Origin of the sequence: Botrimarina sp. (assembly GCF_040219535.1) — a bacterium.
Classification (GTDB): Bacteria; Planctomycetota; Planctomycetia; order Pirellulales; family Lacipirellulaceae; genus Botrimarina.
This window is the reverse complement of the sequence record NZ_JAVJSH010000006.1, coordinates 57,477-115,147: the sequence shown is the minus strand read 5'-3', so window position 1 is coordinate 115,147 and position 57,671 is coordinate 57,477. Positions and strand designations below refer to the sequence as shown.

At 68.0% G+C, this 57,671-nt stretch carries 37 protein-coding genes (2 of these 37 cut by a window edge); 22 read left to right on the top strand and 15 right to left on the bottom strand.

Annotation, left to right across the window (positions count from 1 at the left end):
• From RIC11_RS02340 to RIC11_RS02325, 4 genes are all read right to left on the bottom strand, one after another.
• Nucleotides 1-2,106, bottom strand: the 5' portion of a protein-coding gene (locus RIC11_RS02340; RefSeq protein WP_350208221.1) for an O-antigen ligase family protein. The gene continues 654 nt to the left of window position 1, outside the view; only the first 2,106 of its 2,760 coding nucleotides appear in the window; the start codon lies at nucleotides 2,104-2,106; its stop codon lies off the left edge, out of view.
• A gap of 12 nt (nucleotides 2,107-2,118) precedes the next feature.
• Nucleotides 2,119-4,383 (bottom strand): GumC family protein, encoded by a 2,265-nt coding sequence (locus RIC11_RS02335; protein WP_350208220.1) that lies wholly within the window; start codon nucleotides 4,381-4,383, stop codon nucleotides 2,119-2,121.
• Between the two features lie 28 nt (nucleotides 4,384-4,411).
• Entirely contained in the window at nucleotides 4,412-5,488 is a 1,077-nt protein-coding gene (locus RIC11_RS02330) for an SLBB domain-containing protein (protein ID WP_350208219.1), read from the bottom strand.
• A 220-nt stretch (nucleotides 5,489-5,708) separates the two neighbouring features.
• Nucleotides 5,709-7,106: a nucleotide sugar dehydrogenase gene (locus tag RIC11_RS02325; protein WP_350208218.1), complete on the bottom strand. Its 1,398-nt coding sequence runs from the start codon at nucleotides 7,104-7,106 to the stop codon at nucleotides 5,709-5,711.
• A 258-nt stretch (nucleotides 7,107-7,364) separates the two neighbouring features.
• Here RIC11_RS02325 and RIC11_RS02320 point away from each other — a divergent pair, with 258 nt between their 5' ends.
• From RIC11_RS02320 to RIC11_RS02285, 8 genes are all read left to right on the top strand, one after another.
• Nucleotides 7,365-8,321: an SDR family oxidoreductase gene (locus RIC11_RS02320; protein WP_350208217.1), complete on the top strand. Its 957-nt coding sequence runs from the start codon at nucleotides 7,365-7,367 to the stop codon at nucleotides 8,319-8,321.
• A gap of 189 nt (nucleotides 8,322-8,510) precedes the next feature.
• On the top strand, nucleotides 8,511-9,716 hold the full coding sequence (locus RIC11_RS02315; protein WP_350208216.1) for a lipopolysaccharide biosynthesis protein: 1,206 nt from the start codon (nucleotides 8,511-8,513) through the stop codon (nucleotides 9,714-9,716).
• Nucleotides 9,717-9,874: 158 nt separating this feature from the next.
• Nucleotides 9,875-11,260, top strand: a complete 1,386-nt coding sequence (locus RIC11_RS02310) for an O-antigen polymerase (protein WP_350208215.1) — start codon at nucleotides 9,875-9,877, stop codon at nucleotides 11,258-11,260.
• Nucleotides 11,261-11,313: 53 nt separating this feature from the next.
• Entirely contained in the window at nucleotides 11,314-12,471 is a 1,158-nt protein-coding gene (locus RIC11_RS02305; RefSeq protein WP_350208214.1) for a glycosyltransferase family 4 protein, read from the top strand.
• A gap of 35 nt (nucleotides 12,472-12,506) precedes the next feature.
• Nucleotides 12,507-13,133 (top strand): acyltransferase, encoded by a 627-nt coding sequence (locus RIC11_RS02300; protein WP_350208213.1) that lies wholly within the window; start codon nucleotides 12,507-12,509, stop codon nucleotides 13,131-13,133.
• 55 nt (nucleotides 13,134-13,188) lie between these two features.
• A complete protein-coding gene (locus tag RIC11_RS02295) occupies nucleotides 13,189-14,376 on the top strand; it encodes a glycosyltransferase family 4 protein (protein WP_350208212.1) in 1,188 nt (395 codons plus the stop codon).
• 4 nt (nucleotides 14,377-14,380) lie between these two features.
• A complete protein-coding gene (locus RIC11_RS02290) occupies nucleotides 14,381-15,403 on the top strand; it encodes an NAD-dependent epimerase/dehydratase family protein (RefSeq protein WP_350208211.1) in 1,023 nt (340 codons plus the stop codon).
• A gap of 17 nt (nucleotides 15,404-15,420) precedes the next feature.
• Nucleotides 15,421-16,002: a sugar transferase gene (locus tag RIC11_RS02285; protein WP_350208210.1), complete on the top strand. Its 582-nt coding sequence runs from the start codon at nucleotides 15,421-15,423 to the stop codon at nucleotides 16,000-16,002.
• A 31-nt stretch (nucleotides 16,003-16,033) separates the two neighbouring features.
• Here RIC11_RS02285 and RIC11_RS02280 read toward each other — a convergent pair whose 3' ends face one another.
• Nucleotides 16,034-19,684 carry a S8 family serine peptidase gene (locus tag RIC11_RS02280; protein ID WP_350208209.1) on the bottom strand — a complete coding sequence of 1,217 codons (3,651 nt, stop codon included), beginning with the start codon at nucleotides 19,682-19,684 and terminating at the stop codon, nucleotides 16,034-16,036.
• Between the two features lie 366 nt (nucleotides 19,685-20,050).
• Here RIC11_RS02280 and RIC11_RS02275 point away from each other — a divergent pair, with 366 nt between their 5' ends.
• From RIC11_RS02275 to RIC11_RS02230, 10 genes are all read left to right on the top strand, one after another.
• The gene (locus RIC11_RS02275) at nucleotides 20,051-21,433 is read left to right on the top strand and encodes a dihydroorotase (RefSeq protein ID WP_350208208.1); all 1,383 of its coding nucleotides are present in this window, start codon (nucleotides 20,051-20,053) and stop codon (nucleotides 21,431-21,433) included.
• The gene (locus RIC11_RS02270; protein ID WP_350208207.1) at nucleotides 21,430-22,158 is read left to right on the top strand and encodes a Crp/Fnr family transcriptional regulator; all 729 of its coding nucleotides are present in this window, start codon (nucleotides 21,430-21,432) and stop codon (nucleotides 22,156-22,158) included. Before RIC11_RS02275 ends, RIC11_RS02270 begins: the two co-directional genes overlap by 4 nt.
• 155 nt (nucleotides 22,159-22,313) lie before the next feature.
• The gene (locus RIC11_RS02265) at nucleotides 22,314-22,778 is read left to right on the top strand and encodes a hypothetical protein (protein WP_350208206.1); all 465 of its coding nucleotides are present in this window, start codon (nucleotides 22,314-22,316) and stop codon (nucleotides 22,776-22,778) included.
• Nucleotides 22,771-23,607, top strand: coding sequence for an SDR family NAD(P)-dependent oxidoreductase (locus tag RIC11_RS02260; protein WP_350208205.1), 837 nt, complete (start codon nucleotides 22,771-22,773; stop codon nucleotides 23,605-23,607). The genes RIC11_RS02265 and RIC11_RS02260 overlap by 8 nt, the downstream gene beginning before the upstream one ends.
• A 95-nt stretch (nucleotides 23,608-23,702) precedes the next feature.
• Nucleotides 23,703-24,278, top strand: a complete 576-nt coding sequence (locus RIC11_RS02255; protein ID WP_350208204.1) for a MiaE family protein — start codon at nucleotides 23,703-23,705, stop codon at nucleotides 24,276-24,278.
• A gap of 182 nt (nucleotides 24,279-24,460) precedes the next feature.
• Nucleotides 24,461-25,429, top strand: coding sequence for a UDP-2,3-diacylglucosamine diphosphatase (locus tag RIC11_RS02250; protein ID WP_350208203.1), 969 nt, complete (start codon nucleotides 24,461-24,463; stop codon nucleotides 25,427-25,429).
• 128 nt (nucleotides 25,430-25,557) lie between these two features.
• Nucleotides 25,558-26,931 (top strand): BtaA family protein, encoded by a 1,374-nt coding sequence (locus tag RIC11_RS02245; protein WP_350208202.1) that lies wholly within the window; start codon nucleotides 25,558-25,560, stop codon nucleotides 26,929-26,931.
• Complete coding sequence (locus RIC11_RS02240) at nucleotides 26,870-27,604, top strand: class I SAM-dependent methyltransferase (protein ID WP_350208201.1); 735 nt, start codon at nucleotides 26,870-26,872, stop codon at nucleotides 27,602-27,604. The genes RIC11_RS02245 and RIC11_RS02240 overlap by 62 nt, the downstream gene beginning before the upstream one ends.
• Nucleotides 27,605-27,654: 50 nt before the next feature.
• Nucleotides 27,655-28,767: a glycosyltransferase family protein gene (locus RIC11_RS02235; protein WP_350208200.1), complete on the top strand. Its 1,113-nt coding sequence runs from the start codon at nucleotides 27,655-27,657 to the stop codon at nucleotides 28,765-28,767.
• On the top strand, nucleotides 28,767-29,222 hold the full coding sequence (locus RIC11_RS02230) for a hypothetical protein (protein WP_350208199.1): 456 nt from the start codon (nucleotides 28,767-28,769) through the stop codon (nucleotides 29,220-29,222). Before RIC11_RS02235 ends, RIC11_RS02230 begins: the two co-directional genes overlap by 1 nt.
• Nucleotides 29,223-29,581: 359 nt before the next feature.
• On the opposite strand, the gene RIC11_RS02225 is transcribed toward RIC11_RS02230, so the two are convergent.
• The gene (locus RIC11_RS02225) at nucleotides 29,582-30,451 is read right to left on the bottom strand and encodes a polysaccharide deacetylase family protein (protein WP_350208344.1); all 870 of its coding nucleotides are present in this window, start codon (nucleotides 30,449-30,451) and stop codon (nucleotides 29,582-29,584) included.
• Nucleotides 30,452-30,665: 214 nt separating this feature from the next.
• On the opposite strand from RIC11_RS02225, the gene RIC11_RS02220 reads away from it, so the two are divergent.
• A complete protein-coding gene (locus RIC11_RS02220; RefSeq protein WP_350208198.1) occupies nucleotides 30,666-31,736 on the top strand; it encodes an ABC transporter ATP-binding protein in 1,071 nt (356 codons plus the stop codon).
• Nucleotides 31,737-31,811: 75 nt separating this feature from the next.
• Here the strand turns inward: RIC11_RS02220 and RIC11_RS02215 are convergent, their stop codons facing one another.
• A complete protein-coding gene (locus tag RIC11_RS02215) occupies nucleotides 31,812-32,879 on the bottom strand; it encodes a potassium channel family protein (protein WP_350208197.1) in 1,068 nt (355 codons plus the stop codon).
• 359 nt (nucleotides 32,880-33,238) lie between these two features.
• Here RIC11_RS02215 and RIC11_RS02210 point away from each other — a divergent pair, with 359 nt between their 5' ends.
• Nucleotides 33,239-46,603 (top strand): RHS repeat-associated core domain-containing protein, encoded by a 13,365-nt coding sequence (locus RIC11_RS02210; RefSeq protein ID WP_350208196.1) that lies wholly within the window; start codon nucleotides 33,239-33,241, stop codon nucleotides 46,601-46,603.
• A complete protein-coding gene (locus tag RIC11_RS02205) occupies nucleotides 46,506-47,165 on the top strand; it encodes an imm11 family protein (protein ID WP_350208195.1) in 660 nt (219 codons plus the stop codon). The genes RIC11_RS02210 and RIC11_RS02205 overlap by 98 nt, the downstream gene beginning before the upstream one ends.
• A gap of 55 nt (nucleotides 47,166-47,220) precedes the next feature.
• Here RIC11_RS02205 and RIC11_RS02200 read toward each other — a convergent pair whose 3' ends face one another.
• Nucleotides 47,221-48,240: a 3'-5' exoribonuclease YhaM family protein gene (locus RIC11_RS02200; protein ID WP_350208194.1), complete on the bottom strand. Its 1,020-nt coding sequence runs from the start codon at nucleotides 48,238-48,240 to the stop codon at nucleotides 47,221-47,223.
• Nucleotides 48,241-48,543: 303 nt separating this feature from the next.
• The gene (locus RIC11_RS02195; protein ID WP_350208193.1) at nucleotides 48,544-49,800 is read right to left on the bottom strand and encodes a 1-acyl-sn-glycerol-3-phosphate acyltransferase; all 1,257 of its coding nucleotides are present in this window, start codon (nucleotides 49,798-49,800) and stop codon (nucleotides 48,544-48,546) included.
• Nucleotides 49,801-50,008: 208 nt separating this feature from the next.
• Here RIC11_RS02195 and xerD point away from each other — a divergent pair, with 208 nt between their 5' ends.
• Complete coding sequence (gene xerD / locus RIC11_RS02190) at nucleotides 50,009-50,953, top strand: site-specific tyrosine recombinase XerD (protein ID WP_350208192.1); 945 nt, start codon at nucleotides 50,009-50,011, stop codon at nucleotides 50,951-50,953.
• 110 nt (nucleotides 50,954-51,063) lie between these two features.
• Here xerD and RIC11_RS02185 read toward each other — a convergent pair whose 3' ends face one another.
• The 6 genes from RIC11_RS02185 to RIC11_RS02160 all read right to left on the bottom strand — a co-directional run.
• Nucleotides 51,064-51,867, bottom strand: a complete 804-nt coding sequence (locus RIC11_RS02185) for a hypothetical protein (RefSeq protein ID WP_350208191.1) — start codon at nucleotides 51,865-51,867, stop codon at nucleotides 51,064-51,066.
• Nucleotides 51,868-52,054: 187 nt separating this feature from the next.
• Nucleotides 52,055-52,549, bottom strand: coding sequence for an ExbD/TolR family protein (locus RIC11_RS02180; RefSeq protein ID WP_350208190.1), 495 nt, complete (start codon nucleotides 52,547-52,549; stop codon nucleotides 52,055-52,057).
• Between the two features lie 106 nt (nucleotides 52,550-52,655).
• On the bottom strand, nucleotides 52,656-53,108 hold the full coding sequence (locus tag RIC11_RS02175) for an ExbD/TolR family protein (protein ID WP_350208189.1): 453 nt from the start codon (nucleotides 53,106-53,108) through the stop codon (nucleotides 52,656-52,658).
• Nucleotides 53,109-53,318: 210 nt separating this feature from the next.
• Nucleotides 53,319-54,158, bottom strand: coding sequence for a MotA/TolQ/ExbB proton channel family protein (locus tag RIC11_RS02170; RefSeq protein WP_350208188.1), 840 nt, complete (start codon nucleotides 54,156-54,158; stop codon nucleotides 53,319-53,321).
• Between the two features lie 87 nt (nucleotides 54,159-54,245).
• Nucleotides 54,246-55,307 (bottom strand): tetratricopeptide repeat protein, encoded by a 1,062-nt coding sequence (locus tag RIC11_RS02165; RefSeq protein WP_350208187.1) that lies wholly within the window; start codon nucleotides 55,305-55,307, stop codon nucleotides 54,246-54,248.
• Nucleotides 55,304-57,671 carry the 3' portion of a hypothetical protein gene (locus RIC11_RS02160; protein WP_350208186.1) on the bottom strand. It continues 575 nt past the right edge of the window, so the window shows 2,368 of its 2,943 coding nt (coding positions 576-2,943); the start codon falls outside the window, past its right edge; the stop codon is at nucleotides 55,304-55,306. The genes RIC11_RS02165 and RIC11_RS02160 overlap by 4 nt, the downstream gene beginning before the upstream one ends.

Below are 57,671 nucleotides of genomic sequence, written 5' to 3'. Positions count from 1 at the left end.
AAACAACCGCCCCGATTCGAAGAGAACCCCGCCATCGTGCGGGCAAAGGCGACACGCTTGCTCGATCAGCGGTCTCGGATCGTCCAAGCTCGGGTCAAGAAACGACAGCGACGCGAGGCAGAGCCACGCCTCCGCGTCGAAGGGGCACAACCGAAGGGCAATCCGAGCGTGGCGCCGCGCCTCCCTTAGATCGGTGGCGTGCGGCCCCAGAGCCCGGTCGAGCCAGGCCCCCCGTTCGTCCACGGTCGCGAATCCTCCGTTGCGAGCGGCGTCGGCAATGACGTCGAGCGTCATGCCGGTCGACCGCGTGTCGGATTCCAACTCGAACCTATTGATTAGCCGGTAGGCGTAAAGCCGGTGGGCCTTTGAATTCTTGGGGTCGAGTTCGATGGTTCGACGGAGCAAGTTCGTGATTCGATGGCTGGCCTGGCCAATCGTGTCGGCGAGGATCGGATCGGCGTGCTGCGGATCCTCCGTCACGAGCCTTTGGATCATCGCTCGCTCTCCGGAGGAAGCGCGGAGATAGTCGGCCCACGCACGGCTCGACGCGACGCTGGGCCAAGTCAGGATAAGCGCGAACGACGACAACGCAGCGAGCCCGCCGGCGTGTAGCAGGGCCTTCCGCCGGACCCCCAAAAATTCTCGGACTGCCGCGGCTTCACGAAGCGAATCGAGGCGCACCGCTCCGATCAGCAGGACGAGCGTGGGCGCCACCAAACCGGGACGGTACCAAACAAAGTCGACGACGGAGTGGGTGGCGCTCGCGATCAGCCCGAACAAGATCGCCAGTCGAAGCCCCAATTCATCTTGATCGTTGCACCGAGCCAAACCGCCGATCACGGCCGAACCCACGCCAGCGATTGCCAGGGCGAGAACGAGTAAGCCCAGCAGGCCGGTTTCCGACGCGATCTGCAAGTAGCCCGACTCGGCGTGTGTGAATTCGGCCGCGAACGGCGCCTCGATAAAGGCGGGATAGATATGGCGATGGCTCCCAACCCCAAAGCCGAAAATCGGACTGGCGCAGAAGGCCTCGATGTTGGCTTGCCAGATCGCTCGACGCGCGTGCTTCTGGTCGAGCGCGTCGATGTCGAGCTGGACGAGAGCGCCCATCCGCGAAGAAACCGCCTCCGTACCCATTATCGAGACGCCGGCCAACGTCAACGCGAGCACCGCGGCGATGGCGATGGCCTGCCGCAACGTGAATCGTCCCGCCCGAGTTAACACGATCGCGACGATCAGAGTTGAGATGGCCAACGCCGCTCCGGCGCCGCGTGAGCGACTCGCTAGGATCGCCGTCACGACCATCGCCGGGCACACCAGCCAACCCACTCGCCCGAGAACGGCTCTGCCGGCAACCTTCCGGCAGCGACCGCTGTCGGCATGCCGTAGCCGAGCGAAGACCAGCCAGACCGTCGGCCCTAGTCCCAGCAGCGCGAAGTGAGCGAAGTGGTTCTTGTTTGTGAACGTGCCCTGTAGGTCGCGGAAGTCGGTATACGGGTGGTCGATTAAGCCACACAAACCTCCACGCCTCGCCCCGTACTGAGCCAACGCAAGAAGCACCATTCCAATCGTTGAGACAGCGATCGCCGTGATCGCTCGGCGGAGGTCATCGACAGATCGCAGGCGTTCGATCAGCGCAAACACGAGCAGAGCGTGCCCCACCATTACCGCCAAGCCCAGCAGCGTGTCCCGGGGCGATACGGAAAGGGTCCGCCATTCGGCGAGGCCGAGCGTCCCCTCCCACGCGGGGAGCATTTCTTGGAAGTCGACCGCCGTGACAGCCGCCGGAGAGAGCGGCAGGGGGATCACTTGCAGGACGGGGATCGCCGTCGCGGACAGCAGCACGACGCCGATCCAGCGCGGAGTCGAGAGGGTGCGGCCCCGGAGGGTTGCGGCCGAGGCCATCCCCAACGCCGCGAGCGCCGCGCCGAGCAGGTAAACGAAGCGGCCGCCCGGGTGGGCGCCGCCAAGAACAAAGGGGCACAGCAAGACGGCGGTTGCGAGGCCCGCTTCGCCGATCCGCTCGGCGAGAGCATCGGGACGCGTCGCGCGCATCTGGCGTCTCACCGAGTTTCGTTGGGTGGCGAGCAACTCGTCGGTTCCCATTGCGCACCGCGGCTAGGCCGCCGGACGGAGCTGGACGGCATCGTCGGATGAGCGATCTGATTGCGAATCGTCGTGGCCGTAGCCGTACCCGTAGCCATAGCCGTAACCTTTGCCCGCGGTGTCCGAGACCCGGTTCGCTACGACACCGATTAGCGAGATTCCGTTTTCCGCGAAGCTGTCGACTGCCCTCGAGACGAGCCTCCGGTGGTTCTTCTCCGGCGTGACGACAAGCACGACGCCGTCGACCAACCGGCCCACGATCTGCGCGTCGCTTACCGCGAGCACCGGCGGACAGTCGATCAATACCTGCTCGTACCGACCATCCGCCCAGGCCAGCAACTCCCCGAAGTTCGCCCTGAGCAGCAACTCGGCCGGGTCCGGGCGTCGGGGGCCCGCTGGGATAACGTCCAGGTTCTGGAGCGACGTTCGGTGGACGCACTTTTCTGCTACGGCGGCCAGGTCCGACTGGCACGACAACACGTCGGTCAACCCCGGCCTCCCCTTCAATCCCAGCAACGCGGTGAGACCCGGTTTGCGGAGGTCGGAGTCGATAACCAGCGTCCGCTTGCCCGACTGCGCGTAGGACACCGCGAGATTCGCGGAGATCGTGGTCTTGCCGTCCCCCGGCTCGGAGCTCGACACGACAAAGCGGTCCGCGCCGTCGGCGCCCAGTGCGATCGAAGTCCTCAGCGTGCGGAACGCTTCCGAATCGGCGGCATGGCTGTTCACGCACATGTGGACGGTCTCCAAGCCGTCTCCCGCCAGCTTGGGCAACCGCTTGACCACAGCCAACACACGGCAGCCAAGCTGAGCGGTCATCTCTTCGGGCGAACCGAAACGGTCGTCGGCCAGGTCCTGCACGTAGGCCAGCCCGATTCCGATCGCCAGCCCGCCGAGCAGCGAGGCCGCCAGAACCATCCGCAGCTGGGGCGAGCACGGCTCGTCTTGCGGCAGCGGTTCTTCGACAATCGTCGCGCGAATCGGGGCTTGGACCTGGTGGATGTCGACCGCCGCAATCTTGTTGAACAGGACGTCATGCAGTTTTTCCAGCCGATCCACCTCGCGCTCGAGCATATCGACCCGTACCAAGTCGCCGCTCTGTTGCGAGGCCTCGCGCCGCGCATCCTCGAAGGTCAGTTGCAGCCGGCGCTCTTGCTCCGCCGATTGGTCGATGGCCTGATTGAGCATGTTGACAAGGACGGCGCCGAGCTCCGGCGATGGCAGTTGTTCCGGTCGCCCCACCCCGCCCCGCCCGTACCCCGCGAGGGATTGTTCTGTCTCTTCGAGCCGTTCCCGTAGCGACCTGACGGTCGGGTGGTTCGGTCCGTAGAAGGGGCGCACGCGACTCAACTCGCCCTTCAAATCGGCCGCCCGCTGCTGCTGATCGGCGATGACCAGCATGTCGCTCTCGCTGAGCCCCATAGCGGACAGCATCATCCGTTCGCCGACCGTGTCTTGGATCGCGCCCACATACTGCCGCAGGTCGAGTCCCTTGCGGATTGCCGCCTCGACACTCGCCAAGGAGGCTTGCAGCGACACACGCCGCTGGCGGGTATCGACCCACGCCCGGTTGACCTGGATCGCGCGGTCGATCACCGGATCGACGACCCCGTTCTCCTTCGGCAGCTCCAAGTGGCCGACTCGCTCGCGCTCGGAGCGTAGCAGTTGCTGCTTACTCGCGAGTTCCCTTTCCAGTTCGTCGCGTTCGACCGTGAGGACCTCGAGCACCTCGGACGCGGTGCCGCGGTGGGTGTCGTCGACGAAGCTCAGGTAGGCGTTGATGACCGCCTGCACGACGGCGGAAGCCGCTTCGGGGTCGAGCGACTCGTACGAAACGCCGATGAGGTTGGTCTTCCGTGTGTTGGTCGCGCTCAGGCGCTCGCCGAGGACCTCCACCCAGTCTTCCGGCGCCTCGTCGATGAGGTCCACACGGTGCTCCGGCAACAACTGATCGATCGCCCGCCTGATCACGACCGGGCTACGCACCAGCTCCTTGTGAGTTGTCATCAGCTCGTCGCGGTCGGCTTGATCGGCGATGCCGGCGACGTTGCTCCCTCGCTGCTCAACGACCATCAGCTTGGCCTGAGAGCGGTAGTACCGTTGAGCAAAGGCGTAGTACGAAACGCCGATGGCGAGGCATGCGGCCAGGCACCAGAAGACGGTCATCTGCCGGTGCTCCGCGACGCGCATGAGCCGGACGGCGCCCCTGTACGCGTCGCCCGACCCGATCGATTCTGGGTCGTACGTGTGGGAATCCGGGGTTGGCTGGCTGCTCATGACGTGTGATCGCTGCGGCGGAATCGAATCAGAAGAGAGTGAGGTCGCCACCGACACCCATCGTGATTCGGAAGAGGCTGTTGAACGTCTCGGCGACGGTGGTCGCGACGGTCGACTCGACGCTGATCAGATCGCCGGACTGCAACCGGAGGTTCTCGCTCCCATTGCGTTTTGCTTCCGCGATGCTTACCTGCACAACCAACGGCGACTCCACGTCGGCGACCTGCCGTATGACGATCACCTTGTCGGCGACACTCGTGGTCGTGCCGCCGGCCATCGCGATCGCGTCCAGCACCCGCAGGTCGTGGTCTTCAGGTAGCTCGAACTGGTCCGGCTCGGCCACCAGTCCCGAGACGTGAACCACCCGCTTCTCTCGGGGCCGAACGATCACCACGTCACGGTCGCCGAGGGGGTGCAACGCTCCGGGACGGGTCGCCGGGTCGGACAGGTCGATCCGCTCGGCGGGTTGGCCGACCCCTGACCCCGGCCCGTGAAACGCCACCTGCCGCACGGCTTTGTCGCCGTCAACGGCCGCGAACGACGGCGAAACCGCTCGATCGTGCCGCAGCACCTCGACCACGGCCCCGGCGTCCTCGGTGAAGCCGCCGGCAGCCGCAATCGCCGTGAGCAAGTCGCAAGTCGATCGCGGAACCTGCTTCGTCCCCGGCTCGTTCACCGCGCCGAGCACCGTGACGCTGTGCGACGCTCGCTCCTCGAACCGAACGTTCACTTGAGGACGAACGTAGACCGCGCGCTCGACGCCCGCCGATGCGATCCGACGTGAGGCTTCCTCTGGTTCCACGCCCGCAACCGCCACCCGACCGACGATTGGAACATCGACGTCGCCTTGGGCGTCGACCCGCAACAGCATCGGCTCATCCGGCTCCTCTTCGAGGCCCGTCAGCACTTGGACGGCCAGGACGTCGGCGGGTGCTATTGCCGCGGCGGCGCCGCCTTGACCGGCCAACCCAGTGAGCCTCACCTGCTGGCGGCCGGCTCCGGGGACCGCGCGCCACTGATCGGGCAAGTCTCGGCCTCGCGTCAGGCCCGAGCTGCACCCAACGCCCTCCAGTGCGATCAGCAACACTAGCAGCAGTCGCGTCATCAAACCGTTGACGGGATAGGGGGGAGACCGGGTTGCGATAGCGACGCACCGCTGCTCGAGTTAGCCGTTACCGGATCAACGTGTAGAGCACAAGCCGGACTGGGCGGGTTCGGGCGGGCCTCGACCCGTGAGTGAGGGAGTCGGGCGCGATCTTCGTACTCCGGTGGCGCCCGCGCGTCGGGCCCGGTGGGCGGAAGCCGGGCTGGGCCCCCTCGCGAGGTCAGGCGGCGACCACTCTTCCGCTCCGTTGTGCGACACCCCTCGTTGCGTTGCGGGTATCAATCGTTAGCGACGCACATTCGACGATAAAGTCGTAGTCGTACGGCGAGTGATCCGTCACGATCAGAGCACAGTCGAGCCCTCGGAGGTACTCTTCCGAGAGCGGCTGGCTCTCCATGGCTGGGAGGTCGTAGTGACGCATCTTCGGCAACGACGGAACGAACGGGTCGTTGTACGACACCTCGGCGCCCAGGCGGAGCAGGCGTTCGATCAGCCGGAACGCAGGGCTCTCGCGCGGGTCGTCGACGTCGCGCTTGTACGCCACGCCGAGCACGCCGACGCGGCTGCCACGGATCGGCTTTCCGCGCGCGTTGAGCGCCTCCCCGACCCGCTTCACCACGTACTCCGGCATCGACGAGTTGACCTCGCCGGCCAACTCGATAAAGCGCGTGGAGAGGCCGTGCTTCCGGGCCACCCAGCTGAGGTAGAACGGATCGATCGGTATGCAGTGCCCCCCCAGCCCGGGGCCCGGGTAAAAAGCATTGAAGCCGAACGGCTTCGACTTCGCCGCTTCGATGACCTCCCAAACGTCAATCCCCATTTGGTCGTAGAGAACCTTCAGCTCATTCACGAGCGCGATGTTGACGGCGCGGTAGGTGTTTTCAAGGATCTTGCACGCCTCGGCGACCTCGCAAGAGGAAACCGGCACCACGTCGGCCATCACGTCGGTGTAGCAGGCGACCGCGGCCTTCTGGCTGGACTCGTTGACGGCCCCGACGACCTTGGGGATGTTTGACGCGGTGAACGCCGGGTTGCCCGGGTCTTCCCGCTCGGGGCTGTAAGCGAGGAAGAAGTCTTTGCCCGGCGCCAATCCGCTACGCGACAGGATCGGCAGCACAACGTCGCGGGTAGTCGTCGGGTAGGTCGTGCTCTCGAGAACGACGAGTTGCCCGGGCCGCAACACCTTCGCGACGGCTTCGGCTGTCGACACAACATAGCTGAGGTCCGGCTCCCGCGTCTCGGTGAGCGGCGTCGGCACGCAGATCAACACGACGTCAGCCTCCGTCAGCCGCCGGAAGTCCGCGGTGGCGTGAAGCCGGCCACCCTCAACAACCTCGCGCACCCACTCCGAAGGGATGTGCCGGATGTAGCTCTCGCCACGGGCGATCCGCTCGGTCTTGACCGTATCGACATCGAAGCCGAGCACCCCGTAACCCGCCTCGATAAACGCCCGCGCCAACGGCAAACCGACATAGCCCAGACCGATCACGCCGATAGTGGCGGACCGGCCTGCTAGCTTTCCCAGCAGCGTGTCGAGCACACCCGAGTCGGTCGCCCCCGACCCCAGGTGTGACGCGATTACCGCTCGCGGGACACTGAAGGTCGATGTCTCTAGCATCTTGTGTCGCCCGTTCGATTGGGTTGCTGGAGGGTGGTCCGGGTGCGCCGACCTAAGGGCGGCTGCGAGGGACGGCGGACAGTAGCCACGGCGCGGGGTGATGTCGACACCATTTCGCCCTTCGTTTCGGCCGCGAAATTGCTCTGGCCGCACGAGCCGGCCCCCGCGACACTGCTCGCCCCAAGTCGGCTACGACCCGCGTCGCTCCCGAAGCGCCCCAAATCACAACGACCCGAGTAGCAAGCGAGCTCCCGCGCAATGACCTGGCAACTAGTGACCGGCGGCGCCGGTTTCGTTGGATCGCACCTCGCGCAAGCTTTGTTGCGTCGGGGAGACCGGGTGCGGGTGTTCGACAACCTCTCGACCGGCCGCCAAGAGAATCTCGACCTGCTTCGGAATGACGCCGAGATCATCACCGCCGAACTTGGCGACCTCGGCGCCTTGGAGTCGGCGATGCGTGGCGTCGAAGTCGTCTATCACCAAGCGGCGCTACCATCGGTGCCACGCAGCCTCGCGGCGCCGCTGGAGACACACGCCGCCTGCGTCACCGGCACGCTCAACGTGCTAGAGGCCGCCCGCCGGGCGGGGGTCCGTCGAGTGGTCTATGCGGCCTCTAGCAGCGCGTACGGCGACCAGCCGCACATGTCCAAGCGGGAGACCGACTTGCCGCGGCCGCTCTCGCCGTACGCCGCTGCGAAGCTGGCCGGCGAGTACTACTGCCAAGCCTACGCGAATTGCTTCGACCTGGAGGCAGTCGCGATCCGGTACTTCAACGTGTTCGGTCCGCGCCAAGACCCGGACAGCGCCTACGCCGCCGTGATACCGCGCTTCATCGTGTCGATGCTCGAGGGGCGTCGGCCGCTGGTGCACGGCGACGGCTTGCAGTCGCGAGATTTCACCTACATCGACAACGTCGTGACGGCTAATCTCTCTGCGGCCGTCGCGGGCGGGGTGTCGGGAAGAACGATCAACGTGGCTTGCGGCAAGCAGACAACGCTGCTGGAAATCCTCGGCCACCTGGGCAGGATCCTCGCCCGAGACGCGCGCCCCGAATTCGGGCCGCGCCGCCCGGGCGATCCGCGCGAGAGCCTTGCGGACATCTCAGCGGCCCGTGCCCTGTTGGGGTACGACGTCGAGGTCGACCTAGAAACCGGCCTCGAGCGGACCGTCGACTATTACGCGAGCCGCGGCGAGCGACTCCGGTTGTCCGCCTAGCATCGCCGCGTTGGAGTCCTCTCCAGGTTGGGATCCTCGCAAGTCAAACGCGACGCTCGCGCCGCCTGTCCGGGAGCGACTCGCCCCGACCCCTTCGCGTCGGCAGGCGACGGCGCAAGCGAGCGCCCGACGCGACCGACGTTACGCGCCAACACGCTGTGGACCGTCGCGGGGAACCTCTGCTTTCAGTTGTCGCAATTCTTGCTGCTCGTCATCGTCACGTGGTTCGAGAGCGAAGCCAGCGTCGGTCGATACGGCATGGCTCTCGCCGTGAGCGCGCCAGCGTTCATGTTCATCAGCCTCCAATTGCGGACGCTGCTTGCGGCCGACACGAGCGGGGATTTCGAGTTCTCAGACTACCTCGCCGTGCGCCTGATCGGGACGCCGATCGTGTTCGCCGCGGTCATCGCGACAGCGGCGTTCACGATGCCCGGCGAGTTGGTCCTCGTGCTGGCGGTTTGCGTCTCGAAGGTGGTCGAGTCGGTCAGCGACGTCTGCTATGGCCTGTTCTGGCGCGAGATGCAGATGGGCCTCGTCGCGCGGTCGATGGCGCTGCGCGCGGTGGTCGGCTCGGCGATGTTTCTGGGCGCGGTCGCCGCCGGGGGAGGCGTCGCGGGCGGGGTGGCCGGGTTGTCGGTGGGCTGGGCAATCGTTCTCCTGACGCACGACGCCCCGGCGGCGGCGGCACTCGCCCCGGGCGGCTTCGGAATGGCCTCGTTGAGCGGGCGCCCCCTGCTACGCCTGATTGGATTGGGCCTCCCGGCGGGATTGCTGTCGTGGCTGACCTCGATGCAAACGAGCGTGCCGCGGCTATTCGTTGAGTCCAACCTCGGCTACGAGGCGGTCGGCGTGTTGACATGCTTGACCTACGCCTTGGTGGGAATCGAGGTGGTCGCCCGCGCGGCGAACCACGCCGCGATTCCAAAGATGGCGCGAGATGTTGACGCGGGCGAACGCGGCCAGCTGATTTGGTTGGCGGCTCGCCTCTCGTTGCTAGGTGTGGTGGCGGGGCTCTCTATTGCGTCCGCAGCCGCGATCGCGGGGGGCCCGTTGCTGGCCTTGCTCTTTGGGCCCGGTATGCGGGAGCACCACGGATTGCTGACGGCGCTGACCTTGTTTGCGGCGGCGCGGATGGCGGTCATGCCGCTCGCGATGACCGCCCGCGCGTCGCGTGATTACCCGCGGCTCTGCGCTGTGCAATCGGCCTCGCTAGCAGCGATCACCATCGGATGCGCGATACTGGTTCCGCGGTTCGGATTGCACGGCTGTGTCGGCGCGCTGCTGGCGGGCCTCGCCATCGAATCGGTCGGGCGCGGCTTCCTCTTCCAAAGGCTACTGCGCCGGATCGACGCCGATTCGGTCAATCGTGAGTGCGAGCGTCGCCTCGCCGCGTGACGCCAGGGAGCGCTCCCCGGGTCGGATCGGGCCGTGTTGCTGAAATCGCCAATGCGTCCTATGGTCGCCGCCCTTCGGGCCGGTTGATTGCGCCAGCCACTCGCCGGTCGGTGTCGACATCGAGGCCCCGAATCCGGCTCAACCACCCCCTGGCGGCGATGACCGACTGGAAAGAAGCATCTTGCCTTGGGATCCTCCTGGCCTCCGCATTCGTGCCGGCGGTCTTAGTTTATCGGCGGCGGGGAGACCTGTTCGACCCGCGGATCTTCTTCCCGCTGCTCTACGCGTATGCGAGCGCCGGCCCGATCGTCTTCAAGATCGCGTTCACCGGGGAGTACCACCCCGGCCTGAAGACGCACATGCTCAACGCGGTGCTCTGTTCGTGTGCGACCGCGGTGGTCGGATTCAACGCCGGCGCGACCTTTGGCCTGCGAAACACGGGACGGCGCCGACGGGCGCGGCGTCCTCAGCACGCGCTGTTCACCGAACGCGACCGGCTCTCCAATCGCTACGTGCGCGACTTGGCGGTCCTCGGCGCGGCGGTAACGCTCGGCGGTTTCGCCGCGGTTTCCTACGAACTTTGGAGCGGGGCTAGCGGCTACAGCAAGGCGTACCACCTGGCGACCGCCAGTGAGTCGATCACGCACTGGTACTACTTCTTTGCCGCCGCGTCGACCGCGTCGGTGTCGCTCGCGGTGATCACCGGCGCCCACGTGTCGCGGTCGGCCTTCTCGCCGCCGATCCTGGGATTGCTCGGCGCCCACTTCGCGATCTGCTCCTACAGCGGAGAGCGTGATGCTCTGCTCGTCGGTGCGCTCTGGTGCCTATCGAACTGGCGGCGGTTGTCGAAGCCGGTGGTCGTGTCCGTGGCGATCGCCGGCGTCGGCTGGCTCGGCCTGTCGCCCCTGTTGAGGAACGCCGGCGCCGGCATCGACGTCCGGCTCGCGCTACTCGACGAGGTCGGAATCGAGGACGTCGCGCGCTCGGTCACGCACTTCGCGCCGAACGTGCACGTCTTTACGAATGTCGCCACGGACGTGCCATCGACCGAGCCCCACTGGAGAGGCCGATCGATCGTCGGCTCGCTGCTGTCGTTCCTCCCCTTCGAGCCCGCCTGGGCGAAAGAGACACCGACCCGCTGGTTCCGTGAGGTGTACGACCACCAGCGGGTCGCTGGATACGCGTTCGCGCAGGACGCCGAGGCCTACCTCAACTTCGGTTGGATCGGCCCGCCCTTGTGGTTCGCAGTCTGGGGGTACGCCATGAGCGTGGCCTACCGCAACGCGATCCGAGCCGACGCCCGCTTGTGGACCGTCTTTCTTTGGTGGCACGCGGTTTCCGTTAGCGCGTTCGGGATCCGCGCGGACAGCCGGGGCATGCTGAAGAGCCTCATCATCGGTGCGGTTGCTAGCAAGACCCTTTGCTTCCTCGGCGACCTCCGCGCGGCGCGCCGCTTGCGCTCCGCGAAACGCCTCGCCCCGCCGCCGGCCGGCCGCCGCGCCAACCCCGCCGCGGCGCGACGAACCAGCCGCCTTGCCGCCTGACACGCTTTCTGGGACAGGGACAACTGCCGACTCAATCTATCCGTCCCAGCACCATGCACGCCGTCCTAGCAACCGATCACGTCTTCTCTTCGCACCGCGGTAGGTACTACGACCGCTACTGCTTCAACGAGGCGTTCTTCAGCGACTACCTCGCCGCGTTTGACAGGGTAACCGTTGTGTGTCGCGCGGCACCGATCGAGGACCCTCCCGAAGGCAACGCGCTCGACGGCGAACGCCTGCGATTCGTCAATGTCGGCGATCGCCGAGGCGCCGTCTGGCAGGCCGCGGCGGAGTGGCTGGCCGCGGACGCCGTCAAGCAGGCTGTCGCCGAGGCCGACGCCGTCGTAGCCCGCGTTCCCAGCCGACTAGGCGACCTCGCGGCAAGGGTCGCCCAGAAGCAACGAAAGCCCTACCTGATCGAGGTGTTCGGCGATCCGCGCGAAGCCTTCCAAACCCGCGGACGCGGGATCCTGTACCGAGCCGCGGCACTCATCGAGGCGCGTCGCCTGCGCCGGCAAGCCCGCCATTGCGCGGCGGCCAGCTACGTCAACCGCTCGATCCTGCCCTTCGCCTACCCTGCCAAGGCGGGGGTCAAGACCGAGACGATCTCGAGCATCCGGCTCAGCGGGGCGTCGATCCAGGAGCCGCGCCATTACCAAGCGGCGCCCTCGCCGCTCCGCCTGGCGACGGTGGCGAGCCTCATGCCCTACAAGCGGCACGCCGACTTGCTGCGTGCGATCGCCGACGCACGCTCTTCGGGTGTCGTGTGCCGCGCCGACTTCGCCGGCGACGGGCCCGAACGCGCCACGCTGGAACGCCTGACTGCCGAGCTGGGACTGGCCGACAGCGTCCGGTTTCGTGGCCACCTCAGCGGATCGGCGGCCGTCGCCTCGATGCTTGGCGAGAATGACGTCTTCGCCCTCCCGTCCGCGACCGAAGGGCTCCCAAGGGCCGTGCTCGAGGCCATGTCCCTCGGCATGCCGGCGATCGGCTCCGACGCCGGCGGGCTGCCGGAGTTGATCCGGAAAGAAGACACGTTCAAGGTCGGAGAAACCGCGTCGATCACCCGGCTGCTCTGCTCGATGGCGAGCGACCCGACGCGACTCACGGAGATGAGCACGCATTCGATCAGAACGGCTCGGCAGTACACAAACGACCTGCTTTCGCCGAGACGCGTCGCCCTGTTCGAGAACCTGAAGCAGGCTGTTTGACACGCCGCGATCGCATGAGCCAGCGCCCAAGACACATGCAAATCAGGGACGACGCGCCGAGTAGTGCGGGCGAGCGCGTAGCCGACTGGCGCGGCGCTCTGTGGTCGCAGGCGAGGCACGCGTTGCCGCTCTGGATGTGCGGCTTGCTTTCGAATTGGGCGCCAGAGAACAAGGCGACCTGCCGGCTGCGAGGCGCAGCGGCTCGCCCGTTTATCGGCCGATGCGGAGCCGACTTTGCGCTCGGCAAAGACTTCCAAATCAACACGCCGGAACGCCTCGAGATTGGCGACTCTTGCTACCTAGCCAGGAACGTGTGGCTGCAAGCGGCCGGCGGAGTCCGACTCGACGACGAAGTTGTCGTCGGACCCTACGCCGTGATCGCGTCGCTGAACCACGGCTTCGCGAACGGGTCGACGGTCGGCGCCGGCTGCCACCCGGCGCCGATCCAAATCGGTCGCGGCACGTGGCTGGGCGCGCGGGTCACGGTGACCGCCGGGGTGACCATCGGACGAGGCAACCTCGTCGCCGCGGGATCCGTCGTCACACGCGACACTCCGGACGACGTCGTCGTCGCCGGCGTACCGGCTAGGGTGATCGGACCGCGTGTCGATAACCCCAGCAACTTTAAACGGCGGTCCGACATCCTCCGGCGGAGCGCTTAAGATGAAGCCAGCGGGCGTTCACGCCAAATCGCGACCACGCCCACGCTTGTGCTACGTGATCACCAGCACGGCGTCGCTGATGCTGCTCCGTGGGCAACTGGCGAGGATGCGGCAGGAAGGTTACGAGGTGACGCTCGTCTCGTCCCCGGGCGACGGGCTCGACGCGTTCTGCGAGAGCGAAGGCGTGGCCTACCGAACGGCGCCGATGAAGCGGGAGATCAGCCCGCTAGCGGATCTCGTATCGTTGCTCCACTTGACCTGGTTGTTCGTCCGGCTGCGCCCCACGATCGTCAATTCGAGCACTCCCAAGGCGGGGCTGCTCGGCACGCTCGCGGCGACGCTGGCGCTGGCGCCGGGGCGCGTGTACGTCCTGCGAGGCCTCCGGCTTGAAACAACGCGCGGGTTCAAGCGGCGCGTCCTTTGGTTGTGCGAGTGGCTGGCCTGCCGCTTGGCGAACCGAGTCGTCTGCATCTCGCCCAGCTTGCGGGAAGTGGCGGTCGAGATTGGGATCTGCCCGCGCAGGAAGGCATCGGTCATAGGAGCAGGTTCTTCGAATGGTGTTGATCTCCAGGCACGACCGTACCCGTTCAGCCGGGCCGCAGCCGCCACGAGGGTTCGCTTGCGCCGTAAATGGGGGGTTCCCGACGCCGCGTTCGTTTTCGGCGCCGTCGGTCGCATCACGCGCGACAAGGGGATCGAGGAAGTCGTCGAGGCTTACCGCGAGATCGCCAGCTCAGACGACTCGGCGTGGCTGGTGCTGATCGGCGCCTTCGAGCGCGGCGATGCGGTCTCCGATGAATGCGTCGCAGAGATCGAGCGGAACCCCCGCATCGTGTCTACGGGATTCATTGGGGATACATCCGATGTGTACGCCGCGCTGGACGTCTTAGTGCACGCGTCGCGCCGTGAGGGCTTCGGAAACGCGCCCCTCGAAGCCGCGGCGGCGGGTCTGCCCGTGGTAGGGAGGAGGGTGACTGGCGTCGTCGACGCGGTCGCCGATGGCGTCACGGGGGTGCTAATCGACGAGGACGGCAAACTCGCTCCCGCCATGTGGAAATACCTCCACAGCGATTCTCTGCGACTCCGGCACGGGGCCGCCGGTCGCGCCCGGGTCGAGGCGCTCTTCACACAAGAGTCGGTTTGGCGTGGCCTGGCAGCGATCTACCAAGGGCTTGGTCGGGGCATACACCCGAACGCACCGCATGACGCGATTCAAACACACGCGGACCGGAAAGCCGCTTAGGTCCATGGCGATCGAATCCACTCTTCGCTCGAGCCGTCGCTGCCGGTCGGTGCTCGTAACAGGGGCTTCCGGTTTCGTCGGGGGAGAGATCGCTCGCCGCCTGCAGAACGAGGGGTACTCCGCCCTTGGCGTCGGAAGAAGGTCGTTGGAGCCGATCGGGTTCGGCCGATACAAGAGAGTCGATCTGGCCGCCGACGATCTGGGCGAGCTGCTGGAAGGGGCCCGGTTCGTCGTGCACTGCGCTGGGCTAGCGCACCGCCGTCACGGCGAGTTGTCTCCACACGATTACTCGCGGCAGAACGAAGAGGTGACTCGCCGGGTTGCGGAAGCCGCCGTGGCATACGGCGCCCAACGCTTCGTGTTGATTAGCTCAGCGGCGGTCTACGCGTCAGGAACGACGTCCGCCCGCGAGACCGACGCCCCTGCGCCGTCAACGTGGTACGGGGAGAGCAAGCTTGCCGCCGAGCGGCAGGCGTCCACCGTTTGCCGTGGCGGAGGGGTGGGGCTAACCATCCTGCGCCCCGCAACGGTCTACGGGGTTGGCGACCCCGGCAACGTGGCTCGACTCATCCGGGCCTTGGCGAGCGGTCGATTCCGGTCCGTTGGCGACGGCTCAAATCGCAAAAGCCTGGTGCACGTCGGCGATCTGGCCGGCGCCGTGCTCGCCACCCTGAACGCGCCGACGGCCGACGAGAGCCGAGTCTTCAACGTCGCTGGCCCGTCCGTAGCCGTGAGCGACATAGTGGACGCGATCGCCTCCGCCACCGGGCGGAGGACTCCGGCGGCCTTGCCGGCGTCGGTTGTGCAGGCGGCGGTCGGCTGCGCAGCATCGCTCTCGTTTCACTGCGGACCCTTCGAACGACTGCGCAGATCCCTCCGCACTTGGCTGTCGGAAGACACTCTGGACACGTCCGCGTTCGAGCGTCAGAACCCGCATTTCCGCTGGACGCCGTTTGCCGACGGCATCATCGACGAGGTTCGCTGGCTGCGACGAAGCGAACCTCGACGCCACCGGATCGCAGCCTGATCGCACAATTCCTCATCATGAAAAGACCGATCGACTTTGTCGTGGGCGCAGCGCTGCTCGTCGCGATCGCGCCGGCCCTGATAGCCCTGATGGCGGCTGTGCGTGCCACCTCTCCGGGGCCAGCCATTCATTGGTCACGGAGGGTCGGCAAGGGCGGACGGTTGTTCTGGATGCCCAAGCTGAGAACGATGCTTGTGGAAACGCCGCAGGTCGCCACCCATCAGCTCGAGGCGCCGAACGATTGGCTAACCCCAATCGGGGGATGGCTGCGACGCACCAGCCTGGACGAGTTGCCACAGCTCTGGAGCGTTGTCCGCGGCGACATGAGCTTCGTCGGCCCGAGGCCCGCCCTCTTCAACCAGGCGGACCTTATTCAGGCGAGAGCTGACGCTCGTATCGATCGCATACCCCCGGGATTGACCGGTTGGGCGCAAGTGAACGGGCGAGACGAATTGTCGATAGCCGAGAAGGTCGCCTTCGACGCCGAGTACGTCGGCCGGCAGGGGCTGGCGTTCGACCTTCGGATCCTCCTGATGACGGTCGGGAGTGTCGCCCGCCGAGAGGGCATCCGCGAGGGTTCGTCAAGCAAAGCCGCCTGAGGATCCTGCGAGCGGCGTCCGGAATAGGGGCTCACGCCCAATCCCCTAGCTGCTCTAGCACGAAGTCGATCGCTTCGGTGTCCGCGGTGTCATCGCCTCCGTTCTCGGACCGCGCAACGACGGTGTCGAATCCGTTGGCGACACGGGAGTAGCCGCCGCCGATAAGGTTGGCTGTCGCCCCCGAGGCGACCAACTGGTCGTCCCCAGACGTGTCAGAAAACTCCGCTCGGTCGTTGCCGAGACTCGCGAACGCGGACGCGTGGGCGAAACCGTGCGAGAGGTTGGTGTAGCCCGAGCCGCTCATCCGGACCGAGCCGCCGACGACGCTCATGGTGTCGTTGCCCGACGTGTCGTACAGGAACGCTCTGTCGATGCCCGACGTTGAATAGGCGACCGTGTAGTCGAACCCGCGGGTGTAATTGATGTATCCCACCCCGACCATGTAGCCATTGTCGTGTCGCCCGTAGAACTCGTCATCACCCGGGGAATCGTAGAGCCGAGCCAGGTCGTTGCCGCTCGAGGCGTGGGCGCTCGTGGCGCTGAACCCACTCACGTAATTGACGAAGCCGTCGCCGAAGAGGAAGGCCCGGTCATGGTAACCGCGGAACTCGTCGTCGCCGGACGAGTCGTACAGCCGCGCCAGGTCAGAACCCGCGCGGGAGTACGCGCTCGTGCTGTCAAAGCCGACCGCTCGATTCAGGAACCCCTCGCCGAAGAGATACGCGTGATCGTGGTAGCCGCGGAACTCATCGTCGCCCGCCGAGTCGTAGAGTCGCGCCCGGTCCAGCCCCGAGGACGCAGTGGCGTGGACTTCGCCGAAGTCAGCGACGTAGTTGTAGAAGCCGTCCCCCCGCAAGAACGCGCGGTTGTCGTACCCTCGGAATTCATCGTCGCCAGAGGAATCGAAGAGGAGCGCCGTGTCTTCCAAGCCGCCGTAGGCAAGGGTTTGGGAGAACCCAGCGGCGTGATTCTCGAAGCCGTCGCCGGACATATACGCCCGATCGTCGTACGCCCGATACTCGTCGACGCCGTCGGCGCCAAAGAAAAACGCGACGTCGTCCGCACCGGAGGCGTACGCAACGCTTTGGTCGAAGCCGGCCCCGTAGTTCACGAAGCCGGCCCCGTGCATGTAGGACCGGTTAGAGTAGCCGTGGAACTCGTCCCGCCCAGCCGACCCGTAATAGCTAGCCAGGTCGTTCCCGCCCGTCGCGTAGGCGACAACCCGCGCGAAGCCCGACGCGTAGTTCACGAATCCGTCGCCGAACAGGTACGAGCGGTTGTGGTAGCCGCGGAACTCATCGTCGCCGGACGAGTCGTACAGCCGCGCCATGTCGTCACCCGCGCTGCTGTCGGCGTAGGTCTCGTCGAACCCCGCCGCGTAATTCACAAATCCAGCGCCGCGTAGCCACGCCCGGTTGTGGAAGCCGCGGAACTCGTCGTTCCCGGACGAGTCGTCGAAGTTGGCGATGTCCAGACCGGCCGAGGCGTACGCGTACACCTCGTCCGCATCCGAGACGGAGTTCACCACGCCGTCGCTGGTAGTAAGGGAAGCGTCGGTCGGGCTCGATTCAAATACGTCGTCGCCGGCCGAGTCGTAAAGCGAAACGCGATCGAAGCCGCCGCCGCCGACGAAAGCGATGTCGCCCAGATTGGTCGCCGCCAATTCGAGGCCACCGCCGGAGGCCGAGATCGATCCCACCCGAATCGACGCGGTGTCGTCGGCCGCCGATCCCGTCATCCGGAATGAGTCGTCCCCGCCCGAGCCGTCGATCGACCAAGCGGACGCGTCGACCAAGTCGACGCTGTAGGACACGCCATTGAGCACCGCCTCGGCGCCGGAAGCGGTCACAGAGAGATCGATTTCGTCTTGCCCGGTCGTCCCGACGAGCGTCCCGGCGCCGTCGGCGATGGTCAACGCGTTGGTGACACGCAAGCTCAGATCGTCAGCCGATCCGGCAGCCACGACCGTCAGCTCCTCGCCGGCGGTCGCTTGCACGTCGACTCGGCCCGACGGGTCGCTCTCGCCGAGCAGGTTCTGCTGCGCGTCGTATACGGCGAGCGACACGCCGGTGGCGCCCCCCGTTTCGACCGTGAAGTAGCCCGTGCGGCCGGCGGTGAGCCGGTAGGCCTGCTCGGACTCGACAGACAGCCCCGCGTGCGTTTGCTGCGCGCCCGCCACGCCGAGGTCGATCGGCGGCGGAGTGGTCGCTTCGAAGTCGACGGTCAGGTCGTAGTAGCCGAGGCCCTGGCTGGTGCCGATCGCCACCGTGTACCGCTGTCCCGCGACGGTGTCGATCGCGTAAGCCGAGCCGTCCGACTCGGTCCAACCGTGGCCGTCGAGGCCGACCCACTGGACCGCGAGCTCGTGCGTGGCGCCGCTCACGGAGAACGTCGCCCGCCCGGTCGCTCCCGCGGTGAAGGTGAAGTAATCGGCGTCGTCGAGCGTGGTGATCGCGCCGGCGAGGACCGACTGGGTCGCCGCCGGGCCGCCGGACATCGTGCCGAGGTCGTAAGCGTCCACGACGCTCGATCCGAAGTCGTCCTCGGGCATCAGCGCGTCGATCGCCGCGCCCAGGTCGAGCTGCTTGTACCAAGCGCCGGTCGCCGAGTCGTAGAACGACTCGGCCGTGGCCATCATGTGGTCGTAGATGTCCCACTGGCCCACGCCGGTCCTCCCGACGAACTCCATCGCCTGGCGCACGAGCACGCTCGCGCCCGCCACATACGGCGCGGCCATGCTGGTGCCGGACATGTTGAGCCAGTCGTCGTCGATCGTGTCGCTGTCGTTCCCGGCGTAGTCCGGCACGGTGCTGGCGATCCACGTGCCCGGCGCGCCGATCGCGTAGGTCGCGCGTTGGCTGAAGCCGGCGAGGGTGTCGGCCGTGTGCATCGCCATGACCGGCACAACGTGGTCGCTCGACGCGGGGTAGCTGACGCCCGCCGCGCCGTAGCTGGTGAAGCTGTTGCCGGCCGACACCGAGACGAAGACCCCCTCGGCCTCGAGCGCTGCGAACTCGTCTTCGAGCATCGCCCACGCGGGGTTGCTGTCCGAGTTCCAATCGACTCCCAGCGAAAGGTTGACCGCGGTGATCGGGTTCTCAAAGGCCGTGCGGTTGTCGCGCACCCAGCGCAGCGCCTGCTCGACCCAAGAGAAGTAGCCGTTGCCGGCGTCGTCGAACACGCGGAGCCCCACCAGGTCGACGCCCGTCGCCACGCCCCGGTGCGTGCCGCCGCCGCCGGCGCCGACGATGCCCGCCACGTGGGTGCCGTGCGCGCCGTCGGGTCCGTCGTCGTACGGGTCGGAGTCGTTCTCCGCGAAGTCGTAGCCGCCCACCACGCGGTAGCCCGAGCCGTAACCGCCGCCCAGCGCGTTGTGCGAGTAAGCGATGCCCGTATCGATCACGGCGACGGTCTGCCCCACGCCGGTGAAGCCGTAGTTGGCGACCACGTCCGTCTGCCCGGTCATGGCGTGGGCCTCGGCGAGCGTCTGCTCGATCCGCCCACCCAGGTCCTCGCCGGCCAGCAACGCGGCCGGGTCGTGCCAGAAATCCGCGTTGGGGTCGCGGACCGGAGCGGTTGAGACTAGCGCGCTGCCGAGCGCCGATCCGCCGCCGTGCTGCGAGAGCGGCGGCGCGAGGCCGTACAGCGGGTCGGCCGACATCACGACGCGCGGTTCGAGCATCTCCGGCCGCGCGGCGCGGTCGGCGCGGCGACGCGGCTTGCGTCTAGGGGCGCGAGGGACCATTGCAGTCGAACAGCAGCTCGAGGCGGGGCACGCGGTGGCGCCGGCCTCGGGGGCGGCGACGGTCGGGGCGTGCTTGTGGACGAGGGGAGGGAGGAGGGTGAGACCCCGCGGAGCGGCTTCCCGCGACGCGCGGCCTCGCCAAAACGTAGGACACGCCTCGCCGTGTGCTGACTCGCCCGGGGGATTTCTCGCTCCGCCCAGCGACCGCTCCCCGGCGTGTTGCTCTTTCGCCCCAAGGGCCGTCACAATGCGTGGCGGCTCGGCCACACCCGGCCGCGGCGCCACGTCGCCCACAGGCAACCGATGCGTACGCTCATCAAGAACGCCACGACGATGCTGCCCGATGGCCCGCAGCCCGTCGCCGTCGTGATCGAAGGGGGCCGGATCGCCGACATCGACCCCGGCCCGGGCTTGGCCGTCGACGAAACGATCGACGCCACCGGCTTGCACCTGCTGCCGGGAGTGGTCGACGACCAAGTCCACTTCCGCGAACCGGGCCTCACCCACAAGGAAGACCTCGAAACCGCCAGCCGGGCTTGCGCCGCCGGCGGCGTGACGACTTTCCTCGAGATGCCCAACACGTCGCCGACGACGACCACCGTCGAGCGGCTCCACGCGAAGCTCGAGCTGGCCAGCGGCAAGTGCCGCGTCAACTACGGCTTCTACATCGGCGCCACGCCCGACAACGTGCCCGAGCTGCGGGCCGCCCAGCGGACGCCCGGCATCAAGATCTTTATCGGGTCGAGCACCGGCGCCCTGTTGGTCGACGAGCAATCGGCGCTGGAGCGGATCTTCGCCGAGACGACGCTGCCGATCACGGCCCACTGCGAGGACGAGTCGACCGTCCGCGCCAACGCCGCACGCCTGGCCGGCACGTGCGACGTGGCCGACCACTCTCGGATCCGCGACCACGCGGCCGCGCTCATCGCCACGCGGCGTTCGCTCGACCTGGCCGCGCGCCACAACCACCGCTTCCACGTGCTGCACGTGTCAACGGGCGAAGAAACGTCGCTCATCCACCAAGCGATCGCCTCGGGCCGCGGCTTGATCACCGGCGAGGCTTGCCCCCACCACCTGCTCTTCTCTGTCGACGACTACGACCGGCTCGGCACGCTGGTGCAGATGAACCCGTCGCTGAAGACCCGCGAAGACTGCCGGCGGCTGTGGCAAGCCTTGAACGCGGGGGTGCTGCAGGTCGTCGCCACGGACCACGCGCCGCACACGCTCGAAGAGAAGCGCCGCCCGTACCCGGACAGCCCGTCGGGGCTGCCGGCGGTCGAGAACTCGCTGGCGTTGATGCTCAACGCGGCCCACGAAGGCCGCTGCACCCTCCAGCAGGTCGTCCACTGGATGTGCGACGCCCCGGCGCGCACGTGGGACCTCGTCGGCAAGGGCCGCATCGAGGTCGGCGCCGACGCCGACCTGGTGCTGGTCGACGCGTCGCTGAAGAAAACCGTCCGCAATGTGGACCAGCTCACCAAGTGCGGCTGGAGCCCGTGGGACGGCTGCGAACTGGTCGGCTGGCCGGTGCGCACCCTCGTGGGCGGGCGGACCGTCTGGCGCGAGGGGCGGTTCGACGAGTCGGTCCGCGGCGCCGAGGCTCGGTTCGACCACGCGCGCGGAGGCTACTGGGCGACCGGCGGCCACGGGGCGACCCCCTTCTCGAGTTTCGAGGCGGCCGGATGACCGAAGAGATCTGGTACCTGAAGCAGTGCGATCTCTTCCGCCGGCTCAGCGCCGAGCAAATCGCCAGGCTCGAGCCCGGTTGCCGCTCCCGGCGATTCCGCCGCGGCGAGCCCGTCTACCTGCCGGACGACGCCGCCGAGTGGGGGATGGTCTTGGCCGAGGGGCGAGTGAAGATCGGCTCGTCGACCGACGACGGGAAGCAGACCATCCTGGCCTTCATCGAGCCGGGCGAGCTGTTCGGAGAACTCGACGCCCTCGACGGCGAGCCCCGCCAAGAGTTCGCCGAGGCGGCCGAGAAGTCGCACGTGGTGCTGCTGCCCGCCGGCGCCCTGCTCGACCTGATCGGGTCCGACGCTTCGCTCGCGGCGGGCGTCACGAAGCTGATCGGCTTGCGTCGCCGGCGGATCGAGCGTCGGCTCAAGTCGCTGCTGTTCCGCTCCAACCGGCAGCGCCTCGTGAGCCTGCTCACCGAATTGGCCCAGCAGTACGGCCAGCCCAGCGTCGACCCGCCCGGCGTGCGGCTCGCGATCAAGCTCTCGCACCAAGACATCGCGAGCCTCATCGGCAGCACCCGAGAGACCGTGACCATCATCCTCGGCGAGTTGCAGAACGAGGGGCTGCTGTCGATCGGTCGCAGGCGGCTGGTCCTCACCGACCTCGCCGCCCTGGCCCGCGCGGCCGACGGCCCGATCGCCGCCGCTCCGCCAACCGCCGAAGTCTTGTAGGGGTTTTGTCTCTCGAAGTTTCTCGCTGTGTGTCGCGTCGCACCGACTGGCTTTCCTGCCGCTGGCGATGCTTAATGGCGGGGAGAGGCTGACCCCGCGTTGACCCACAAGGCCCCCAAAACGACGCCACCTCCTCCCAACGTGCTCGCGGAAAGATGACCGAACCATCGGAGAAACCCGCCGGCCCCACCAGCCGCGATCCGGCCGCTTGGTCGGCTTGCCCAGAGGGAGAGCTGGCCGGCCTGAGCACGCGCCTGCGAGCAAAACACCGCCGCGACCGTCAGACGCGCGGCCTCGGCGTGGCCGCGGTCGCGGTTCTGGTCGTGCTGGCCGCGGTGTTCTGGCCGGCGGACCCGGTCGAACCGGGCGGCCCCGGCGCGGGGGCGACTCCGCCCTACGGCGGGATCACGTGCGGTGAGTGTGTCGAGATGATGCCGGAGTACCACAAGCACTTGACCGCCGACGCCGACTTCCCGCCCCGCGACGCGGCGGCCATGGCCGCGCACCTCGCGCAGTGCGAGCTGTGCCGCGACGAGTTCAACGACGCCTACCCCGGCGTGCTGGCGGCCGCGGCCGTCACGCTCCTGGTCGCCTCGACGACACGCCGCCGCGGTGGGTGAGGCCCAAGCGGTCGCCGTCGTGACCGGCGCGGCGGGCGGCATCGGCGGCGCCTTCGCCCTGCGGCTCGCATCGCTCGGCTACGCCGTGGTCGCGGTCGATTCCGACCGGGCGGGCCTCGCCGAGTTGATGAGCGGTCCGCTCGGCGGCGGCGGCCACCGGTCCCTCGGAGCCGACGTGTCGGACCCGGCGGCATGGGACCGCGTTGCGGACGAGTGCCGCCGCGGCGCCGCGCGGGTCGACCTGCTCGTGCAGGCCGCCGGCGTGCTGCTTGTGGGGCCGCTCGAACGGTGCGACGCCGCCGACGTCCGCCGCGTCATCGACGTGAACCTCACCGGCGCCGCCCTCGGCGCCCGCGCGATAGCGCCGCTGCTCCGCGAAACGGCTCGCCGCCACGGCGCCCCCCCCGCCCTGCCCCGCGGCCTGCTGAACGTCGCCTCGGTCTTTGCAACCGTCGCGCCGCCGGGCTTCGCGGTTTACAACGCGAGCAAGGCCGGCTTGCTCGTCCTCACCGAGTCGCTCCGCGGCGAGCTCGCCGCGGACCGCCTCGCGGCGACCGCGGTGTTGCCAGGCGTCACGCCGACGGGCTTGTTCGCCAAGGCTATCTACTCGGACGCCGGGCTGAGAGCGGCAACCGAGGACTGGCTCGAGCGGTCCGAGTTGACGCCCGACGAGGTCGCCGAGGCGGCGCTGCGGGCCTACCGGCGCGGCCGGGCGGCAGCCGTCATCGGCCGCCGCGCTCGGCGGTTCGCTCTGCTGAAGGCCCTCGCGCCGGGCCTCACCCGCCGGCGAGTCGCGGCGGCCGCGGGGCGGTTCCTCAGCGGCGGCTGACACTGTGGCGGCTGACACTGCTGGCAGCGCTCCGATAGGCTCTCCTCCTGGCCCGCCTGCTGCGCGGGCACGCCGCCCCCCCGCCCCGCCGAGCGATGCTGCACCTGAAGTCCGACACCGACGACCGCTGGCTCGCCCAGGTAGACGAGGACCTCGAATCGGTCCTCATCGACCACGCCCACTGCGAGAAGAAAGCGGCCGGCACGGCGTTGAACCTGATGTTTGCTTATGTGGAGGACCTCGAGCTCTGCCGAGAGATGACCGAGATCGTCAACGAAGAGCTCGAGCACTTCCACATGGTGATCGAGCTGCTCGACACGCGTGGCGTGGCGTTCCGGCGGCTCACGCCGAGCAGCTACGGCCGCCGCTTGAACGACCTGCTCCGGAAGGGAGAGCCGGGCAAGGCGGTCGACCGGCTGCTCGTCGCGGGGCTGATCGAAGCCCGATCGTGCGAGCGGTTCAGCCGCCTGGCCGATCACGTGCAGGACCCGGAGCTGGTCCGCTTCTACCGAGGGCTCTTCGAGTCGGAGGCCCGGCACCACACGACCTACACCCGGTTAGCGAAGCACTTTGCGTCGGAGGCAGAGGTCGTCGCGCGGCTCGACGAGCTAGCCGCCGCCGAAGCGGAAATCTTGGCAAGCAGCGACGACCCACCGCGAATGCACAGTTGACCGCCAGAAAGGGAGCTCGGCGGGCGCCTTCACAGAATCTGAACGAAAGTTTAACGGCCTCTGTACCGGGGACTCGCGGCGTCCTAACACGGGATGCTGATAAGGGTTATAAGGAGTCGGCCAACGCGGCCGGCCACGTCGAGGGCGGCCGAACCGCCTTGTCCGATGGAGCCCGGTGGACCATGTTCACACTAGAGACTCCCGGCGCGTCTGGCGCCGCGACCCTGGCCCCGCCCGCCCGCCGCCCCGCGCTGCCCCGACGCGAGCCGACCTGGCTCGCCGGCGCCCCCTCAGAAGCCGCGTCAGAAGCCGCCTCCGAAACCGCCCACAAGTCCCCCGGTCCGCGTGTGGTCCGCTCCCTGTTCGTCAGCGACATCCACCTAGGCTGCCGCCACTCCCAGGCGCGCGAGCTGCTCGAGCTGCTCGAGCGGCACCAGCCGGAGAAGGTCTACCTGGTCGGCGACTTCATCGATGGTTGGAAGCTCAAGCGGCGTTGGCGGTGGTTGCCCGAGTACGACGCGCTGTTGCGGCGCCTGATGCAGCTGAAGCACAGCGGCACGCAGTTGTTCTACACGCCGGGCAACCACGACAACTTCCTGCGGGGCTTTCTAGCGAACTTCGGCGTGGTCGAGATCCAGGACCAATTCGTCCACGAGGCGGCCGACGGCCGGCGCTATGTGGTTACCCACGGCGACCAGTTCGACCGGGTCGAGCAGGAGTGCCAATGGCTCTCGCTCGTGGCCTCGTACGCGTACGACGTGCTCCTCACCGCGAACTGGCTCGGCAACCGCCTCCGCGGCAAGAAACACGATCCGTACGCGTTCTGTGCGGCGATGAAGGGCCGGGTCAAGCGGCTCGTGAAGCACGTCAGCGAGTTCGAGGGGAGCATCGTGCAGAGCGCGCGGCAGTTGAACTGCGACGGGATCATCTGCGGCCACATCCACGTTCCCCGGATCGACGAGTTCGAGGGGGTGGTGTACCTGAACACCGGCGACTGGGTGGAGAATTGCTCGGCGCTTGTGGAGCTGGCCGACGGCAGCTTCGACCTGATCCGCAGCGACGGCCGGCTCTTGTCGCGCCTCGCCGCGCGACCCAGCCGCTTGGTGATCGACGCTGTCGACGAGCCGATAGCGGCCGCGGTCGCCGTGTAATGGGGGCGCAGAAAATGCGGCCATCCGCACGACGCCGTCTTCACAATTCGGAGGGACTCCCTTACGCTAACGACTTCGCGCGCCCAGAGGACGGCCGCGTGAGCCCCGTTCGCGATAGGAATCCCTAAATGCTGGCGACCCATTTGAGTCGGGCAGTCTTCAAGCTCTGCCACGGCAACCAACTGGTCTACAACACCTGTTGGGAAGATCCGCGACTGGACCGGGTCGCGCTGGGGCTGGGGCCGGGGGACCGGCTGCTGGTCATCACCTCCGCGGGCTGCAACGCGCTGGACTACGCGCTGGACGAGCCGGAGCGGATCGACACGGTCGACGTGAACCCGCGGCAAAACGCGTTGCTCGACCTGAAGCTGGCGGCGATCCGGCGGCTCGACTACGAGCGCTTCTTCGAGGTGTTCGGCCGTGGCAAGTCGACCGACTGGTCTTCGATCTACACCGACTCGCTCCGCGTCGAGCTGCCCGAAGCGAGCCGCAGGTTCTGGGACAAGCACGGCCGGTTCTTCCTCGGCGAGGGGCGGCGGCCGAGCTTTTACTTCCGCGGCTCGGCCGGCATGTTCGCGTCGGGCATCAACTGGTACATCAACCGCTACGCGAAGATCCGCGACGACATCGAGCGTCTGCTCGCTTCGGAGACCGTCGAGGAGCAGCGCGAGGTCTACCACAGCCGCGTGAAGCCGGCCTTCTGGGGACCGTACATCAAGTGGCTCCTGCGCCGCGACGCCGCGCTGTCGCTGCTCGGCGTGCCGCGTGCGCAGCGGCAGCAGCTCGAGCGCTACTACCCCGGCGGCATCGCGAAGTTCGTCGAGGACAGCCTCGACACGGTCTTCAGCGAGCTGCCGCTCAAGGACAACTACTTCTGGCGGGTCTACCTGACCGGCGAGTACACCCAAGACTGCTGCCCCGAGTACCTGAAGCGAGAGAACTTCCAGCGGCTGCAGGGAACCCCCGCCGCGCCGGGCCTCGCCTCGCGGGTGCACACGCAAACGACGACCATCCTGGAGCACCTCAAGGGCGCCGACACCAACTACTCGCACTTCGTGCTGCTGGACCACATGGACTGGATGGCCGAGCACATGCGCGACATGCTGGCCCTGCAGTGGCAAGAGATCGTCGACCGCGCCGACGACGGCGCCCGCATCCTCTGGCGTTCGGCCGCCGTGATCTGCGAGTTCGTCGACCCCATCGCGGTGCGGGTCGACGGCAAGAGCCACCGCCTGGGCGAGTTGCTCGAGTACAACCGCGAGCTCGCCGACGAGTTGCACGCCGTGGACCGCGTGCACACGTACGGCGGCTTCTCGATCGCCACCCTGCGGCGCGACGGCGTGCCGCTCGACTCCACCGCCGCGAACCTCGCCGGCTCGTCGCTCGGCTACGCCGCCGGCGGCCGCGCCAATCGCATCTGCCTAACCGAGAACGGGGCCCATGGGGGCGCTCAGCCAGCTACGCACGCTGTACCACCTGACGCTCTCTCCCATTCGCGGTGAGACCCACCAGCAGCGACTCGACAGCTTCTACGGCGGCCAAGCCGAAGACTACGACGAGTTCCGCAAGCGGATGCTGCACGGCCGCGAGGCCCTGTTCGACGCGCTGCCCGCCCCGGCCGGCGGCGCGTGGGTCGACATCGGCGCGGGCACGGCCCGCAACGGCGAGCTGTTCGGCGAGCGGCTGCGCGAGTTCGGCTCGGTCACGTTCCTCGACCTGTCTCGGTCGTTGCTGAAGGTCGCCGACGAGCGGATCGCCCGCGAGCAATGGGCCAACGCCCGGACCCTCTGCGCCGACGCCACCGAGATCGACCTGCCCGACGGTTCGGCCGACCTGGTCACCTTCACCTACTCGCTGACGATGATCCCCGACTGGTTCGCGGCCATCGAGCAGGCGCACCGGCTGCTGCGGCCGGGCGGGGTGATCGGCGTGGTCGACTTCTACGTGTCCCGGCGTTACCCGGCCGACGGGCTCCGGCGCCACTCCTACTTCGCGCGCAACTTCTGGCCCTTCTGGTTCGGCAACGACAACGTGCACCCCAGCGCCGACCACCTGCCGATGCTCCAGCGACGGTTCCAGACGCTGCAAGTCGACGAGCACTACGGCAAGCTCCCGTGGGTCCCGGTGGTCCGCGCGCCGTACTACCGCTTCATCGGCCGCAAGCCGGCCGCGTGAGCCGCCGCGTTCTGCTTGCCTCCCGCCGCCTCCAGCCCGAAGCCTCCCTCGTGTCCACCCTGTTCTACAGCGTGATGGGCGAGGGGCGTGGGCACGCCGCGCGGGCCCGCGCGGTCGTCGAGCGGCTGCGGGAGGGCCGGCGGTGGGTGTTGTTCGCTTCTCACGATGCGTTGGCGTTCCTCCGCGGCTGCTACCCGGAGGACACCGACGGCATCGAGGTCCGCGAAATCCCCGGCCTGCACTTCCACTACTCGGCCAGCGGGCTCGACAACGGCAAGACCGTCCGCGAGGGGCTGGCCTTCTACCGCGGCCTGCGGCGCCACGTGGACGACCTGGCCCGGCACTTCGACCGCGACCGCCCCGACCTGGCGATCACCGACTTCGAGCCGCTGCTGCCCCGCGCCGCGCGGCGCGTGGGGACGCCCGTCCTGTCGCTCGATCACCAGCACTTCCTCACGACCTACGACCTCTCGGGCTTGCCGCTCGAGCTGCGTGCGTGGGCGTGGATGATGAGCTGGTCGATCCGCGCGTTCGGCATCCGCCAGACCCAGACGGTCGTGTCCGCGTTCTACCGGCCGCAGCTGCGGCGGGGCTACGAGCACGTCACCCAGGTCGGCCCGCTGCTGCGTGAGGCCATCGCCAGCGTGCGGCCCTCCCGCGGCCCCCACCTGCTGAGCTACCTCCGCCGCGCGACCCCGCCGTCGGTTCTCGACGTGCTCGCCGACGCGCCGCTGCCGGTCAAGGTCTACGGGCTCGGCAAGCGGCCGCCGCGGGGAGCGGTCTCGTTCTGCGAGATCGACGAGCAGGCGTTCGTCGACGACCTGGCGAGCTGCGACGCCGTCGTGTCGGCGGCGGGCAACCAGCTCATGGGCGAGTCGATCTGGCTCGGCAAGCCGGTGCTCGCGCTGCCCGAACGCTCGCACTACGAGCAGCGGATCAACGCCGAGTTCGTCCAGCGGATGGGCGCCGGCGAGCAGCGGGTGCTGCAGGACCTGCGGCCCGAGGACCTCGCCCACTTCCTCGACCGCCGCGACGCGTACCGCAAGCGCATGGCCGAGACCCCCCTCACGACCGACGGCGTGCCCCAGGTGGAGCGCGTCGTCGAGGCGATGCTCGCCGGCCACGCGCGGCGACCCCGCGCCGAGATCCGGGAGCCCGTCTGATGGCAGGATGGCTGTTGCTCGCACAGTCGCTGGCGACCCTCTACATGACCGGCGTCATCTGGTTCGTGCAGCTCGTGCAGTACCCGATGCTCGGCGAGGTTCCGCCGGAGCGGTTCGCCCAGTTCGAGCACAACTACCAACAGCGGATGGTCTGGGTCGTGGGGCCGATGATGCTGCTCGAGTTGGCCACCGCGGTGGCGATGGTCTGGCGCGTGCCCGACGGTGTGCCGGGGTGGGTCCCGTGGGTCGGGCTCGGTCTGCTGCTCGTGGCCGACGGGTCGACGGCCCTGTTCTTCGGCCCGCAACACGGGCGTTTGTTGGCCGGTTACGACGACCGGCTCCACCGCCAACTGGTCGACTACAACTGGCTCCGCACGGTCGCTTGGACAGCCAGGGCCTTGCTGCTCTTGTGGGCGATCCGGTGCTGGGCCACGACCGGCAGCCCGTCCGGCTGAGCCAGCCGATACGTTACAAACGCGACACGTGTGCGCGACCCACGCGAAGGTAACGAAACCTGTAACGAAACCGCCCCTAAGCCACGGCGCGAGAAGGGGTTGCGGTTTCGTTACACCGGCGGCTCGTTCGTCGCATGACGGGCGTTGTCCTGTTCGTTTTGATCGCGGCGAGCCACTGCCGCCGGCAAGCTTGGGGGTTCTCATGAACCGCCGATTCTCGCCGATGGAGCGCCTTGGGCTGTGTGGTTTTGCCAGCGCCGCCGAAAAGGCCTGCCCTACGCGGCGGCCAAAACCAAGGGGGCGTGCTCGCCAAGCGGTCCAGCCACCGGCGGGCTCCGGAAGGCCGCGCGGCCGCGGCGCTAGCCCGCCTCGGCGAATAGCTCGCTCAGCGTGACCGCCCGCAAACCCCGGGCGGTGAGCTCGCCAAGGGCTTTGTCGAGCACCGCGGCCGCGCGGCCGCCGCGACCCAGCCCCTCGTGCAGCACGACGATGGCGCCGGCCGACGTGCGCTGGGCGACGTAAGCGGCCAAGAATCGGGTCTGGTGCAGGTGCGAGTCGAACGGGAAGACCGACCCCAGCGCGATCCGGTAGCCGAGCTCGTCGGCGACCTGCCGGCACGCCGTGGTGACGACGCCGCCGCCGGGGCGGAACCACCTCGGCGCCGCGCCCGAGAGCGGCGCCAGCAGAGCGTGGCACTCGCGCACCTGCCGCTTCAGGTCGGCCGGCTCTAGGGCGACGGCCGGCTTGTCGTTCATCTGGTGGTTGGCGAGCTCGTGCCCGTCGGCCAGCACGGCCCGCGCCAGCGCGGGGTGGTCGCGGAGGCTCTCGCCGAGCACGAAGAAGGTGGCTCTGGCTTCGTGCCGCCGCAGCACGCCGAGCAGCCGCGGCGTGCTGTCGGGGTCGAGGCCGTCGTCGATCGTGAGGGCGAACGCGGGCCGCTCGGTCGGCACGCGGAACACGACCGACGGCGTTTGGAGCCAGTCGATCAGCCACCACGTGGGGAACACGGCGAGCGTCGTCGCGTGCGCGACGACGAGCACCACCAGCGGCGCGGCGAGCCGCAGCGACCGCCGCCCCCGCCGGCGCCACGCCACGAGCGACGCGAGCATCCCCGCCAGCGCGAGGCCGGCGCCGAGCGCCGCCGCGACGCCGATCCCCAGCGGGTTGTCGTCTAGCAGCGGCCGCGGGCCGAAGCCGGCGGTCGCCGCCGCCACCCGCAACGCGTTCACCCCGAGCAACAACGCCCCCCACGACGCCCCAACCCGCGCCAGCCATGGCGGCCGGCGCGGCGGCCCGGGCGGAGGGGATTGCGGGCTTCGGATGTCGGATGGCGGGATCGAGATCGCAGCGCGTGGGGTTGGGATCGCATGCTGCCGGTCGGTACAACGTATCCTACCGAGCCCAACCGCAGCAGCCGGCCACCAGCCACGAGCCGCCTCCCCCGTGTCGAGCGTCACGCTGCACAACGTGAACAAGGTCTACGCCGACGGGCTGCACGCGGTCCGCGGCGTATCGATCGAAGTGGCCGACGGCGAGCTGGTCGTGCTGGTCGGCCCCAGCGGGTGCGGCAAGAGCACGACCCTGCGGATGATCGCCGGGCTCGAAGAGATCACCAGCGGCGAGGTACGGATCGGCGAGCGCGTCGTGAACGGGGTCGCGCCGGGCAAGCGCGACATCGCGATGGTCTTCCAGAACTACGCGCTGTACCCGCACATGACGGCCCGCAAGAACATGGCCTTCGGCCTGCGGATGCGGCGCACGCCCAAGCGGGAGATCGAGCGCCGCGTCGGCGAAGCGGCTGCTCTCTTGGGGATCGAGGAGCTGCTCGACCGCCGCCCCGGGCAGCTCTCGGGCGGGCAGCGACAGCGGGTGGCGGTCGGGCGGGCGATCGTGCGCGAGCCGGCCGTGTTCTTGTTCGACGAGCCGCTCTCGAACCTCGACGCGAAGCTGCGCGGCGACATGCGGACCGAGCTGGCCGCGCTGCACCGCCGCTTGGGGGCGACCATGATCTATGTCACGCACGACCAGGTCGAAGCGATGACGCTTGGCGACCGATTGGTGCTGATGAACGAGGGGGTCGTCCAGCAGGTCGGCCCGCCGCTGGAGGTCTACCGGCGCCCCGCGAACCGGTTCGTCGCCTCGTTCATCGGCAACCCGGCGATGAACCTGCTAGAGGGCCGCGTCGAGGCGGGCCTGTTCACCGCCGGCCAGGCCCGCTGCCCCGCGCCGCGCGTGCCCGACGGCCCCGCGGTGCTCGGCGTGCGGCCAGAGGACGTGACCATCGGCGCCGTTGAGGGCGAGCGGCTAGCCACCGCGAGGGTCGCCGCCGTCGAGCCGCTCGGCCACGAGACGCTCGTCCACTGCCGCCTCGGCGATTCGGAGTGGATCGCCCGGATCGACGCCGGCGCCGGCGCCCCTCCGATCGGTGAGGCGGTCGCCCTCTCTGCCGACGGCGACCGCGTGCACTACTTCGCGGCCACGGCGAGCGGAGAGCGGCTGGGCCCCGTTGACTAACCGGCGAACGTGGCGGGCCGTAGCGGCTTCCCATCGGCAGGGGCCGGGCGAGGGTTCTCTTCCGACGATCCCCGCTCAGTCGCTCACCCGAGCCCGGGCTCCTCGGTAAAGGATCTCCTTGGCGGCCGTGTAGCGGCGGGCCAGTTGGGGCAGCTCGCCGGTGTGGCCCAGCACGATGACCGTGTCGCCGGCGGCGAGGACGCAGTCGCCGGGCGGGTCGATAACGGCCTCGCCGCCCGGGCGCCGCACGGCGACGATCAAGAAGCCGCGGTTGCCCTTCAGGTCGATGTCGCCGACGGTGTGCCCGTCGAGCGGTGAGCCGGGGGTCACGCTCAGCTCTTCGATCCGTAGCCCGATCCGCTCGATCTCGTGCTGCAGCGCGTCGACGCCCTCTTCGGACGCGAGCAGCGCCTCGGCGCCGGGCCGGGTGATGAGCTGCGCCATCCGCTGGCCGCCGATCACGGCCGGCAGCACCACGCGGTTCGCGCCGCTGCGGAGCAGCTTCTTCTCGGTCGAGGGGTGCTCCGCGCGGGCGATGATCTCGATCGTCTCGTTCATCTCGCGCGCGGTGAGCGTGATGAACACGTTGGCGGCGTCGTCGGGCAAGACGGTCGCGAGGACCTTCGCGCGGCGGACTCCCGCCTTGTCGAGCACGTCCTCCTCGATCGCGTTGCCCTCGAGGATCAGCATGCCCTGGGACTCGGCGTCGTTGAGCTTCTGCTCGTCCTGGTCGACGACCACGAACGACGCGCCGGCCCGCTTCAGCTCGGCGGCGAGGATCCGCCCCGCGCGGCCGTAGCCGCAGAGGATCGTGTGGCCGGCGAGCTCGTCGATGCCGCGGGTCATGCGTCGGCGGCTCAGCGCGCGGTTGATCTCTCCTTCCATCACCATCTGAACGAACCCCCCTGCGATGTAGATGACGCACCCGTAGCTGACGACGATCAGCATCATCGTCACGGTGCGCAGCAGCAGCGTGTCGACGGGCCGGACCTCGCCGTAGCCCACGCCGAAGATCGTGATCACGACCATGTAGACCGCGTCCGCCCAGTCCCACCCGTGGGCCGTGTACACGCCGGCGACCAGCGCGCAGGTGGTCACGAAGAAGACCACCGTCGTCAGCAAGCGTTTCAGAGACAGGTGCACAGCGGCGGCGGGAAAGCGCGAGCGGGCGGCCCCCGCCCGAGGCCGCTGATGTCAGCTGAGCACAGTGGCCGAACGGGGCCGGCGGGTCAAGCGGCCGGCGCGCGGCGCGCGGGCGGACGCGCTGAGGGATAAGGCCCAGACCCAGCTTGCCAATCCGGGCAGAACGTTCGGCGCTACGCAAACCCGCTTGGGCAAGCGCTACCCAATCGACCGGATAAACGTTGATCGCGCGGGTTGGCTCCCTAGAACCGGCGGGCAGCCATCCCCCCGCCTGCCGCAGCGCCACGTGGCGCCGCGACGAACGACCGCGCCGCCGGGGGCGAGGCCTCGAAACACGTCGACCGCCGGAGCGCCGCCCGATGCGTAGTTACCCCCCGAGTTGGACCACCACGCTGACACGGCTGGGCCTGAAGCGGCGAGTTAAGAGCAAGAAGCGCGACGACCGGCGCCGTGTTCGGCTCGAGACCCTCGAGCGGCGCGAGATGCTGTCGATCAGCCCCGCGTGGGCCACGCCCGTGGGCGACTTCGACGGCGACGGGTCGATCGACCGGATGGGGAACATGGTCGGCGGGCAGTTGTGGGTGCGCACGACGGAGGACCTCTCTGTCTGGCGTGCCTACCAGGGCGACCCGGCGCCGAACGGCACGGCCGAGATGCCGGAACAGTTCGTGGTGGGCGACTTCGACGGCGATGGCCGCGACGACTTCCTGGGGCGCCGCGACGATCGGCAAGCGTGGAGCCTGTACATCAGCCGCGAGCACGCGGCCGCCGGCTACGCGGGCGGGTTCTACGAGCACGCGGCTCTGCTCGGCGACGCCCCGCTCACGTGGGACGACCTGATCGTCGGCGACTTCAACGGCGATGGGCGCGACGACGTGGCCGCCGTTGTAGGCGGCGGCACGAAGATCGAGGCGGCGTTGTCGAGCGGCGTCGGGTTCACCGAATCGGCGGATTTCAAGGACTTCGGGTTCGCCAACACGGTCACCGGCGTGGTGGTCGGCGACTTCAGCGGCGACGGGCGGGACGACCTCTGGCTCGACGAGACGCCCGGCGGCGGCGGGTCGGTCCGTCGGCGGCTGCTCGTGTCCGACGGCTCTGCCTTTGTCGAGCACACGGTGCGGAACGAGCCGGCCGCCGTGCACTCGTTGGTGGGCGATTTCGATGGCGACGGCGTCGATGAGGTCGCTCGCCAGACCGCCGAAACGGGCGCCGGGGCGGACTGGCGTGTGTCGGACTACGACATCGCGAGCCGCACGCTCAACCCGTCGGTCTCGTGGGGCGAGGCGATGACGCCGAGCTCCGGCGGCCGGTGGACGCTCTCTACGGCCGACGTCAACGGCGACGGGCGCGACGACCTCATCGGCAAGTCGGACACGAGCGACTTCCGCGTGTCGCTGTCGCAGGCCGACCGGACCTTCCAGAACGTCGGCGCAGGCGGCGCGTATGTCGGGTGGTGGACGCCGGTCGTCGACCTCAACGTGGTTCCCGACCCGGACGGCCCTTACCGCGAGCTGATCGACCTCTTCGAATCGGTCTACAACACGGTCGAGCTGGAGCTCTACCCGGGGCTGATGAAGGGCCCGCAAGCGACCGCCGAGACCGGAGCCGGCAACCCGTGGGACCAGGCGGCGCTCTTGGTCCAGCGGTACGAGGAGAAAGGCTACAACGCGGACATCGCGTTCCACGACGCGCGGGCGCCCTGGGAGAAGGTGCGGGACTGGATCGGGCTCGACGCCGAGTCGCCGTACATCACGCAGGCACAAACGCTGACGGTGCTGAAGAACGTCTTCGACAAGGATGCGACGGCGAACGGCGGCGACCTGATCTTCCGCCACGCGATGGTGAAGGTCCTCGCGCCGGGGCCGACCGGGCTGACGGACTACTACGTCGACCCGTCGTGGAAGTTCAAGGACCGGCAGGATAATCCGCCGGTCGACCTGACTTTCGCACCGACTAACTACAACGAGGCCGAGCCGACGGCCGGCCGAACCGCACGGGGAACCTTCGACGAGTTCGGTTACCTGCGGAACGCGGACCGGAACCAGTTGCCGATCGAGTGGTACGCCGAGCAGGTGCAAGCTTATCTGGCTGAGGTTGCTGGCGACCTGACGGTCGCTGACCTGGCGTATGATGGGCCGATACGGCAGCAGCGCTTCGATGTGCTGCCTGGTGTGCCGGTGGGGAGTAGCTTGCCGGTGCATGATGGGAAGCGCGTCGCGTTCCAGGCTGCGAACGCGTTCTTCGACAATGCGGCGGCGGTTCCGGATTATTTGCAGCATCGGGTCAAGGTAGAAGTCGATCGATTGCGTCCGAACGAAACCGTCGCGTGGCTAGGTACACAAAGGACCACCAACGGCAGCGTCCTGACGGCTTCTGGAGGCTACTTGGACCTCGATCAAACTGGAGCTCCGTTTTATCTAAGTGGCAACCCCTATCCTAGCTTCTACTCCACAAGCGCTGATGCAATATTCGACTCAGACCCCGCCACTACCACGCACGAGCCAATCGCTTGGGACCAAGACGTTCGATTAGAGTTTGAATACCGTGCCACTACAGCTGGTGAAGTGCATATTCTTAGCCTGTACAACCACCCGTTCTTACCATCACACACAATTACGCCGGACTTGACGCTCTGGCTACCTTCTTCTACCAATCCGCAATCCGGGGCCGATGATGTTCTTATCGAGCCCGGCGAATTGCTGGCGGATGGCTTTTCGAAGTTTACACTAACGTTTGAAGATGTCTTTGGTAGTCGAACTACTCCCTATAATCTGAACCAGATCCGCTTTTCGATCAGTGATAACAGCGGTTCAGTACAGCCCGAACACGCCATACGCAATCTGAGGATATACAAGGCTACGCCTAATGCAGAAGCGTTGTCATCTTCTTTCTCGACAGCCCAGCGCTCTCAGGACTCTCTCTTTATCGACTTCGGAAACGTGGGAGGGGTCGATCGCCCCGCCCGCTTCTGGTCTGGCGACTCGCTCTTGGTAAGTGGAGCGTCGGGAGCAGACTTCAAAGACGGCGACACCGCCAAGGTCACTGTTACCCACACGCAACCGACGACGCTGGCGGCGGACACCACGTCGGTTTCCAAATCGTTCCTCCGTGAGCCCGGCGAGGTCATCGCCATCGGGCTCGACGCGAACCAGTACTCGACGGCCCACATCGCGCGGCTCGCCGCCGAGCTGAACGACGCGCTGCTCGACGGGTCCGACGACGGTGACATCCCGGAGTTCCTCGCGTACACCAACGCGGTTTACTGGAAGCGGTTCAACGAAGGGACTGACGCCATCGATGGCTTGTTTCGCGGGCTCGGCGGGCAGCAATGGGTCGGCTCCGGGATCGTCGCCTCTGCGGGCGAAATCTACCAGGAGGTCAACGCCGCGAATTACGAGCACCTGCAGTTCCCTATACTCCCAGTCGGGCTTGGCGTCGATCTGCCGAACTTGAGCCACGTCCCGCTCTCGGCGCGCACCGGCGGGGTTTCTCTGGAGGCGGCCCAACTCGTAGGGTGGAACGCGTCGGCGCTCGAGCATGCGGTGATCGAGGAGGTCGCCAACACGGAAAGCGTGTCGACGATGCGCGGCCTGTGGGACGCGGCGGCTTACACGTTCTCGACCGAAGACGCCGTGCTCAACGCCGTTTGGGTGATTGACAGCGTGCCGGATCCGGCCGCACTCGATAACAGGCGGGTGATCCTCAGGGGTTACCTTGGCGATCTCAGCACGAACGACGTTCCGACATCTCACGACTACCGCTACCGCGAGGGGGGCGATGTCTATCCGGGGATCTTCGGGGAGGCAAACCGGCGCCAGTTCGTGCGGGACTTCGTTCTGCGGTACCAGGTCCCCTCTGGAAACGACCCCAACAACGCGGTCGCGAACCAACTCTTCGACACGCTGCTCGATCCGAACGCGACCGGTCCCATCCGGGTTCTGGTTCCGTGGCGACCAACCTCTATTGGCGACTGGTCGGGATCGGTGTGGGTCGCTGACACCGACTTCGCCGGGGGCCCGATCTACAGCTACAAGATAGAGCCCTTCACCGGACCGGCGACCGACGGCGGTTACAGCGGCGGGTCGGGCGTGCTGCAGCCGCGGCCCGTGCAGTTGCCCCCCACCACGTTCACGAACCAGACCTGGGCGGGCGACCCGGTGTCGGTCGCCAACGGCAACCTGTTCCACGACGAGGTCGACCTCGCCCTGCCGCACCCGCACGTGCCGCTCGATTTCACCCGGCACTACGACGCGCAGAGCCACCTCGATGTGGGCATCGGCGTGGGCTGGGTCCACTCCTTTACCGGGCTGCTCTACCTCGACAACCGAGACGCGGACGGCCAGCCGCTGCCGGGCGTCTCGACCAGTGCCCACGACCGGTTTGTCTGGCTACGCGGCGACGGCTCGCGGCACGTGTTCGAGTGGGACTCCGTGGCGGGGCGCTACCAGCTGCCCTCCTCTTTGATGGGCGACTTCGACATCGCCCGCAACGCGGCCGGCCAGCTCACCACGTTCAAGTACTCAGACAAGGGCGGCGCGGTCTATCGCTTTGATATCCCCAACCACCACGGGGGAGAACTCGGCGAGTGGCTCGTGGGCCGACTGACAAGAATCGAGCCCGCCCTCGGGAACCCGATCATGCTCCAGTACGGCGGCACGACAAACACCGCCAGGGTGACCGCGGTCATCGACGATCGCACGACCGGGCGGGGGTACTCGTTCGCTTACAGCACCGGCGAGGTCGTGGTGTCAAAACAGGTTGGCGGCAGCGCCGTTGAGTCGGTGCGATTCACGATCGCGACGGGCTACGGACGGGGTGACGACTCGGGTCGCCGGCTCACGTATGCCGACCCCCTACCGGTGGGCGCGTCGCTGAGCGGCTACCACACGAGTTACAGCTACTACGCGGCGACGCCGGAGGGCCTGCAGGCTAGCGACCGGCGGCTCGGCATGATGAAGGCGATCGACTTCGCCGGCAACGGCGAGCGCCGTGAGTACGAGTACTACGCGAACGGCCGTGTGATGCGTGTGCGGATGGTCGGCCACGAGGTGTCCGCGGCGGACGCCGAGCAATACTTCAGCTACGACCTGTTCCGGAACGTCACGCGGTTCACCAACGAGAACGGCGCGACCGAGACCTACCACCACCGCGACGACGGGCTGCTCCAGAAGCAGGTCCACCCCGACGGGTCGTTCGTCCGCTACGTGTGGGGCGCCGAGGACGACCCCGACGTCGGCGGGCTGATGCTCGAGAGCATCGACGAGTTCGGCGTCGCCGAGACGTTCCAGTACTACGCGCCCGAGGAGAGCGTCGCCGGGGTGCGGCGGTACGGCGAGCTGGAGCGGCACGTCGCGCGAGACGGCGTGACGACCGACTACACCTACTTCAAGTCGACCGACCCCCAGGAGCATTACTTAAGCAAAGTCGAAACGGTCACGGTAAATCCCGACCTCGAACCGGAGACGACTTTCTACCAGTACGATAGCCGCGGCGGCCTGGTGTTGACTCGCAACCCGCTCGGCGACGAAGAGAGGTTCGTGCGGCGGCACTACAACGATCCGGTTTACCCGCAGCGGGGGTTGGTTGACAGGCGCCTGGACCCGCGCGGCGCGTACGGCAGCGGCGAACCGGACCAGGAGGACGTGCTCTGGCAGCCGCTCTTCGACACGTTCGAGGTGACGGGCGACCGGATGGTGGTTCGGCTGCACAGCCAGAACGGCTCTTACGTGTCCGCCGATGCGGTTCGGATCGATCGACTGCGGGGGCCTTACGACGATCCCGACGCGTGGTTTGGCGACCTCGAGTTGACAAGGGTCGCCGACAACGCCGTGTCGTCGCCATCGACGGACTTCTCTTCGACGACGGGCGGAACCGCGTCGTCGACGACCCGACGACTGTACGGCAACAACGGTATCGTGTTCACCGGCGACAACCACGCCGACTGGGTGTTCGAAGACTTAGAGCCGGGCGTGTACCGCGTGAGCGCGACCTGGATCAATGATTCGAGCCACGACACGGCCGCCCTCTACGAGGCGTTCGACGGGTCTGCGGACGGCGCCACGCCCGCGGCCACGACGACCGTGGACCAGACCTCCGCGCCGGCAGGCTTCCACTCGTTCGAGACGATCTACCGCTACGACGCCGGCGGCAACGTCACATCGACCATCGTCGCTGGGCTGCGCCGGTCGATGCGTTCCTACGACCACCGGGGGAACCTGCTCTTCGAGCAAGACGCGACCGGCGTGGGGACGCAGTACGTGTACGACGACCTGGGCAGGCTGAGCTCGACGTACCGCACGCCCGGCGGCGGCTACCGCGTCGACTTCGAGAGCGTGTCCCTGACGCAGGCCCATTCCCAGTACGACGGCTCGTTCCAAACGACCGACGGCGGCCGCGGGCTGAAGCTCACCGGCGAGAACTTCGTGCTCGTGCCGATCGACTACGACGCCACTAGCAACACGGTGGTCGAGTTCTGGTACCGCTCGGACCACCAGACCCACAACCACGGCTTCGTGCTCGACGACGACGCGTCCCCTTCGAACTCGAGCGAAGTCCTCGTGCAGTTGCACGGGCAGGTGAACTACTGGCAGAGGGTCGGCGACTATTCGGCGAACCTCGATGGCTGGGCCCGGTACGTGATCCCGCTCGGGCAGCTGCCGTCCGCGCCGCTGGGCCAGAAGAACTACCTGAAGCTGATGGTCACCGGCGGGCCAAGCGGAGGCCCCGGCGAGGCCCAGTTCCTCGACGTGCGGCTCTACGAGCGGACCGCCGGTTGGGACCGGCAGCAGCGTGTCCAGTATGCCTACCACCCCGACGGGCGGCTGGCGTCGGCCCAGCGGATTGGCGTCGGCGAAGCGGCCCGCTCCTACTACGACGCGCGGGGGCGACTCGTCCGGGAGGTCGCCCCAGACGGCGCCATCACCAACTACCGGCTCGACGCGCTGGGCGCCACGACGGCGACGATCGCCCCCGGCGGCCAGGCCACGCACTCCGTTTACGACGACCGCCAGCGCCTCGTGCAGACGATCGACCCGGCGGGCGAGACAACCCGCGCCGAGTACGACGGCGGCGGCCGGCCCGTGCGGACGTTCGACGAGTTCGGCCACGCGACCACGACCGAGTACGACAAAGCCGGGCGGGTGCTCGCTACCTCCACGACGGCCGAGTTCGCCGGCCTATCCCAAGATATTGAAAGTGAGAACGAGTACGACGCGCAAACCGGTCGGCTCGTGAAGTCGATCCGCCCCGACGGCGTGTTCACGACCTACACGTACGACGACGCCGGCCGCGTCGAGAGCGTGGAAACCTTCGACGGACGGGTGAGTGGCGATCCGAGGGTCGGGTGGACCGAAAACTATTACGACGCGGCGGGTCACCTTGTTACGGAGCGCACCTACGACCTCACGGGCGAAGCGGACGATTACACAGGCGGCGCCCACGAGTACCGCGACGTCTCGTACACGTACGACTCGTTGGGCCGCGTCGTCGCGACGACGTTCGCCGACGGGACGCAAACCCAGGTCGTCTACGACGCCGCCGGGCGAGAGCGATGGTCGGTGGACGAGCTTGGGCGCGTCACCGAGTCGGTGTACGACACGCTCGGCCGGTTGGAAGAAGTGCTCTCACCCGCGCCCCGCCCCTCGGATGCGCGCCCCTACACCCGTTTCGAGTACGACGTCGCGGGTCGGGCGGTCGCCGAGTCGACGCTGGTGGGGCCCGTCGCGGGGCACGCGGGCGAAGAAGCGCGGGTCGAGACCACCTACGACGCCGCCGGCCGGGTCGCCGCTCGGTCCGTGCAGGACGACACGCCGGGCGCAGGGGGATACGCGACTACCCGGTACTTCTACGACGCCGACGGGCGCCCCGTGAGCGAGACCGATCCGCTCGGCTCGTCCGCCTACACAAAGCACGACGCGCGCGGCCTCGCGGTCGCGACCTACCAGGCCGACCCCGACGGCGACGGCACGCTGCCAGCGCCGGTCGACCTCGCCGAGCACGACGAAGGCGGGCGGGTCGAGCGGGTCATTGACCCCGCTGGCCTCGAAACCGTCTTCGAGTACGACACGCTCGGGCGCGTGCGGGCAGAGGAGGAGCGGTACAGCCGGTACGTGCAGGGCGTGGCGTCGGCGGAGGTGGCGACACGCACGCTGGAGTACGACGCGGCCGGCCGGCTGGTCCGTGAGACCGACACGGCCGGCCGCAGCACGGCCTACGCGTACGACGCGTTCGGCCGCCGCGTCGAGACGGTCCTCCCCGACCCCGACGGCACGTGGGTCGACGGCCAGTTGCTGTCGCCCAACGGCCACCTGCCCGCGCCGGTCACCGAGACCGTCTACGACGGCTTCGGTGCGGTGCAGCGTGTGATCGATAAGCGGGCCGGCCAAGCGGACCGTGTCACCGAGTTTGACTACGACCTACGCGGGCGTGTCGTGGAAGAGCGGGTCGTGGGGGGCGCGTACAACCCGGACTTGGACAACGATTCGAACGGCCTTTCCGACGGCGATGGCGACCTCGTCACGCGTCACACGTACGACGCGGCAGGCAATCTGGTCAGGACGATCGAGCCGCACGGCGCCACGCAAGCCGACACGCTGACGACGGTCTACCAGTACGACGGGCTCGACCGACTGGTCCGGGAAGCCATCGGCGTCGGCCACGGGCGGCCGGAGCTGACAGAGACGGTCTCTACGGTCTACGCCCCCTCGGACAGCGACCCGGCCGCCGCCAGCACAATCTCACCCGACGGAAAGTCGGTAACGATATCGGCAGACGGGACCGGCGTGGCGTACATCGGCGTCGGTAGTCGAGCGGCAAATTACAACACGGTCGTAGATTTCACGATCGAGCACGCCGGGTTGGAGGGAGACCTATCGGTATGGCTGGATAGCAACAACTCGTTTAACGGAGACGATTTCTTTGCTCGACAGACCATCGTTCATCAAGGGAAGGTCGGAGCCGAAGCAATCGTTTACGAACGGATGTCGCCGACCAAGGTCCGGGTTGTGGCCCAGGCGATGATCGATCGGCCAGCGGCCGCAAGCGGCTTCCTCGCCGACCGGATCGGGATCAGCGTCAGCGGCGGCGGGGCGACGCTCTCCGACCTGCGCGTCTACGAGACCGATGCATTCGTCACCGAGACCGCCTACAACCCGCGCGGCCAAGCCCTCAGCGAGACGGTCGCGTCCGACCCGCGTCGGGTCAGCAACGCCTACGTGTACGACCGGCGGGGAAGGCTGGTGAGCGAGGAGTACGACGCGATCCAATCGACTCAGCCGAATGTCGTTTACAACTACGACACGGTCGGCAACCTGCTGAGCGAGGTCGTCCGCGTGGGCGCGGAGGGCGACCCGGCCGACACAAGCACGCGTGAGACGGTCTACCGCTACGACCGGCTGCACCGCCAGACGCTCGCGATCGAGCCCGAGCCCGACACCGGCCTAGGGGCGCCGTCTGGCTGGACGACCACCGACGGCGACCGGCCCTTCACGCGGCTCGTGTACGACGCGGCCGGGCGGGTCGAGTCCACGATCAACGCCGCGTCCGAGGTCCTCGTCACCGAGCACGACGAGCTCGGCCGCGTCGTCGAACAGCGAGACGGCAACGGCGATCCGACCTACTTCGAGTACAACGCGACGGGCACGCTCCACAAGCTGACAGACGGCGAGCTCAACGCGACCACCTACAGCTACGACGCGCTCGATCGCCAGACACTCGAAACCGACGCGCTCGGCCAGTCGACCGCCACGGTCTACGACGCTTGGGGCGCCGTTCTCTCGGTCACCGACCGCGAGGGCCAGACCCGCACGTTCCACTACGACCGGCTCGACCGACGCGTCGCCGAGACCTGGAGCGACGACTCGGAGCCGCGGCTCGTGTGGCGGTACGACAACGCGGGGCGCGTGGTGCGCCAGCACGACGGCGACGAAGTGCAGCAGTTCGAATACGACGGAATCGGCCGCCTCCGTGTGCGGCGGGACTTCAACGCGCAGTCGCCTGCCGACTTGGTGTACCAAGACTTTCTGCATCGATTCGTCGCGGACACGTCGGACCCGAGCGGGTTCACCAAAAGGCTCACTCATCGGCAGTGGTTGCCGTTTGACGGACCCCTCCGCAGCGCTGGAGAGACCGATAAGTTCTATGACCGGCGGGATAGGCTCGCGGACATAGTCGATCGAGAGGCCGCCGCTTTCGCAAACAACGTCGTCATTGCGCCGAAGGACTTGTCGTTCACCTACTACGCCGACGGCGCCCTGCGGGAGGTCATCCGTGAGAGCCCCACCACGGGCGTGCGGCTGCCGACTTATCACCAGTACGACGGCGCCGGCCGCCTAGGGCAGATCGACCACCTCCCAGACTCGCCGGACACCCGCGCCGGCGACTACACGGTCGACGACCCGGTCCGGCGCCACGGCTATGGCTACGACCTCGCGTCGCGGATCGACGCGATCGACTCGGCGCACGGGGGCGTGGCCACCAGCGATCGGAGCTTCGAGTACGACCCCGACGGCCAGGTCACCGGCGACGACGGCCGCTCCATCGACTACGACAAGAACGGCAACCGCCTGTCTGTCGACGGCCAGTCGCACCTCGTCAGCGAGGCGAACCGCGTGCTCGCCGACGAGCGGCACTTCTACTCCTACGACGACGACGGCCGGCGCACCGAGCGGCTCGACCGCACCACCGGCGAGCGTGTCACGTTCGAGTGGGACCACCGCGGCCGCCTCGCCGCGTCGGAGCGGCGCGAAGCGACCGGCGGTGTCGCGATCGACTTTGCGACCACGACCGGGTCGACCCCCGTCGGTGAGTCCGAGGGCTACACGGCCGACGTCACGCCCGACGGCCGCGGCGTAGAGCTTTCTGGTAACGCGTGGCGCGAGTACGGAACGAATTACACGGTGACCACCGATACCGTGCTGGAGTTCTCGTTTCGCTCCGAAAGCGAGGGAGAGGTTCAGGGGCTGCAATTGATCGGGTCGAGCGGGGCCGTGAAACGCATCCGCGTGTGGGGAAGCCAAACTGGGATGGCCAATCCCTGGGACACGTTTGAGCCGGAGACCGGAACCTACGACGGCCGCGAAGGGGAGTGGGTTGCGTTCCGCCTCGCTATCGGCGCCCACGCCGCGTTCGGCCTGAGCGACATCGCCAAGATCGTCCTGGTGAGCGACGACGACCGTACTGTACCTGTCGGCGATTCGCACTTCCAAGACATCCGCCTGTACGAAGAGCCCACGCCGCTCAACACGACACGGACCGAGTTCACCTACAACGCCGACGACCAGGTCGTCGGCAAGCGGACGACGGACAGCGAGTCGAGCCGCGACGAGCGCGAGCGGCGTGTCTACGACGGCGACCAGCTGTCGATGGTCTTCGGCCACGACCACGGCGCCGCCGGGACCGGGTCGCCGTCGTTTGGGGCCAGCCTAAAGAACCGCTACCTGTATGGCCCCGCGACCGATCAGGGGCTCGTCGACGAAGTCTTCGGATGGGACCCGCTAAACGACCTGGCGGTTTCCGACGAGGTCCTTTGGCAGCTCGCCGACCACCAGAACTCCGTGCGCGACGTGGTCGACTCCAGCGGCACACTCCGCCGCACCACCGACTACGACGCGTTCGGCCGCGTGACCGGCGCCGCCCTCTACGACTCCACGGGCGCGCTGATCAGCGACAGCCGGCCGATCGACTTCGGCGTGGCGCCGCGCGTGCCCTACCACCCGGGCGGCCAAGACGACGGGACGCCGGCCGCCGTCGCGCCCGACGGTTCGCTCGAGCTGACGAAGAACACTTGGAAGGCGGTCACGATCGACTACGACGTGACCCCCACGACCTGGCTCGAGCTAGAGGTCTGGCACAACAACGCCGGCGAGGTGCACGGCGTCGCGTTCGACACCAACCTGACCTGGCAGTCCGACCCGCCCAACGAGCAGTTCGCGTTCGCCGGGGACCAAGCCGCCTCACTCGGCTGGGACACTAACGCGGGCCTCTACGAGGTGCGAGCGCTCGGCGGCGGCTGGCAATCGTACCGAATCCCCGTCGGCCAGCTGTTCACCGGCCACCGCCAGCACCTCGTGTTCGTCAACGACGACGACGCCCAAACCGACACCCAGTCCGGCGAGGGCGTCACCCGGTTCCGCAACGTGCGGCTTGTGGAACAGCAATCGGGTTTTGGCCTTGGGCTCATCGACGTCGCGCCGCAGTCGGTGTTCTACGCGGGCCGGCCTTTCGACGAGACCTCGGGCACGCACGATTTCCGCGCGCGGCGCTACGACCCCGACCTGGGCCGCTTCCTCACCGAGGACCCGGCCGGCCTCGCCGCCGGCGACGCGAACCTCTACCGCTACGTAAGCAACTCGGCGGTGAACTACGTCGACCCCACAGGCCTCGTCCAGGCGGGCAACCCGCTGGACGCGCTGGCGGGCGGGTATGCGGGCGGGATCGGGGCGATTGCCGCAAGGCCGACGGGAATCCTTGACGATTATGCTTATCGGACGCCGACATACTCGGAAGTAAATCGGCAACTAGGTACGTCGTTCGCGAACTTACTCGGCCGCCGGCAACATAGAAGCTTCGCCGCAGCCGCCCCGACTCCCGTCGAGGTCGTACCGGTGTACCGGCCGGACACGATCGACCGCTTCTTCGACGGCGTAGACTCTGCCCTCGACGCGACTCTTACGGCGACTGGGAACGGACTGTCCTATACAGTAGACATTCTCAGTGGCACCGCTGCGAACTACGGATACTTCGCGGGAAGGCAAGCGTCGGCAGCGGGTGCGACCATCACGAAACGCGGATACCAACTCGGCGAATTCGTCGGAGACCACTCGAGCCTTGCCTATTACGACGCCGACGCGGAATTCCAACGTGTATACACAGCAGTTTTCTCCGCAAGTGCCGCCGTCGCACAAGGTTTAGACTCGTTCAGACGCGCACCGCTCCGAAAATCGGTCAGTTTGCTCGACCGAGCGGTACACGGCAGCATCGCATACGCTGATGCGCTAACGTCAAGTCCCGAGGTAAGCGGAGCCCTCCTCGCAGACTACTCGATCGCAGCTGCCACCTTTGGAGGCGAGGGCTTAGCAGCTCAGGCACTCACGAGGGGAACGACGGCACTGATATCGGCGGGCAGCCGATACGGATCTTCATTCGCTGCCTCAGCGAGAAGCGCGCTCGCAAGGCACACATCTACAGCACACTACTTCGCATCGGCTGGCGTAACCTATGCTGGCAACTTTGTCGAATCTGCATTCGATCTAGGGAAATCGTTTGGCCTCGGCGACCAGACCCTCGTATCGGTGGGCGGGCTAGCGCACTTGACCGGCGCTGGACGACGTCAGATCATCCACCATGCACTTGAGGCAGGCGACCTGACAGTCCGGACTGAAAGGCAGCTGCGGCTGAAGCCGGAGGTTCATCACATTGCGTCGCCGACCGACGGTAAATACGGACCGCACTTTCAGCGCCTACTCGCGGGGGCTGGGTTGGAAACGGAAAGCATCTACAATAAGACAAGGCTTTTGAGTCATGCTGGCCCTCACGGAAAGTACGTCAATTCTATAGTGCATCGTAGGTTAGCTAGTTCAGTGTTCGGACTATCGCCCGGGACGGGCTCGTATCGCTCTGCGCTTCTCGATGCGCTCTGGGAAATTAGGCGGGATATTCACAATTCAGACTTTGGCGATCTGTTTAAGGCTGCCGCATCAAGGGCAGACAACTATGGGCAGTTCTGAAAGGCTCGAGTATTTCGACACTCTCCCGTCAGACAATTGCTGGATCTTGGGACCACACAAATCCGCAGACGATCAGTATGAATCGGATGTTTGGGCATTCTCAAGATGCCAGCGAGTAACAAAGGTATTGCGGCCGCTGCAATTTGATGTGGATCAGCAGGGAGAGGTCACCGATTTTAACGCCACCGTGTTCGGAGCAATCGTAGTTTCCGAGAGGTGTAAGGAGATGATTCGCGGCGTATGCGGACCTGCAGACATCGAGTTCTTAGCAGCCGACGTGTCTGGCGCTATCGGTCGTTGGCACGTAGCTAATTTGCTCGCTTGTGTCGACTGCCTCGACCACACGCTTTCAAAGATCAGGTACTACGACGAGCAGCACCCCCGCAAGCCAGGCAAGCCCCGTAGTGTCGAGCGAATCGTCTTGCGCTCGCACTTAATAGCTGAGCGCCATCTTTTTCGACTTGCAGATTGGCCGTGCACGGTGATTGCATCTGACTTCTTTAAATCACGGTTCGAGAGCGAAGGGCTTACCGGCATAGAGTTCCACCTAGTGAGCTCCTGACCCGGATCACAGGTAATAGATGCGCTGAATGACTATGTCTAGCGGGGCAATCCGCCTAATTTCCCTCCCCCCGAAACACCGCCTGCCCGAGCACGTTCCGCCGCCCCGTCATCGGGCCCGGCGTGGGGTCGTCGGCTAGGACGGCTAGCATCATCTGGTACTTCGCGTCGCAGTCGTCGGCGTAGTGGACGATCAGGGCCTCGGGGGTCATCGGCGGCTTCGGGGACCCCCACTCGGGCAGGCGCTGGTGGCTGACGATGATGTGCTCCACGCGCAGCAGGCTCTCGGCCGGGACCGGCTCGCCGTCGGCGGCTTGGCGGGCGGCCGCTTCGCGCACGATGTCGCGGCCCTGCAAGATGTGGCCGATCAGGCTCCCCTCGGGCGTGTACTCGGCCCCGGCCGGCGACGCGCTGAGCTCCCGCAGCTTGCCGATGTCGTGCAGGATCGCCCCGGCCACGGCCGCGCCCACGTCGAGCGGCGGCGCCATGTCGGGGTAGAGCTGGGCGTACTGCGTGGCCAGGTAGTGCGCGTGGCGGGCCACGTTCCGCACGTGCTCGAGGTACCCGCCGGCGAACGCGTGGTGGTTGCGGACGGCGGCGGGCCACAACAGCAGCTCGTCGCGGTGCTCGTCGAGCAGAGCGAGCACCAGGCGCTTGAGCGGCGGCGGGTCGACCGCCTCTTCCGCGAGCGCGACCAGGTCGGCGTGCATCTGGGCCGCGTCGAAGCGCGACGAGGGGAGGCACTTCTGCGGCGAGAACCCGTCGTCGGCGTCGGCCTCCTCGACGGGACGGATCAGGCGGATGTCGAGCTGCGGGCCGTAGTTCGTTTCGCGGTACAGCGCGCGCAGCTTGTAGAAGCCGCCGGCGGACCAGTTGTCGCGGCACGCGTCGGCCAGCGGCGCGTCGCTCCAGATGGGGAAGCTGACCTCGCGCCGCGCGTCGCGGAAAGTCACCCGCCAGTAGGGCTTGCCGTCTTTGGTGAGCTGCTCTTGCTTGTCCGAGAGGAGCGCAAAGAAGTCGCCCTCCTCGCCGCTGGCGAGCGTGTGCAGTTCGACGATCGCGGGTTCGTTGGGCAACGCTTCGGTGGGCTAAAGGGGAACCACGGATGAACACGGATAGACACAGATTAGTCGCTCCCGCTCCCGACTTCTCTAGCAGGCTGTTGATTTATCAGCGGCCTGCGTCGTCGCCAGGAGGGCGGCGTCAAATCGTCGGCCGAGAGCCGACGTTTTGCCAGCCGCGCGGAGCTTGCTCCGAGCGTGGCGAGGTTGAAAAACGCCAGGACGGCGCTTCTCAATGGGCTGCTAGGTCCGCGAGCGGTTCTCATTTTCAGCGGCCGGAACACCGAGAGGGTCGGACTTCCGTCGTGTCATCCGTGTTCATCCGTGTCCATCTGTGGTTCCCCCGGTCGCAAAGAGGGCGCCGCGGCGCTCGGCGACCAGGCCGTCGAGCATCGCCTGCAGGCGCTCGGCCGTGTGTTGCATCGCCGGGTCGCTGTCGGCGGAGCGGTCGCGCGTGGCGGGGACCTCGATCGGGTCGTCGACGACGATCGTGCAGTGCAGCGGGCCGTGGTAGCTGGCGCGGCTCTGGAAGTCTTCGATCATCCGCTCGACGGTCTCCACGACCCGCTCCGGCAGGTCGTTCTGGCCGGTCAGGTAGCCGCGGGGGTAGTGGGCGATCTGTTGCAGGTAGTAGCAGGCCGACAGGTCGCGCCAGCGCTCTTCCCGCTCTTCGGCTGAGAGCTTCTTCTCGATGAGCTCGGGGAGCACGACGGTGCGGATCTTCTTCACGCGGGCGACGATGTTCTTCGCGCCGGGGTCGGCGCCCCCCGCGCACTTCCACTTCTGTTCGATGCGGCGGAGCGTGGTGGCGATCAGCTCGTCGGCGCGTTCGTGCGGGTCGCCGTCGGAGGGCTGCCCGAGGTACTCGACCTCCTTGAGGGCCAGCAACGCGGCGCCGATCTTGCGCAGCCGCTGGTGGATCGGCAGGTGCGTCTGCGGGCGCCAAGAGAAGGTGCGTTCGAGCGCCTCGACGTCGGGGCCGAGGGTGGCTTGGACGTCGCCGTCGAACGAGTAGCGGATGGCGACCGGGTGGATCACGACGGGGCCCTTCCCCTGCTTCTCGCGGCGTTTGGTCGCCTGGCGCGCGATGAAGCCGGGGCCGTCCATCAGCTCCATCAGCCGGTCGCAGTGCCGGCTCACCGCGCCCTCGGGGAAGATCAGCAGCGGGCGGCGGTTCTCGGTGAGGATGTCGATCGCGCAGTTGACGCTCTGACGGTCGTTCCCCTCGCGGTACACGCTGAACGCGCCCATCCGGCGGATGAGGAAGCGTTGCCACCAGCTCTCTTTGAACAGGTGCCAGCTGGCCATGGCGAACAGCTCGGTCCGGGCCTCGCCGGCCAGCACGCCGATCGACAGCGGGTCGGCCAGGCGCGAGTGGTTCGCGGCGAGCACGATCCCCGCGCCCGACTCAACGGACCGCCGCAGCTTCTCGGCGCCGCGGCACTCGAACGTGTCGACGTGGTACGTCTTGCTCATGAACCGCCGCAACGCAACGCGGCGGAACACCCAGCACCACGCGTCCGACTCGATCGGCGGGACGAACTCGTAGGGCTCCTCGAGGACGATCTCGAACATCGGGCGGTGGCGCGGCGGGCTGGGGGCGGCTGACCGGGGGGCGTCAGGGTTTACCCAGCCGGCGCCAGCATCGTACGGAGAGGGCGGCCGCGGCTAAACCCCGATTGGCCGGTGCAGACGGCCGCGGCGAATGCGGGATGATAGTTGTTGGGCTGTCGGCTGTCGGCCCGCTGCGACCCCCGCGACGGCCGGACCGCGAGCACCCGCTATGCCGCGCCGCGACCTACGGAAGGCCGTCAAGCCGAAGCGGGCCCGCGGGGCGGTCGACGCGGCCCGCTACCGAGAGGGCTTCCTCCGCTACCTGGCGAGCGAGCGGCAGATGTCGACCAACACGGTGGCGGCCTACGGGCGCGACCTGCGGAGGCTGTTCGTGTGGCTCGACGGCCGACGGCTCGCGAACCTGAGGGCGGCCGACCTGGCGGACTACCCGGCCTGGCTCGCCGACGGCGGCTTGGCGCCGACCAGCGTGGCGCGGCACGTGGCCTCGCTCAAGGTTTTCTTCCGCTGGCTGCTGCTCGAAGGGGAGATCAACGAGAACCAAGCGGCGCTGGTCGCGTCGCAGAAGCTGTGGCGGCGGGTGCCCAAGGTCCTGTCGCCGGCGGAGGTGGACCGCTTGCTCGCCGCGCCGGTCGCCGGCGAGCCGTTGTGGCGGCGCGACCGCGCGACGCTCGAGTTGCTCTACGCGACCGGCGCGCGCGTGTCGGAGGTCTGCACGATGCAGCTGGCCGACGTGCGCCTGGCCGAGCGGCAGTGCCTGTGCCACGGCAAGGGCGACAAGCAACGCGTCGCGCCGCTCGGCGAGAAGGCGCGGCTTGCGATCGAGGCCTACCTCGAGTGGGAGCGCCCGAAATTGGCGGCGCGGCGCGACCCGGCCAGCGGCGCGCTGCTGCTTTCGTCGCGGGGGCGGGGGCTGTCGCGCGAGCGGGTGTGGGAGCTGATCAAGAAGTCGGCCGCGGCCGCGGGCGTGACCAAGAAGGTCAGCCCGCACTCGTTGCGGCACAGCTTCGCGACTCACCTGCTGGCGGGCGGCGCCGACATCCGGCACGTGCAGGAGCTGCTCGGCCACGCGTCGATCGCCACGACGCAGCTCTACACGCACGTGGATGCGTCGAAGCTCAAGCGGGTGCACAACGACTTCCACCCGCGCGCGTGACCTGCACCGCATCTGGCCCGACAACGGGCTTGCGAGCGATTGCAGCCGTCGGCAGAAGCCGACCGACTCAAACGAGATCAGCTCGCTCGGCCTGCTCGGTTGCCGTCTGGCTACCGGCGGCGAATAGGCGCAGCGAGCCCGACCAGGCTCACTACTCCGGCCAGGGCGGACGGTTCGGGCACAGCGAAGGGGGCGCCGCTGGTGACCGCGAAGTTGCTGAACACGGCGGTCACCTCGCCGCTGGCGAAGCCGGAGATCGGCCCGGCCGACTGGCTGCGAAGGAAGAACGAAACGAGCAGCGGCTCGCCGTCCCACTGCGCGGGCAGCCCGTTGAGCGTTTGGGTCATCGACGGGTTCGCCGCGCCGAGCGTGGCGTTTATCCCGAGGGTGATCGGACCGGCCGGGTCGTAGTCGACGAAGAAGCGGCCGGTTTTGAACGGCACCACGGGGAACGAGACCGGCGCGACGTCGACGTCGCCGACGCGGCCCGACCCGAGGAACGCGACCGGCGACCCGTTGAGCAACCCGAGGACCACACCGGCCGAGTCGACGCCGTCGATGTCTTCGCCGATGCCGAATCCGATCGCCCCGCCGCCGACCGAGTCGACCGCCGACACGTCGAAGTCGATCGCTACGGAGAACGGCTGGGCCGGGTCGAACGCGTAGCCCGAGAGCGAGGCGCCGGCGTCGGCGCCGTCGAGGCTCGCGAAGCCGATGTCGGTTCCCGACGGAACGGCCCCGCTGGCGGCGAGCGTGCTCAGCAGCAGGCTGTCTTGCACGGCGCTCATGTTCGGATGGGCCGGGTCCTCGACCAGCGTCCACGTGGTGAGATCGGTGATCGTGGCGGCCGATGCGTGGGGCGCGGCGGCCAGCAGCGCGGCGAGGGCGACATAGCGGGCGAGGGCGGTTTTCATCCGTGGTCGGCTCAGAGGAGTGAAGAAACAAAGAACCCCGCCACACGCGCCGCCTTGGCTCGAAAGAGCTCAAAGGTCGGGGGCGCGTGCGGCGGGGTTCTTCAGTAGCGCTATCGCTATGGGCTGGGTCGTGCTCTTTAGAGTCTAAACAGCCGACGGGTCGCCGCAAGTGAAATCGGGCGGCCGGCTAGCGGTTTCGGCCCTCGTCGGGGGGCGTCAGGCGGATCTTCTCGATCAGCTGATGCCGCTGGCCGTTCTCTAGGTAGCCCGAGAGGGCCGTGATCGCGTCCATCACGTAACGGTAGTGCAGGTCGTAGTCGGCGTTGATCTCGACCTCCTGATCGGCCGTCGCGCCGGGCCCGCCGGCGTCGTTGATCAGGCCGCGGATGTAGCCGTGCAGGTTGCGGAAACGGTCCTCGCCCTCGAACGTGCGGGCGTCGAGCGACAAGCGGGCGAGCTGGCCGTCGCCGCCGGCGACCATCCTTAGGTTGAGCGTGGGGAGCTCGCTGGGCGTGCTGGGGGCCGCTTCGGAGGGGAGCGGCATGCGGATGTTGAAGTCGCCCTCGGGGAGCACGATCTTGAAGGTCATGATGAAGAAGACCAGCAGCTGAAACACGATGTCGATCATCGGCGTCATCTGCAGATCGATGCGATCGCGGTGGTCGGCGTGGCGGATACGCATGGGGTAGGCGTGAGGCTTGAGGCCGCAGGCTTGGGGAAGGGCTTCGGGCCTCAGGCTTCAGGTCAGTGCTCCGAACGCCGAAGCCTGAAGCCTGACGCCCGAAGCCTCACAACGTCGGCACGTCGCTCTGGCGGCCGCGGAGGGCGAACTTGTCGAAGCCCGCGTCTTGGCACGCCTGGATGATCTCTTGGACCTTGCCGGTGCGGCTGAGGCGGTCGGCGCGGATCACGACGGTCGCCTCGTCGAACTTGCTGTCACCGAACGAGCGGAGCAGCGTGGCCTCGCGGCGTACGGCGGTCCTGAGCTGCTCGAGGCCCATCTCTTGGTGGTTGAAGAGGATGGTCTCGTCGGCGGTCATCTGGATCGTGATCGGCTCTTCGTAGGCCGTGTCGGGCGGCTTGGCGAGTTGGCTCGCCGGCAGGTTCACGCGCTGGTCCTGCTCGATGTCGGAGAAGTTGATCAGCACCATAAAGAACGCGATCAACTGGAACGTCATGTCGATCATCGGGGTCATGTCCCCTTCGACGATCTCCGTAGTCGGCCGGCGGGCGAGGCGCATTGGGTGGGGAGGGACGAGGGGTTAGGGATGGGGGATGGGGGACGGGGGACGGGGGACGGGAAGCGGGAAGCGGGAAGCGGGAAGCGGGAAGCGGGGGGGAGGGGGCTCGCTTCGCTCGCCTTTCGGGGAAACCGACGCCGCGGACGCAGACTCGGACACGCCTCAAGCCTCAAGCCTCACGCCTCAAGCCTCACGCCTCGGGCCTCACACCTACTTCGCTTTCTGGAAACGGCTCATCAGGCCCTCGCTGAGGATGCCCACTTCGAGCACGCGGCGGGCCAGTAAGTTGCGGAACACGTTGTAAAAAGCGATCGCCGGGATCGCGATCGCTAGGCCGACGGCGGTCGTGAACAGCGCGGTCGAGATCCCTTCGGCTAGCTCGCTCGGTTTGGGCGTGGTGGGCGAGGTGGCGATCACGTTGAACGACGAGATCATGCCCTGCACGGTGCCCAGCAGGCCGATCATCGGGCTGATCGTTCCGATGAGCGCGATGTAGCTGAGCCGGTGCTCCAGCCGCATGTTTTCTTCCTCTCCGACCTCCTGCATCGCCTCGATCGCGCGGGGGTAGTCGCCGCCCGCAGACAGCTTGCCCAGACCGGCCGCGAGCACCCGGCCGAGGACCGACTCGTCGCTCGAGGCCAGCTCGTAGGCCTCGCTGAATTGCTTCGCGTCGAGGTGGGCCTCGAAGGCCTCGACCAGGTCGGGCGGGGCGATGTTGGAGCGCATCGTCTTGACGAAATTCATCACCATCAACGACACGAGCGTGACCGACAGCAGCAGGAAGATGACCGAGTAACCGACGCCAAGCGACTCGACCGCCCAAGACAGATAGCTCCGCGGCGGCGGCGCCGCGGCGGCGGCCGGCGCGGCCGTGGGGGCGGGCTCTCCGGCTTCGGCCGCGGCCGGCGCCTCGGCCGCCGGCGGCTGGGCATCTGGCGCCTGGGCGCCGGGGGCCGGGGCCGTGTCCTCCTGAGCGAGCGCGGCCGGCGCGATCGCCGCCAGCCCTAGGAACACGGCGGGGACAAGAGCCGAAAGAAGGCGTCGGTGCATGTCGGCTGGGTTTCGGTCGCGATGGAGGGGCGGGCGCGGCGAGTCGTGCGTCGCGGCCCGCATTGAAGGGGCACGGCGGCCCAAAGTCTAGTTCGGTCTCACGGCTCGCCGCGCCCACCTGGTCGATGCGTAGCCCCTCCGCAGCCGCTCCCGGGCGTCGTCGGCCGCGTCGGGCTTGCCGATCTTGCCGAACAGCTCGGCCAGTCGCGCTAGCGCTTCGGCGTGGGTATCCGGGTCGTCGGCGAACAGCAGGTCGGTGTGCAAGTAAGCGAGCACCGCGTCGGTCGTTCGGTCGGTCGCTTCGTAGACCCGCCCGAGCGTGTTGTAACCGGCGGCGCGGGCGGCCGCGTCGGCCGGCTGGGCGTTTCGCACTAATCGGCGGCCTAGCTCGAGGGCGGCCTCGGGTTCGCCCGCGGCCGCCAAAGCCTGCGCCTTGCCGGCCAGGGCGCGGCGGGCGAGCGGGTCGGCGGCGTCGTCGGACTGGGCGACACGGTCGAACAGTTCGATCGCCCGATCGTGGTCCCCCTTGCCGGCCAGCGCCTCGGCGGCGAGCACCGCCGCGCGGCGCTTGATCTCGCTCGAGCCGTCGCGGGCCAAGCGGCCGTACGCCTGCACGGCCTGATCGTACCGCCCCGCCGAAGCGAGCAGGTCGCCCAAGGCGGTGAGGGCGTCGGCCGTTCGCCACGACGCGGGGTTGTCGCGAACGAACTCGAGCAGCGGCTTCACGGCCTCGGCCTCGGCCCCCTGCCCTGCCTCTGCTAGCCGGGCTGCTGAGTAGGCTTTGAGGAAGGCGATCTCGTCACGGATCCGCTCGTCGCTGATGGTCGACACATCGATGTCGGCTAGCTTCTCGAGCGCTGTCTCGTAGCCGCCCGCCTCGGCGTTGAGCCGGGCCTGCGCGAGGCTCGCCGGCTCGCCGTCGAAGAGCACCGATCGGATCCGCTCGACGGGCGCCTTGCGGACGCGGCCGTCGATGTCCTCGATCGACACGGCTTGGGCCGACTCGTCGACGATCCGCCCGGAGATCGATTCCCCGCCTTCGAGCCGGATGCGATCCGCGCCGAGCGCGGCGACAGGCGCGTAGGCCGCCGCGAAGGCGACGGCCAGGCGAGCGATCTTTCGACGGGTTGGGATCGGCGAGGGATTCATCCGGAGTTCGCTGGTAGGCCGATGGGCGGGTCGCCCGCGGCTTGTTGGATCTGTTTGAGCAGCGCTTCGAACCGCGATCGGCTGGCCTGGCCGCCCAGGTCGGGGCTTTGCCGGTGGAGAGCGAGAATGGTCGCGGCGGCTTTGTCGAGTTGCTCGTCGCGCAGCGAGCCGTCGGCGAGCAGCGCCGACTGGTAGCGGCTCTCGGCGACGTGCCGCCACGCTTCGAAATAGAGCTCGCGGCGGGCCGGGTCGCTCGCCGCGTAGCGGCTGGCGATCGCGGCTAGCTTGCTCCAACCCCAGATGACGTTCTTGCCGTCGTCCCCCGGGCGGGCGCCGGCGATCGCTTGCTCGAGCTTCGTCGGGTCGCGCTCCGCGACGCCCCACTCTTGCAAGGCGAGCGCGGCGGCTTGCTGGGCCTCCAGCAGCACCCGCCCGCCGGCCAGCATCGCGGCGGCTGTCTCCAGCGCGGCCGCGTGGTCGCCACCGCGGCGTTGGCACTCGGCTAGCCGCAGCCGCGCCGCGAGCACCGAGGTGGGAGAGGGGGCGTAGCCGGTCTGCGACTGGGCCTTGTCGATCAAGCCGGCGAGCGTGTCGCAAGCAGCCGAAGCGGCGCGCTCGGCGGCTTCAGCCGGGAGCGACTCGCTGACCGCAAGCCAGGTTTGCGCGATCCACAGACGGGTATTCCAGTCCGATTCGGCCTGATAGTCGTTTAGCTCCTCGAGTGCGACCGAAAGCGCCGTCGCCACACCGGAGCGCCAGCGCTGCGGGGCGCGGTCGAGGTCGCCGGCGAGCGCGGCGGCTAGGCGGAGCCACGCGGCGTCGCCGCCGGTGGATTCGGCCGGCGCGGTTGCGAGGAGCTCGCGGATCGCGTCGAGCTCCTCCGCCGCCCCGCCGCCTGTCAGCACCCGAGCACGCGCCGCGGCGCCCAGAGCGGCGAGGGCAAACGGCGGATCGTTTCCCGGGGGCCGACCCTCGAGGGACAGCTTTGCCGGCCCATATGCGCTGTCGGTCAGGAGCGACAGGGCGGAAGCCGCGTCGCCTTGCTCGAGCAACGCGGTAGCGAGCCGCAGCGCGGCCGAGGCCATCAGCGTAGCCTCGGCGCCTGCGTCGGCCGCTTCTTCAAGGGCGGATCGCAGCTGCTGTCGTGCGGGGGCGTCGTTGTCGGCAGCCGATTCGTAGCGGGCGAGAGCCACCCGCAGGGCCAGGCCAACGCGGCGGTCGGCCGGCGCCGCCGCGAGCGCCGCGTTGGCCGCGGCGAAGTCGCCGGCGCGGAGCGCTTCGCTCAAGCGGACGGTGGCCGCGGCCTCCGCAGCCGGGCTGCCGGGCCACCGGTCGGCCGTGAACTGAGCGAGCTCGATCAGACGGCCGCTGGCCGCGGAGTCGCCGCCGCGGGCGAGCTGCTCCAGGGCCGCCATGGCCAGGCGCGCCGCCTTCGGGCCGGCGTCGGTCGCCGACTGGCTGCGTGCGACGTCCTCGGCTCGCTCGGCCGCGGCCGCCTGCTCACCCGAGTCCCAGTCGAGGTAAGCGAGCAGGTAGCGGGCTTCGGCGACCGACTCGGCGTCGTCGCCCGCGCCGACAAGCTGGCCGGCGGCGCGCAACGCGGTGTAGGCGGCCGCGCGGCTGTCGCGGCGCTGCGTGCGGAGCTCTTCACGCTGCGGCTGGCGCGCGTCGGCCAGCGCGGCGTCGGCGGCTGCCATCGCGGCGATCGCTTCCTTAGCAGCGGCGAACGCGTCGTCGAACGACTCGGGCGGCTCGCTCGCCAGGCCGAGCGTCGCGGTCACCTCGGTCCACCGCCGCCGCGCGTCGGCCTGCACCTCGGAAGCGACGCGGGCCGATTCGCCGAGCCAATCGCGGGCGTCACGGCGGAGGCGCCGCGCGTCGGTCTCGCCGGCGGACTCGGCCGTTGCGAGGGCCGCCAACCCGAGGCGGTACTTGAGCGTCGCGGCCTCCATCGATTCGGTTTCGCCCCGCGGGAGGCTCTCGAGCCAATCGGCCGGCTTGTCGAGCGCGCGTTGCGGCGCGCCCTGATCCAGCGCGAGGGCGGCGAGCTCGGCCTGCGCGAGGCTGACGATCTTTCGCAGCTCGGGCGTTTCGGCCGGCTGGGCTGTCAGGTCTTCCAGCGCAGCCGTGGCGAGCTGTGCGTCGCCGAGGAGGCGGTACGCGCGGCCCTCGTACAGGTGGGCGTAGAGCCCGACGCCCAGCTTCGAGTACTTGTTGTAGAGCTCGTAAAGCTCTTCGGCGGCTTGCTTGGCGACCTGCTGACGCTCTTGTGTGTTTGCCGGGTAGGTCTCGGCTTGCTCGTAGAGCATGCGCCCGGCCAGCAGCCGGACCACGCCGAGCCGCGCGCCGAGGTCGCGCCGACGT

What these genes read in the sequence shown, in the direction of transcription:
- RIC11_RS02335 (WP_350208220.1), bottom strand. Translation starts at nt 4,383, where the DNA reads ATGAGCAGCCAGCCAACCCCGGATTCCCACACGTACGACCCAGAATCG.
- RIC11_RS02330 (WP_350208219.1), bottom strand. Translation starts at nt 5,488, where the DNA reads ATGACGCGACTGCTGCTAGTGTTGCTGATCGCACTGGAGGGCGTTGGG.
- RIC11_RS02325 (WP_350208218.1), bottom strand. Translation starts at nt 7,106, where the DNA reads ATGCTAGAGACATCGACCTTCAGTGTCCCGCGAGCGGTAATCGCGTCA.
- RIC11_RS02320 (WP_350208217.1), top strand. Translation starts at nt 7,365, where the DNA reads ATGACCTGGCAACTAGTGACCGGCGGCGCCGGTTTCGTTGGATCGCAC.
- RIC11_RS02310 (WP_350208215.1), top strand. Translation starts at nt 9,875, where the DNA reads ATGACCGACTGGAAAGAAGCATCTTGCCTTGGGATCCTCCTGGCCTCC.
- RIC11_RS02305 (WP_350208214.1), top strand. Translation starts at nt 11,314, where the DNA reads ATGCACGCCGTCCTAGCAACCGATCACGTCTTCTCTTCGCACCGCGGT.
- RIC11_RS02300 (WP_350208213.1), top strand. Translation starts at nt 12,507, where the DNA reads ATGCAAATCAGGGACGACGCGCCGAGTAGTGCGGGCGAGCGCGTAGCC.
- RIC11_RS02290 (WP_350208211.1), top strand. Translation starts at nt 14,381, where the DNA reads ATGGCGATCGAATCCACTCTTCGCTCGAGCCGTCGCTGCCGGTCGGTG.
- RIC11_RS02285 (WP_350208210.1), top strand. Translation starts at nt 15,421, where the DNA reads ATGAAAAGACCGATCGACTTTGTCGTGGGCGCAGCGCTGCTCGTCGCG.
- RIC11_RS02280 (WP_350208209.1), bottom strand. Translation starts at nt 19,684, where the DNA reads ATGCTCGAACCGCGCGTCGTGATGTCGGCCGACCCGCTGTACGGCCTC.
- RIC11_RS02275 (WP_350208208.1), top strand. Translation starts at nt 20,051, where the DNA reads ATGCGTACGCTCATCAAGAACGCCACGACGATGCTGCCCGATGGCCCG.
- RIC11_RS02270 (WP_350208207.1), top strand. Translation starts at nt 21,430, where the DNA reads ATGACCGAAGAGATCTGGTACCTGAAGCAGTGCGATCTCTTCCGCCGG.
- RIC11_RS02265 (WP_350208206.1), top strand. Translation starts at nt 22,314, where the DNA reads ATGACCGAACCATCGGAGAAACCCGCCGGCCCCACCAGCCGCGATCCG.
- RIC11_RS02255 (WP_350208204.1), top strand. Translation starts at nt 23,703, where the DNA reads ATGCTGCACCTGAAGTCCGACACCGACGACCGCTGGCTCGCCCAGGTA.
- RIC11_RS02250 (WP_350208203.1), top strand. Translation starts at nt 24,461, where the DNA reads ATGTTCACACTAGAGACTCCCGGCGCGTCTGGCGCCGCGACCCTGGCC.
- RIC11_RS02245 (WP_350208202.1), top strand. Translation starts at nt 25,558, where the DNA reads ATGCTGGCGACCCATTTGAGTCGGGCAGTCTTCAAGCTCTGCCACGGC.
- RIC11_RS02240 (WP_350208201.1), top strand. Translation starts at nt 26,870, where the DNA reads ATGGGGGCGCTCAGCCAGCTACGCACGCTGTACCACCTGACGCTCTCT.
- RIC11_RS02230 (WP_350208199.1), top strand. Translation starts at nt 28,767, where the DNA reads ATGGCAGGATGGCTGTTGCTCGCACAGTCGCTGGCGACCCTCTACATG.
- RIC11_RS02210 (WP_350208196.1), top strand. Translation starts at nt 33,239, where the DNA reads ATGCGTAGTTACCCCCCGAGTTGGACCACCACGCTGACACGGCTGGGC.
- RIC11_RS02205 (WP_350208195.1), top strand. Translation starts at nt 46,506, where the DNA reads ATGCGCTCTGGGAAATTAGGCGGGATATTCACAATTCAGACTTTGGCG.
- RIC11_RS02195 (WP_350208193.1), bottom strand. Translation starts at nt 49,800, where the DNA reads ATGTTCGAGATCGTCCTCGAGGAGCCCTACGAGTTCGTCCCGCCGATC.
- xerD (WP_350208192.1), top strand. Translation starts at nt 50,009, where the DNA reads ATGCCGCGCCGCGACCTACGGAAGGCCGTCAAGCCGAAGCGGGCCCGC.
- RIC11_RS02185 (WP_350208191.1), bottom strand. Translation starts at nt 51,867, where the DNA reads ATGAAAACCGCCCTCGCCCGCTATGTCGCCCTCGCCGCGCTGCTGGCC.
- RIC11_RS02180 (WP_350208190.1), bottom strand. Translation starts at nt 52,549, where the DNA reads ATGCGTATCCGCCACGCCGACCACCGCGATCGCATCGATCTGCAGATG.
- RIC11_RS02175 (WP_350208189.1), bottom strand. Translation starts at nt 53,108, where the DNA reads ATGCGCCTCGCCCGCCGGCCGACTACGGAGATCGTCGAAGGGGACATG.
- RIC11_RS02170 (WP_350208188.1), bottom strand. Translation starts at nt 54,158, where the DNA reads ATGCACCGACGCCTTCTTTCGGCTCTTGTCCCCGCCGTGTTCCTAGGG.
- RIC11_RS02165 (WP_350208187.1), bottom strand. Translation starts at nt 55,307, where the DNA reads ATGAATCCCTCGCCGATCCCAACCCGTCGAAAGATCGCTCGCCTGGCC.